At 46.6% G+C, this 57,671-nt stretch carries 49 protein-coding genes, 1 other RNA gene and 1 riboswitch (2 of these 51 only partly in view); of the genes, 29 read left to right on the forward strand and 21 right to left on the reverse strand.

Translation table 11 applies throughout. From position 1 onward, the window contains the following. From A3CY_RS0102040 to A3CY_RS0102105, 14 genes are all read left to right on the forward strand, one after another. Positions 1 to 1,937: the 3' portion of a Gldg family protein gene (locus tag A3CY_RS0102040; protein ID WP_018336225.1), read on the forward strand. It extends 352 nt beyond the left edge of the window; 1,937 of the gene's 2,289 nt are visible here — the last part of the coding sequence; its start codon lies beyond the left edge, outside the window; the stop codon is at positions 1,935 to 1,937. Positions 1,938 to 2,021: 84 nt separating this feature from the next. Then, positions 2,022 to 3,227 carry a FecR family protein gene (locus tag A3CY_RS0102045; protein ID WP_018336226.1) on the forward strand — a complete coding sequence of 402 codons (1,206 nt, stop codon included), beginning with the start codon at positions 2,022 to 2,024 and terminating at the stop codon, positions 3,225 to 3,227. A 119-nt stretch (positions 3,228 to 3,346) separates the two neighbouring features. Then, positions 3,347 to 6,736, forward strand: a complete 3,390-nt coding sequence (locus tag A3CY_RS0102050) for a SusC/RagA family TonB-linked outer membrane protein (protein ID WP_018336227.1) — start codon at positions 3,347 to 3,349, stop codon at positions 6,734 to 6,736. 14 nt (positions 6,737 to 6,750) lie between these two features. After that, positions 6,751 to 8,217 (forward strand): RagB/SusD family nutrient uptake outer membrane protein, encoded by a 1,467-nt coding sequence (locus tag A3CY_RS0102055; protein WP_026207211.1) that lies wholly within the window; start codon positions 6,751 to 6,753, stop codon positions 8,215 to 8,217. A gap of 25 nt (positions 8,218 to 8,242) precedes the next feature. Then, on the forward strand, positions 8,243 to 8,938 hold the full coding sequence (locus A3CY_RS0102060) for a DUF4843 domain-containing protein (RefSeq protein ID WP_018336229.1): 696 nt from the start codon (positions 8,243 to 8,245) through the stop codon (positions 8,936 to 8,938). A 15-nt stretch (positions 8,939 to 8,953) separates the two neighbouring features. After that, a complete protein-coding gene (locus A3CY_RS0102065; protein ID WP_018336230.1) occupies positions 8,954 to 10,636 on the forward strand; it encodes a PKD-like family lipoprotein in 1,683 nt (560 codons plus the stop codon). Positions 10,637 to 10,942: 306 nt separating this feature from the next. Continuing rightward, entirely contained in the window at positions 10,943 to 11,500 is a 558-nt protein-coding gene (locus A3CY_RS0102070) for a sigma-70 family RNA polymerase sigma factor (RefSeq protein WP_026207212.1), read from the forward strand. A 136-nt stretch (positions 11,501 to 11,636) separates the two neighbouring features. After that, complete coding sequence (locus A3CY_RS22810; protein ID WP_018336232.1) at positions 11,637 to 11,795, forward strand: hypothetical protein; 159 nt, start codon at positions 11,637 to 11,639, stop codon at positions 11,793 to 11,795. Between the two features lie 495 nt (positions 11,796 to 12,290). Continuing rightward, positions 12,291 to 13,193 carry a fimbrillin family protein gene (locus A3CY_RS0102080; RefSeq protein ID WP_169503546.1) on the forward strand — a complete coding sequence of 301 codons (903 nt, stop codon included), beginning with the start codon at positions 12,291 to 12,293 and terminating at the stop codon, positions 13,191 to 13,193. Positions 13,194 to 13,208: 15 nt separating this feature from the next. After that, positions 13,209 to 16,640, forward strand: coding sequence for a fimbrillin family protein (locus A3CY_RS0102085; RefSeq protein WP_018336234.1), 3,432 nt, complete (start codon positions 13,209 to 13,211; stop codon positions 16,638 to 16,640). Positions 16,641 to 16,647: 7 nt separating this feature from the next. Continuing rightward, entirely contained in the window at positions 16,648 to 17,553 is a 906-nt protein-coding gene (locus A3CY_RS0102090; protein ID WP_018336235.1) for a fimbrillin family protein, read from the forward strand. Between the two features lie 47 nt (positions 17,554 to 17,600). Beyond that, a complete protein-coding gene (locus A3CY_RS21790; protein ID WP_018336236.1) occupies positions 17,601 to 19,361 on the forward strand; it encodes a WG repeat-containing protein in 1,761 nt (586 codons plus the stop codon). Continuing rightward, a complete protein-coding gene (locus A3CY_RS21795; RefSeq protein ID WP_018336237.1) occupies positions 19,361 to 20,314 on the forward strand; it encodes a hypothetical protein in 954 nt (317 codons plus the stop codon). Before A3CY_RS21790 ends, A3CY_RS21795 begins: the two co-directional genes overlap by 1 nt. A gap of 3 nt (positions 20,315 to 20,317) precedes the next feature. Beyond that, entirely contained in the window at positions 20,318 to 21,937 is a 1,620-nt protein-coding gene (locus A3CY_RS0102105) for a leucine-rich repeat protein (protein ID WP_018336238.1), read from the forward strand. 4 nt (positions 21,938 to 21,941) lie between these two features. Here A3CY_RS0102105 and A3CY_RS0102110 read toward each other — a convergent pair whose 3' ends face one another. After that, positions 21,942 to 23,075 carry a serine/threonine-protein kinase gene (locus A3CY_RS0102110; protein WP_018336239.1) on the reverse strand — a complete coding sequence of 378 codons (1,134 nt, stop codon included), beginning with the start codon at positions 23,073 to 23,075 and terminating at the stop codon, positions 21,942 to 21,944. After that, the gene (locus tag A3CY_RS0102115) at positions 23,075 to 23,647 is read right to left on the reverse strand and encodes a hypothetical protein (protein WP_018336240.1); all 573 of its coding nucleotides are present in this window, start codon (positions 23,645 to 23,647) and stop codon (positions 23,075 to 23,077) included. Before A3CY_RS0102115 ends, A3CY_RS0102110 begins: the two co-directional genes overlap by 1 nt. Before the next feature lie 183 nt (positions 23,648 to 23,830). On the opposite strand from A3CY_RS0102115, the gene A3CY_RS0102120 reads away from it, so the two are divergent. Beyond that, positions 23,831 to 25,087, forward strand: a complete 1,257-nt coding sequence (locus A3CY_RS0102120) for a DNA cytosine methyltransferase (protein ID WP_018336241.1) — start codon at positions 23,831 to 23,833, stop codon at positions 25,085 to 25,087. Positions 25,088 to 25,212: 125 nt separating this feature from the next. On the opposite strand, the gene A3CY_RS20030 is transcribed toward A3CY_RS0102120, so the two are convergent. Continuing rightward, complete coding sequence (locus A3CY_RS20030) at positions 25,213 to 27,069, reverse strand: M56 family metallopeptidase (protein ID WP_018336242.1); 1,857 nt, start codon at positions 27,067 to 27,069, stop codon at positions 25,213 to 25,215. A 3-nt stretch (positions 27,070 to 27,072) separates the two neighbouring features. Then, complete coding sequence (locus A3CY_RS0102130) at positions 27,073 to 27,441, reverse strand: BlaI/MecI/CopY family transcriptional regulator (protein ID WP_018336243.1); 369 nt, start codon at positions 27,439 to 27,441, stop codon at positions 27,073 to 27,075. A 279-nt stretch (positions 27,442 to 27,720) separates the two neighbouring features. Between A3CY_RS0102130 and A3CY_RS0102135 the strand changes: the two genes are divergently transcribed. The 4 genes from A3CY_RS0102135 to A3CY_RS0102150 all read left to right on the forward strand — a co-directional run bounded on the left by A3CY_RS0102135 (position 27,721) and on the right by A3CY_RS0102150 (position 31,540). Beyond that, entirely contained in the window at positions 27,721 to 28,296 is a 576-nt protein-coding gene (locus A3CY_RS0102135) for an NfeD family protein (RefSeq protein WP_018336244.1), read from the forward strand. A 33-nt stretch (positions 28,297 to 28,329) separates the two neighbouring features. Then, on the forward strand, positions 28,330 to 29,784 hold the full coding sequence (locus A3CY_RS0102140; protein ID WP_205619908.1) for a flotillin family protein: 1,455 nt from the start codon (positions 28,330 to 28,332) through the stop codon (positions 29,782 to 29,784). 96 nt (positions 29,785 to 29,880) lie between these two features. Then, entirely contained in the window at positions 29,881 to 30,294 is a 414-nt protein-coding gene (gene tsaE, locus A3CY_RS0102145; protein WP_018336246.1) for a tRNA (adenosine(37)-N6)-threonylcarbamoyltransferase complex ATPase subunit type 1 TsaE, read from the forward strand. Positions 30,295 to 30,319: 25 nt separating this feature from the next. Then, entirely contained in the window at positions 30,320 to 31,540 is a 1,221-nt protein-coding gene (locus A3CY_RS0102150) for an alanine dehydrogenase (protein ID WP_018336247.1), read from the forward strand. 2 nt (positions 31,541 to 31,542) lie between these two features. Here A3CY_RS0102150 and A3CY_RS0102155 read toward each other — a convergent pair whose 3' ends face one another. From A3CY_RS0102155 to A3CY_RS0102165, 3 genes are all read right to left on the reverse strand, one after another. Then, on the reverse strand, positions 31,543 to 32,034 hold the full coding sequence (locus A3CY_RS0102155; protein WP_018336248.1) for a D-glycero-alpha-D-manno-heptose-1,7-bisphosphate 7-phosphatase: 492 nt from the start codon (positions 32,032 to 32,034) through the stop codon (positions 31,543 to 31,545). Between the two features lie 82 nt (positions 32,035 to 32,116). Further along, positions 32,117 to 33,127 (reverse strand): DNA polymerase III subunit delta, encoded by a 1,011-nt coding sequence (gene holA, locus A3CY_RS0102160; protein WP_018336249.1) that lies wholly within the window; start codon positions 33,125 to 33,127, stop codon positions 32,117 to 32,119. 52 nt (positions 33,128 to 33,179) lie between these two features. Then, entirely contained in the window at positions 33,180 to 33,755 is a 576-nt protein-coding gene (locus A3CY_RS0102165; protein ID WP_018336250.1) for a DUF4294 domain-containing protein, read from the reverse strand. A 72-nt stretch (positions 33,756 to 33,827) separates the two neighbouring features. Between A3CY_RS0102165 and A3CY_RS0102170 the strand changes: the two genes are divergently transcribed. The 5 genes from A3CY_RS0102170 (at position 33,828) to A3CY_RS0102190 (ending at position 38,112) form a co-directional block, all read left to right on the forward strand. Next, on the forward strand, positions 33,828 to 34,418 hold the full coding sequence (locus tag A3CY_RS0102170; RefSeq protein ID WP_018336251.1) for a YqgE/AlgH family protein: 591 nt from the start codon (positions 33,828 to 33,830) through the stop codon (positions 34,416 to 34,418). Between the two features lie 60 nt (positions 34,419 to 34,478). After that, positions 34,479 to 34,826: RNase P RNA component class A (rnpB, locus tag A3CY_RS21975), an RNA gene on the forward strand. 121 nt (positions 34,827 to 34,947) lie between these two features. Then, on the forward strand, positions 34,948 to 36,156 hold the full coding sequence (locus A3CY_RS0102180) for an L-serine ammonia-lyase, iron-sulfur-dependent, subunit alpha (protein WP_026207213.1): 1,209 nt from the start codon (positions 34,948 to 34,950) through the stop codon (positions 36,154 to 36,156). A gap of 60 nt (positions 36,157 to 36,216) precedes the next feature. Then, positions 36,217 to 36,804, forward strand: coding sequence for a bifunctional nuclease family protein (locus A3CY_RS0102185; RefSeq protein WP_026207214.1), 588 nt, complete (start codon positions 36,217 to 36,219; stop codon positions 36,802 to 36,804). 15 nt (positions 36,805 to 36,819) lie between these two features. After that, the gene (locus A3CY_RS0102190; RefSeq protein WP_018336255.1) at positions 36,820 to 38,112 is read left to right on the forward strand and encodes a glucose-6-phosphate isomerase; all 1,293 of its coding nucleotides are present in this window, start codon (positions 36,820 to 36,822) and stop codon (positions 38,110 to 38,112) included. Between the two features lie 224 nt (positions 38,113 to 38,336). Here A3CY_RS0102190 and A3CY_RS0102195 read toward each other — a convergent pair whose 3' ends face one another. The 8 genes from A3CY_RS0102195 to A3CY_RS0102230 form a co-directional block, all read right to left on the reverse strand. After that, entirely contained in the window at positions 38,337 to 39,053 is a 717-nt protein-coding gene (locus A3CY_RS0102195) for a HesA/MoeB/ThiF family protein (RefSeq protein ID WP_018336256.1), read from the reverse strand. A 38-nt stretch (positions 39,054 to 39,091) separates the two neighbouring features. Continuing rightward, a complete protein-coding gene (locus tag A3CY_RS0102200; RefSeq protein WP_018336257.1) occupies positions 39,092 to 39,700 on the reverse strand; it encodes a recombinase family protein in 609 nt (202 codons plus the stop codon). Between the two features lie 91 nt (positions 39,701 to 39,791). Next, positions 39,792 to 40,898, reverse strand: a complete 1,107-nt coding sequence (gene thiH / locus A3CY_RS0102205; RefSeq protein WP_018336258.1) for a 2-iminoacetate synthase ThiH — start codon at positions 40,896 to 40,898, stop codon at positions 39,792 to 39,794. A 24-nt stretch (positions 40,899 to 40,922) separates the two neighbouring features. Further along, positions 40,923 to 41,690, reverse strand: coding sequence for a thiazole synthase (locus A3CY_RS0102210; protein WP_018336259.1), 768 nt, complete (start codon positions 41,688 to 41,690; stop codon positions 40,923 to 40,925). 52 nt (positions 41,691 to 41,742) lie between these two features. Then, positions 41,743 to 43,725 (reverse strand): thiamine phosphate synthase, encoded by a 1,983-nt coding sequence (locus A3CY_RS0102215; RefSeq protein WP_018336260.1) that lies wholly within the window; start codon positions 43,723 to 43,725, stop codon positions 41,743 to 41,745. A gap of 36 nt (positions 43,726 to 43,761) precedes the next feature. Next, positions 43,762 to 45,510 carry a phosphomethylpyrimidine synthase ThiC gene (gene thiC, locus A3CY_RS0102220; RefSeq protein WP_018336261.1) on the reverse strand — a complete coding sequence of 583 codons (1,749 nt, stop codon included), beginning with the start codon at positions 45,508 to 45,510 and terminating at the stop codon, positions 43,762 to 43,764. Positions 45,511 to 45,553: 43 nt separating this feature from the next. After that, positions 45,554 to 45,754 carry a sulfur carrier protein ThiS gene (gene thiS, locus A3CY_RS0102225; RefSeq protein ID WP_018336262.1) on the reverse strand — a complete coding sequence of 67 codons (201 nt, stop codon included), beginning with the start codon at positions 45,752 to 45,754 and terminating at the stop codon, positions 45,554 to 45,556. Between the two features lie 89 nt (positions 45,755 to 45,843). Next, a riboswitch (TPP riboswitch) is annotated at positions 45,844 to 45,994 on the reverse strand. Between the two features lie 82 nt (positions 45,995 to 46,076). Then, positions 46,077 to 46,403, reverse strand: a complete 327-nt coding sequence (locus tag A3CY_RS0102230) for an MGMT family protein (RefSeq protein ID WP_018336263.1) — start codon at positions 46,401 to 46,403, stop codon at positions 46,077 to 46,079. Positions 46,404 to 46,809: 406 nt separating this feature from the next. Here A3CY_RS0102230 and A3CY_RS0102235 point away from each other — a divergent pair, with 406 nt between their 5' ends. Then, on the forward strand, positions 46,810 to 46,998 hold the full coding sequence (locus A3CY_RS0102235) for a hypothetical protein (RefSeq protein WP_018336265.1): 189 nt from the start codon (positions 46,810 to 46,812) through the stop codon (positions 46,996 to 46,998). A 47-nt stretch (positions 46,999 to 47,045) separates the two neighbouring features. Here A3CY_RS0102235 and A3CY_RS0102240 read toward each other — a convergent pair whose 3' ends face one another. The 3 genes from A3CY_RS0102240 to purB are packed head-to-tail and all read right to left on the reverse strand — an operon-like array spanning position 47,046 to position 51,097. Continuing rightward, positions 47,046 to 47,921, reverse strand: a complete 876-nt coding sequence (locus A3CY_RS0102240; RefSeq protein WP_018336266.1) for an NADPH-dependent 7-cyano-7-deazaguanine reductase QueF — start codon at positions 47,919 to 47,921, stop codon at positions 47,046 to 47,048. 2 nt (positions 47,922 to 47,923) lie between these two features. After that, complete coding sequence (locus A3CY_RS0102245) at positions 47,924 to 49,747, reverse strand: ABC transporter ATP-binding protein (RefSeq protein ID WP_018336267.1); 1,824 nt, start codon at positions 49,745 to 49,747, stop codon at positions 47,924 to 47,926. Between the two features lie 9 nt (positions 49,748 to 49,756). Then, positions 49,757 to 51,097, reverse strand: coding sequence for an adenylosuccinate lyase (purB, locus tag A3CY_RS0102250; RefSeq protein ID WP_018336268.1), 1,341 nt, complete (start codon positions 51,095 to 51,097; stop codon positions 49,757 to 49,759). Positions 51,098 to 51,292: 195 nt separating this feature from the next. Between purB and A3CY_RS0102255 the strand changes: the two genes are divergently transcribed. Both A3CY_RS0102255 and A3CY_RS0102260 read left to right on the forward strand, forming a co-directional pair. After that, positions 51,293 to 52,078, forward strand: a complete 786-nt coding sequence (locus A3CY_RS0102255; protein ID WP_018336269.1) for an EI24 domain-containing protein — start codon at positions 51,293 to 51,295, stop codon at positions 52,076 to 52,078. Beyond that, positions 52,075 to 53,457 carry an NfeD family protein gene (locus A3CY_RS0102260; RefSeq protein WP_018336270.1) on the forward strand — a complete coding sequence of 461 codons (1,383 nt, stop codon included), beginning with the start codon at positions 52,075 to 52,077 and terminating at the stop codon, positions 53,455 to 53,457. Before A3CY_RS0102255 ends, A3CY_RS0102260 begins: the two co-directional genes overlap by 4 nt. Positions 53,458 to 53,554: 97 nt before the next feature. On the opposite strand, the gene A3CY_RS0102265 is transcribed toward A3CY_RS0102260, so the two are convergent. The 3 genes from A3CY_RS0102265 to A3CY_RS0102275 form a co-directional block, all read right to left on the reverse strand. Further along, a complete protein-coding gene (locus tag A3CY_RS0102265) occupies positions 53,555 to 54,241 on the reverse strand; it encodes a hypothetical protein (RefSeq protein ID WP_155828154.1) in 687 nt (228 codons plus the stop codon). A 177-nt stretch (positions 54,242 to 54,418) separates the two neighbouring features. Then, a complete protein-coding gene (locus A3CY_RS0102270) occupies positions 54,419 to 55,369 on the reverse strand; it encodes a 3-oxoacyl-ACP synthase III family protein (RefSeq protein WP_018336272.1) in 951 nt (316 codons plus the stop codon). A 19-nt stretch (positions 55,370 to 55,388) separates the two neighbouring features. Further along, positions 55,389 to 55,973: a TetR/AcrR family transcriptional regulator gene (locus A3CY_RS0102275; RefSeq protein ID WP_018336273.1), complete on the reverse strand. Its 585-nt coding sequence runs from the start codon at positions 55,971 to 55,973 to the stop codon at positions 55,389 to 55,391. A gap of 179 nt (positions 55,974 to 56,152) precedes the next feature. On the opposite strand from A3CY_RS0102275, the gene A3CY_RS0102280 reads away from it, so the two are divergent. Together A3CY_RS0102280 and A3CY_RS0102285 are read left to right on the forward strand one after the other, a co-directional pair. Continuing rightward, positions 56,153 to 57,088: a YitT family protein gene (locus tag A3CY_RS0102280; RefSeq protein ID WP_018336274.1), complete on the forward strand. Its 936-nt coding sequence runs from the start codon at positions 56,153 to 56,155 to the stop codon at positions 57,086 to 57,088. Between the two features lie 432 nt (positions 57,089 to 57,520). Beyond that, a protein-coding gene (locus tag A3CY_RS0102285; RefSeq protein WP_018336275.1) for a hypothetical protein crosses the window boundary here: on the forward strand, positions 57,521 to 57,671 show its beginning. The gene runs 1,016 nt beyond the window's last position; 151 of the gene's 1,167 nt are visible here — the first part of the coding sequence; the start codon lies at positions 57,521 to 57,523; its stop codon lies off the right edge, out of view.

The raw sequence follows: 57,671 nt of genomic DNA on the forward strand, positions 1-57,671 counted from the left end.
TGGCGATGATGGGTGTACTACTATTTTATGTGGTGTTCGGTTTGTTCACGATCGAGAATATGGATGTGCCTTACGTGCTGGCCGGGATACTTGGTATTTACTTGTTATTGTGTGCTTATGCCGCAATAGGATTGTTCGTTTCCAGTTTGACCTCTTATCAGGTTGTTGCTGCCTTTGGGACATTGTTTGTCTTGATGATTCTGAATTACGTGGGAATGTTGTGGCAGAATTACGAATTCGTGCGGGACATTACTTACTGGTTGTCTATGCAGGGGAGAGTGGGAGAGTTTATCCGAGGATTGATTTGCAGTGAGGATGTGCTTTATTTTCTAATCGTGATCGGAATGTTTTTGACGTGGACGACACTTCGGTTAATCAATCGGGTGCAGCGGCGGGGCTGGACGACACGTTGGGGGGCTTACCTAGGGGTTTTCGTGCTGGCAATGGGGATCGGGTACTTGAGTTCCCGCCCCACGTTGATGGGATATTATGACGCCACGTACACGAAGAGTAATTCTTTAAGCCAGAGTAGCCAGGATATTATCGCGTTGTTAGATGGCGAGGTTACCGTAACGACTTACACGAATGTGTTAGACCAGGATTTTTGGGAAACACTACCAGAGAATATAAATCAAGATAAAGAAGTGTTGCGTCCTTATGTCCGGTTTAAACCGGATATGAAACTCCGGTACGTGTATTTTTACGATAATGCGAATAATAAGGAGCTGGACGAGCAATACCCGGATATGAATGACGGGGAACGGGCGGAGCGAATCTGTGAAAATTACGGGCTGCCTTTCTCCATTTTCCGGTCACCGGAGGAGATGAAAGGGATAGAGGATTTGAGTGGTGAAGGGAATAGGACGATACGCGTGATCGAACGGGAGAATGGGCAAAAGGCGTATTTGCGTTTCTATTATCACGGGGGATGGAGAAGTTATCCCATGGAAAGCGAAATTACCGCCACGTTTAGGCGTCTGGTGATGGAATCTCCCACGATCGGTTTTCTCGCCGGGCATGGAGAACGTAATATTTACAAGGAGGGAGACCGGGAGTTTAAACGTTTTTCCAGTGATAAGGATTACCAAGGGGCGATGATTAATCAAGGGTTTGATATTAAGGAAGTTTATGCAAGGCAGCCCATTGGGGATGATATTGATATACTCGTGATATCGGAATTAAGATCTTCCTTGAGCGAGGAGGAGAAGAGGAACCTGGATGCCTATATCGCTAGGGGAGGAGATCTATTGATTCTCGGTGGTCCTGAAAGGCAGGAGTTGATGAATTCTATCGTCAAGCCGTTCGGGGTTCGTTTTTTGCCGGGAAGGTTGGTGCAGCCGACGAGAGATTTGCAGGCAGATTTGATACAAGCTTTACCTACAGATGAGGGGATAAAGCTTTTTCCGGGACTGAATATGATCCGTGTTTACGAGGGATGTGTGGCATTTCCGGGGTGTGTCGGGTTGGAGTACATGCCTGTCGAGGGAATGAGGTACGCATCTTTGCTCGTGACGGATTCCGTGGGATGTTGGAACGAGATGGACACGATCGATTTCGTGAACGATACAGTGGCATATAACCCGGAATGCGGTGATAGGGATGGGATTTTTACCACTACTTTGGCAGTAAGCCGTAAGGTGAATGGAAAGGAACAACGGGTTGTGGTTATCGGGAATACGGATTGTTTCAGTAACGGAGAATTGGCTACAGGGAGAAGGGAGGTCCGGAATTTTGCAAACATATTGCTTCGTTCCAGTTTTTACTGGTTGTCTCACGAGGAGCTTCCTATTCGCATATCTCGGGAAAAACCGATAGACCGGAAGTTGTATATCTCGGAGCCGGCAATGGAGGTCTGGAAAATCGTGTTTATGGTTATTGCCCCGGTTATTTTGGCTCTTGCCGGAATAGTTATCTGGCTTCGCCGGAAGGGGCGATGAATGGCTTGTTCCCGAAAAGAAGAAATTAGTTTTTTCTATAAAAAAGTAATACCAAGTGAATGTTCGAGTATTCTTTAGATAGTTATGGATAAAGATAGAATATATACAATATTGGATTTATTTCTTAAATCTTGGTCGGGAACTCTCACTCTTCCGGAAAAGGGGAAATTGAACGAGTTGCTGGCTGATCCGGAATGGGACCAGTTGAAAAGAGATTTGGAGAATGATCGTTTTATAATGGGGCGATTTAAAGAACACGAGAAGTATAATACCGTTGCCGATTTTTCTATTTTCTTGAAACGAATCAGGAGAAAGCAGAAATTGAGACGTGTGAATAGAAGATTGAGGAGAGTGGGATATGTTGCCGCTTGCGTTCTTGTATTCGTAACGGCGGGTTGGTTGTTATCGAAAGAAGACAGCAAGTTTTCTTCGCTCGGGAGTAAAGAAAATATGGTGATGGAGCAACAGATGGCGGATCGGAATAGTGTCCGTTTAGTGTTACCTAATAACCAGGTTGTCGCTTTATCCAAGAAGGCGGAGATTATTCCGATTTCGCATCTGGATTCTATAGGCGTATCCCGCTCCTCGGGGATGCCGACGCTGGATTACTCGCGGTTGAAAAATAGTGTGTTGTCAGATTCCATTCAATACCACACGTTGATCGTTCCAACGGGAAAGATGCAATCGCTTGTTTTGTCGGATGGGACACGGGTAACAGTTAATGCCAAGTCTACTTTGAAATACCCGGTTGTATTCTCGGATTCGCTCCGGGAAGTGTACCTGGAGGGGGAGGCTTTATTTGAGGTTACAAAAGATCAAGGTAAACCTTTTATCGTTTCTGGAAAAGATTTTGAGGTGGATGTTTTAGGTACGGTTTTTAACGTGATGAGTTATGACGAGGAACCGATGTCCCGGATCACTTTGATAGAAGGGAACGTGAGAACAACTGCGGGAAAGGTGTCTGTTTTATTGAAACCCGGGGAACAAGCTTCTATATTGCCGGAGCAGATTCACGTGGAAAAAGTGAACACGGATGCTGTTGTTGCCTGGGTGGATAGGAAGATTACTTTTGACTCCGAACGATTGGATTTAATAATGAGGAAAATATGTCGCTGGTATAATGTGCAAGTTCTTTATGAAGCTCCTGTTATGAGAGAACGGTGTTTCACGGGTGCTTTATTGTGTGATCATCCGTTGGAAGCTTTTCTGGAGTGGATGAGTACGACGACAGATATGCAATTTGTATTGAGTGATGGATTAATTACAATTAAAAACATTAAAAATCAATAGCTGGTAATTCCTAACCTATAAATCTAACATACAAATGATGATGAAGCCCGCGCAAGCAATGTGATGGGACACGAAGTAAAGCGCGGGTTTCATTTTTTATGAATCTAAAACTAATCTACATGAAAAAAAAGAAGTCTAATTTGCTGATGAAGAAGAAAATCGGTATTGTGTTTATTCTGTTTTTCGTTCTTCAGTCTTTCAACATCGGGATTTGCCACGCGCAGTCTGCTAATGAACCGCGGTTGACCGTGGAATTTAAGGAGACCCCTTTTGTCGATGTGCTTAATTACATTAAACGGCATACAAAGTATGAAACTTTGTATAATAATGAGGAGATAAAGAAGATTCCGGCCGTGACGCATCATTTTAAAGCTGTCTCTTTGTCCGAGGTTCTTCGTCAATGCCTGGAGGGAACGGAATATACTTTTCGTTTTTTCCAAAGTATGATCGTAATCCAGAAACGGCAGAAAACGATAGAACCTGTGACGTTGCGTGGCAAAGTATTGGATGAAAGAGGGGAGGTATTACCGGGTGCGACGGTTGTCGTGCGTGGAACGAACATCGGGGGAAGTTCCAATAACCAGGGAATGTTCGTGTTCAATCTGCCTAAAATGGATACCATTTACTTGCTGGTAAGTTTCGTGGGATACGAGACTCGGGAGGTGGTGATGACAGATTTTAACCAAGAGGTTGTTGTACGAATGAAACCGGACACGAAGGAAGTGGATGAGGTGGTGGTGACGGGATATGGAAACGTGAGAAAGACCAGTTTCACGGGTAATTTTGTGACCGTGAAACGGGATGAATTGTTGAACGTGTCCAAAACGAACGTGATAAAGGCTTTGGAAGTTTTCGATCCTTCATTCCGTATCAAGACGAATAACCAGTGGGGATCAGACCCAAATGCTTTGCCTGAAATGCAGATTCGCGGGCAATCAAGTATCGGGGTCAAAGATTTAGACCGGAATTCTCTGTCAAAATCCGCGTTGGAAAATAATCCTAATCTGCCGATTTTTATTCTTGATAATTTTGAAACGACGATTCAGAAGGTGTATGATATGGACCCGAACCGTATTGAAAGTGTTACGATATTGAAGGATGCCGCGGCAACAGCGTTGTACGGTTCCCGTGCGTCCAACGGCGTTGTCGTGATTACCACTGTGGCACCCCAATCAGGAGAAGTGCGAGTAACGTATAATATGGTAGGGACAGTATCTATGCCGAATTTGCACGATTATAACCTGATGAATGCAAAAGAGAAACTGGAAGCGGAGGTGGCATCCGGAATGTATGATATTTCTGACTTGCCACTATGGATAGGTGTGATGAGGCTAGAAGAGTATCAAGCTAAATTGGAAAATGTTATCGAAGGGGTGGATACTTATTGGTTGAGCAAACCGTTGCGTTCGGAGTTTAATCACAAACATAGTTTATACCTGGAAGGGGGAAATAAAGAATTCCGCTATGGTATAGATTTTAGTTATAACAATGAAAACGGGGTTATGAAGGGTTCGTACCGGGATCGTATTGACGTGGGGTTCTCTATGTTGTACACGACTCCGAAAGTTCAGGTAACCAATAAGATCACGTATGGTGTGACGAAGGAAAAAGAATCTCCTTATGGTGATTTTTCAACTTACACGAAATTGTTGCCTTATGAGAAATACAGGGACGAGGATGGTAAGATGTTACGTCACTTGAATTGGTCGCAGATTATGGCTAATGAGCGTATAAATCCTTTGTACGAAGCTGAACTGGGGAGTTATGATAAAGGGAAAACGAATTCGTTAACCGATAACTTAAGTGTCAATTGGTATATAAAGCCTACTTTATGGGTTAGGGCAGAGGCTAGTGTATCCCAATCGATAAATAAAAGAGAAAAATTTGTTGATCCTTTGTCGGTATATAATAATTTGCAGCACGGGGATGATAGGAGTTATGTAGGCAGTTTGACCAAGTCGGATAGGGAATCTATTTCCTGGGAGGGGAAATTTACAGTTTCTTATAATGAGTCCATATTAAATCATAACATAAACTTATCCGGTGGAGTCGAAGTCCGGACTTCTAAAAATAATTCCAATTCAGGAACCTATAAAGGATTTCAATCCGCTGAATTCTCTTCGCCGGAGTTTGCTCGTGATATGCCTTATAAACCAAGTTTTAGTGAAACGCAATCGCGTTTGTTTGGGGTGTATTTTAGATTGAACTATTCTTACCGGGATATTTATTTGGCTGACGCCACGATCCGGTTTGATGGGTCTTCTGAATTCGGTTCAGATAAAAGATACGCACCATTTCTGTCTGCCGGTGTCGGTTTGAACATACACAAGTATCCTTTTATGGAGCAGTTCGGTTTTATCAACCACCTGAAGGTGCGTGGTTCTTTCGGGCAGACTGGTAATGTGAATTTCTCTCCTTACGCGGCAGTCCCCTCTCACGTGATCGATACCGATGAATGGTATGTGTCCGGTCCGGCTACTAGTTTAATGCTTACGCGGGGAAATCGGAATTTGAAGTGGGAAAAGACAAATAAACTTGACATGGGATTTGAGTTAGGTGTTTTGAGGGACTTGGTATATCTTGAATTCTCTTGGTATAATGAAGTGACAAACGGTTTGATTAATGATGCTTCATTGCCTAGTTCAACGGGATTTACCACGTATTTGACTAATGTCGGTAAGGTGGAGAACCGGGGGTTCGAGTTGCAACTTAGAACTCAATTGCTTCGGACTTCGGATTGGTATGTGGCTGTTTATGCTAATATGGCTCATAATAAGAATGTAATAAAGGAAATATCCGATTCCCAAAAAGCTTATAATGATGCGGTAAACGAGTATTATAATCAAGAGATAAGGAATTTTTGGGATGAAGATAAACCGAATCTGAATCGAGTTATGACGAAGTACGAGGAAGGACAGTCTCTTTCGGCTAAATACGGATTGAAGTCTTTGGGTATCGATCCGGCAACCGGAGAGGAATTGTATGTTTATCGTGACGGAACTGTCGGTTACGAGTGGAGGGCAACGGAGATGCAGAATATCGGAGATGAACTTCCGTGGGGAACCGGTGCCTTCGGGATGAATCTGCGATGGAAGAATTTTACGCTTAGTACGAGTTTCACCTATAAGTTCGGAGGAGATTTTTATAATGAGACCTTAATCCAAAAGGTTGAGAACGCACAAATAAAGACTTTTAATGTTGACCGTCGAGCTTTGACTCAACGTTGGCAAAACTTTGGTGACGTGGTGATGTATAAGGATATAAAAAGCGAGAGTCAAACCACCAATCCAACTTCCCGTTTTATGCAACGCGAGAATATTTTGGAATGGAATTCAATGACTATCGGGTACGAGATCGGGAGCGATAAATTGAAGAAATTCGGTATAGACAATGTCCGTTTTGAAGTGGGTACGAATGATTTATGGCGACTTTCCACGGTAAAGGCGGAACGCGGCTTGAGTTACCCGTATGCCAACTCGGTGAATTTTTCCGTGAATGTTAGATTCTAAAATGCGATAAAGATATGAAGACAATAAAATACATTATGGGTTTGTTGGTTGCTTTCTCGATGACCGGTTGTAATGATTGGTTTGACGTGAGTCCGGAAACTCAAATTAGCAGTGATGATTTGTATGCTACCGGGAACGGATTCAGGATGCAAGTGAACGGTATTTATAAAAGTTTGTCTGCCCAAAATCTCTACGGTAAGGAATTGACGTGGGGGTTAGTGGATGTGTTGGGACAATATTATATCAAAGAAAATTTAGATCAAGTTTACCAGGATGTGAACGACCGTTTGTATGAAACGAGCGATGTACTTTCTTTGACAGATGCTATTTGGTCCGGTATGTATAAGGTAATCGCGGATTGTAATAATATTATCGAACATGTGGAGAATGCTTCTAACAGCATATTTGAAAACGGGGAAGGGGAGAAATGTAAAATACACGGGGAGGCTTTGGCTATGCGGGCTTTTATCCATTTCGACTTACTTCGGTTATTTGCTCCCTCGCCTGCCCAAAACGAGAATGGGAAATGGATCCCTTACGTGAAAGATTCTGAATCCGTGATTAATAACAAGATGACGGTGAAGCAGGTGTTGGAAAATGTAGAGCAAGATTTGTTGGAGGCACATTCGCTTATGGTTCAATGGGATTCTGTCGTTTCTTATAGTAAAAGTTATCGCGAGGAAGTGATTTGGATGTGGGTCGTGATGGGTGGATATTGGAAAAGTTGGAGTGACGAGAGTGAATACGCGGAGTTTTTCGGACATCAACGTTCCCGTATGAATATGGTATCCGTGAATGCTCTCTTGGCTCGGGTTTATGCTTACATGGGCGAGAAGAAAAAAGCCTATGACGTGATTGAGGAAATGTTGAAAATGGGAGGACGTTGGGAAGAGTGGAGATTCGATCAAATGGATTATCTTCCGGCGGGTGAATGCCGATTATTGGGTGATGTGATTTTTAACCTTTATAATAAACAGGCCGGTGAATATTACGCGCCTTATTTAACCTCGGAACATCCTCTTTACTTGAGAAATATAACTCAAGTATTCCCAAGCCGGAACCAGATTGACGGTCGGTTTGAAAAATTGTTGATGAGAATAGGTTCGGATTATGTATCAGTCAAGAATAGAAGGACGAATTCGGATGTTGCCTATTTGCCAGTGATCAGAAAAAGCGAACTGTATTATATAAAAGGGGAATATCTGGCTTCCGTGGGGAGAGTGGATGAAGCAGTTGAATTGTTACGGAAAGTAAGAAGTGCACGGGGAGATATTTCAACGGACGATTTGAATTCAATTACCACGGAAGCGGGATATATACAGGCCATGTTGGCGGATGCCCGGAAAGAGTTTATCGCGGAGGGACAGTCTTTCTATATGTTCAAGCGTTTAAACCTTCCTGTCTTTGATGGCAAGCAGAATATTGATTTTAGGAATAATAATTATTTACCTGTACCGAAGAGTGAGGAAAGTGCTTTTTAAGTCTTTTAATTTTAAATAGGTAGAAATGAGATATATAGTTTTTATACTGGTATTCGTGTCTTTTCTTGGGGCTTGTTCCGAGGATAAATTTACGACTTACGATTCAGATAGATTTGTGTATTTTACGAAAGGGATAACGGCGGATAGTATTACCGAATCGTTTTTCTTTTACCCGGGAGAAGATACGCATGAGATAAAGTTGGAGCTGGCATTTGCCGGAATGCCTGTGGAAGAAAATATGGCTTACCGCGTAGACGTGGACGAGACTTTGTCTACTGCCGTGAAAGGAACTGATTTTGATTATGAACCGGATCAAACGTGGGAAGCCGGTAAAGAAAAGGATACCCTCGTGATTAAGTTGATTAAAACGGCAAAGTTGGGGAATCAGATGGTACGGGTGCTATTGAAGTTGACACCGACGAAAGATTTTTCTTTAGGACCGGTGAATAACACGAGAAGTCAACGGTTGTCGTTTACTTCTAAAGCGATAGCTCCTTCCTGGTGGACATCCGATATAGTCAAGTACTATTTGGGTGAATATAGTGATGCCAAGTATGCCAAATTTATAGAGGTTACCGGTATCAGTGATATGAGTGATATGGGACCGACGGAATTGAGGTATTACGCTCTGAAGCTGAAGTACCATTTAGTGGAAATGAAAAATGCCGGTACTCCGGTAATGGACGGAGACGTGGAAATGGCGGTTCCTATTGTTGGATAATTAATTGCTAATATTATGAAGATACAAAATTATATATGGGGTGTATTTGTCGCGATTTTTCTTTACGGATGCTTTGAAGATAAAGGGAATTACGACTATTCGGAAATGCCTACCGTTTCCGTGGTGGATTACGTCACGAATGAAGAGGAATTCGGGAGTTTCTGGAATTTGACAGTAGGGGATGTCATAAAGGTTGCTCCTGTATTGGAATACACGGGCGATTCTACAGCATTAGCATTAAAGTTTGAATGGGTTGTGGAGAGTCGCGTGACAGATGAGGTGAAGTCGCTTGGATTTGGGAGAGAATTGGAATGGAAAACAGATATGGGCGGTTTTTTGAGCCTGCATTTATTTATAACGGATACGATTACCGGATACCAGATTGTTGACAGTGAGATTAGTATGTACCCAACGGATAATAATTCAATGTCCGAGGCGTGGATCGTGTTGTCGGAAATAGACGGAAAATCTTGTCTTTCCGTGTTGGAAAATGTGAGTGGTTGGGAAAATGACAACTACGTGACACGTTTCCGGGAATTGAAAGATTATTACACGAGTCAGAATGGCGGTGTGGAATTGGGAGGTTCGCCCGTGAAAGTGATGAATCACTGGCTGCAGAATGGTAGTTCTTCTTCGCCTGGAATGATATTGATACTTCAGAACGGGGGAATCGGTCCGGTCTATGTAAGTGATCAGGATTATAAAAGGACCTTGGATTTAAAGGATGATTTTATAAACGGCATGTTGCCTAATGTAACTTTTAAAGATGCCGTGGCTAACTCGAAAAGCCATGTTTTATTGGCAACAAACGGAGATTTGTACTTGAAAGCCGTGGAGCATTTGGATGTTTGGTTTGCCGGTAAATATATCGATGTGCCGGTGGCTATAGAAGGAGGAATGAAGATTGACCGTTTGATACGTATGTCTTACCAGAGAGTGGGTTTCACGGGCACTTTTGCTATTGACGGTTTGAACCATCGTCTTTTGCATATCGCGGATGACAATTCATTGGAATATTACGGGAATTGGGGTGATGCCAATGCTATTAATGTTGTTCGAACGGAACCGACCGAAGGTATCACGCTTGCTATGGATAACTTGAAAGACGTGGATATTATTTACGCCGGCTCATACGTGGGACGCCGGCAAACGGAATGGGGATCGGATCAGAGTTCGGATTTGTTTATGTTCTACAAGGATAATAGAAGCGGAAGCGAAACGGAGGGATTGTATTGTATCCATACGTTCAGATTAGGTTCGGATGACGAAACTTGGGAATTGAGGGCGTATCCGAAAATAGAGAGGGCATTCCCTATCGGTTTCCAGAACAGAATCAATAGTGATGGTGCGTATTTTGTTTCTCCTCACGGGGATTTGGAGTTTTTCTTCTTTAGTAGTGGCGCGAACAATGGAGAGTTGTGGGGTTATATTTTCAGGGGTTCGGGTGGAACCGATCCGATAAAGTTATTTGATTTTGAAGGAAGGAAAATTGTGAAAATAACATCGACGGATACGGGAACCGGCTCAAGTAGTAGCGGAATGGATTTGACCGTTGCTTTGGAAACCGGGGAAATTTATATGTTCACGGTAAATAATTCCCATTTTGCAACAGGAGTAACTCCTAAATGGCAATCGACAACCCGTTTGGGTAAGATTGTCGATATGCGTTATGAAGGGGGGGCTAATGAGGCAATTTAATTGATTTTATAGTGAAGGGATAAATTTTCCTTTCTTCCTCCCCGTTGTCGTTGGAATCTTCTTCGGCAACGGGGATTTTATTTTAGATTCTTACCACACGGGGTCCCGCTAAAAAAAAATAAAGTTTTAAGATTTTAGAATAGTACCAAAGTTCAATTCAAGTATTCACATTAATGATAGGAGAGAAATGTGGTGTTGCGAGAGGAATGAATTATGATGAACAAGCGAATTGAGACAAACGAGCAGAACAGGGCAAGGGAAGATTATTTACGCTTGATAAAATTGAAAAGTTTAAAAGGAATAAAGATGGTAAACTTTGATTCTATTTTACCGGGCATTAACGGCAAAGACGAGAGATGTTGGGAACAGCTCTACACCTCTTGTTATGCAGCCATGTGTGTTTACGTGGAATCGATTGTCAAGGACATGGATAGTTCGAAGGATATCGTGCAGGATTTGCTGGTGAGCCTTTGGCATTCCGACGTGCAATTCGCTTCTTCCAAAGAGTTGATGGGATACCTGTACAAGTCGTTATACCATAACTCTTTGGTATATATTCGTAACAAGAAAAAAAGAGCCTCTATCCTGGATAAAATCGACAAGGAAAAAGAGGAAGAAGATTTTTCCAAAGATTTCCTGCTCGACACGGTGCAGGAAGAAATTGTACGTTTACTCTACCTGCATATCGGCGATCTGCCCCGTATGAGGAAACAGATTATCAAATTAAGCATAAGTGGTTTTTCCGGAAAAGAGATTGCCGATAAACTGGGTATCAGTGTCAACACGGTGAAAGTCCAGAAAAATAAAAGTATTAAATACCTTCGCGACCGCTTGATGCACCGCCGTAGAGAGTTGGATTTGTAGTTAGAGTGTTAAATTTAAGAATTTCCTAACAATTCGTTTGGAAAATACAAAATAATGTTATATATTTACAGGGAGCGAGGATAGAAACGGAAGAGGAGAATTTGGTTTGAATTAGTAACTTTAAAAAAGAAAAGAGATGAAAGCTAAATGGAATCAAATGGTAATCGTAGTCCTTCTACTGGTTGTTATCACGAGCATCGTTGTTTACACGTGGATAGGGATAGCGGAGATCATTCATTATTTTGATCACGTTGCGTACGAGTCAATCACAACCGTGAGAATACTCGGTTTGTGACGGGGTGAATAGGAGTAGCCGGTATAGAACCCGGTAGACATGGTAAACTAGGGATATTTACCGTGTGGGGGGATAAGTGGTGAATAAATTTATTGTAAAAGTGTTAGTATCGGATCACTCCAACGACTTATAGGGGCTGGTGAATATTTTCTTGTGTTCGATTTCAAAATACGTATTTTTATCGCGGGAGTAAAGTTTTTTGGTTTCTCGGATATTGCAGGTATATTACCCCGGTAATATCCTAGTCTTATCCGTGTTTCCCGGCTTTCAACTATTGATGAAGTATTGATCAACTATTGACTAACTATTCTTTAACCAATAGTTGATCAATAGTTGATTAATAGTTAGTCAATACTTAAGAGCCGGGAAACACGGATAAGACTGGGAGGAATGTTATTCAAGTGTAATATTGGTCGTGAACTATTATGAACTTGTTTCGTGTGAGTTTGTCCTGTATTTTTGTATTATTAAATGAATTTGAATTTAAAAATACGAATGATGAAGGTTGGACGTTGGTTGCAAAATTTACTCTTTATCGCGCTATGCGGGTGTTCCGGGGGCGGCGGTGAGGAGAATGTGCCCTTGCCGGAGGAGCTGGAGGGACCGAAAGTACAAATAACATTGAATTGCGGTATTGATTCCCGTGCCACGGAAACGAGTTTCGAGGCGGGAGATCAAGTGGGATTGTTCGTCGTGAACTATAACGGCACTTCCGCCGGGGTGTTGCAGAACTCGGGAAATCATGCCGACAATGTGAAGTTTACTTATTCTTCCGGGTGGACCCCGGAGCGGGAGATCTATTGGAAGGATGAAACGAGCAAGGCTGATTTCTATTGCTATTACCCGTACACGACGGTAACGGATGTTTCGGCGTACAAGTTCACGGTGAACGCGGACCAGTCGACGGAAACGAATTACAAGGCTTCCGATTTCTTGTGGGGGAAAACTGGGGGCATTGCTCCGACAGAGAATGCGGTGGATATAACTTTGAAGCATATGTTCAGTTGTATGCAGATCAAGGTGGCTCCCGGCAAAGGGTACACGGCGGAGGAACTGGAGAAAGTTGTTGAAAGCGTGACGGTGCACGGTGTCAGAAACGAGGCTTCCATCAATTTGGCAACGGGAGTGGCGACCGCCGAGGGGGCGGAAAAGGTGATCACTCCTTGGCGTGATGGTGAATACTACAAGGCGTTGATTGTACCGCAATCGGTCAAGGAGGTCGGTTTGATTGTTGTTCTTATCGGGGGAAAAGAGTACGCGTTGAAGAAAACTTTTACTTTCGAGACGAACAAGCGGTACCCGTTCACTGTTACGGTGGACAAAACGAATAACGGTATTAACGTGGGGATCGGGAACTGGGAGGAAGACGGTGTCGATCATGGCGGTGTGGCTGAATAATTAAAACAGGTGATTATGAGAAAGAAATATGGTATTTGGGGAACGTGCGTGGCGGCGTTTGCATGTTTGTTTTTTGCTTGTCAGAAAGATGACGGGGTCATGGGAGGCGAGACTGACAGACTTCCGATAGTCTTGTCGGGGGATATCGATCAGGTGATGTTGTCCCGGGTGAATGACGGGGGATTTTGTGACAAGGATGTGATGGGTGTCTATATCGTGGATTACGAGGGTGGCAATCCCGGAAAGTTACAATTGGATGGAAATAGGGCTTCCAATGTACAATTTACTTACGATGAAGCTAATAATAAATGGAGCGGGGCGTATGATATTTACTGGAAGGATTCGAAAACCCCGATAGACGTGTACGGGTACTACCCGTGGGGAACGCCGGAGAGTATCGAGGCATACGCTTTCGAGGTACAGAAGGATCAGTCGAAGGCGGGGGAGAACGGTAACCTAGGAGGATACGAGGCGAGTGATTTTCTCTGGGGAAAAGCCGTGGAGGTGGCACCTTCGTCGAAGGTGATCCGCCTGTCTTTCCGGCACAAGATGAGTACGGCTCGGGTTACGCTCGCGGAAGGAAAGGGTTTTGCCGAGGGGGAATGGGCAGGATTGGAGAAGCAGGTGCTGGTGACAAACACAAAACGAAAGGCAGCGATTGATTTGACAACGGGAAACGTGACCGTGACGGGAGAGGTTGCCACGACGGGGACGATTCCTTACCGGAAGGACGGGGTGTTCCGTGCGATCGTGGTGCCTCAGGAGATTGCTGCCGGAACGGAGTTGTTCAAGATTACAGTGGACGGGGTGGTTTATGCTTTCAAAAAGGACGAGGCATTTACTTACGTGCCCTCGAAGATGCATAATTTCACGATAACGGTGGACAAGAAGGAGAGTACAGGAACGTACGAGTTTACCTTGGCGAGTGAATCGATCACGGCGTGGGAGAATGATGATATAGGACATGATGCAACGGCGAGGGAGTATATCGTGATTGAGTCGGAGGCGGGAAAGTTGAAAGAGGCGATTGTGGCGGCGAATAAGGATTTTCGGCAATTGCAGAATTTGAAGATCACGGGGGAGATTAATGCGGATGACTTTTATTTCATGCGGGATTCGATGGATCGGTTGCAGGCGTTGAATTTGAAAGAGGTGAAGGTAACGAATGATGTTATTCCTGTAGCAGCGATGTATCATAAATATTCTTTAGCGAGGTTGGTGTTACCGGATCGGTTGAAGGAAATTAAATCAGCGGCTTTTTCTGATTGTAGAAATCTGACAGGATCGTTAATTATACCGGAAGGGGTCACGAAAATAGAAGGTGAGGCGTTTTATGGGTGTAAGAATTTTACGGGAAGTTTATCATTGCCATCGACGTTGGAGGTATTAGGTATGGGAGGAAGTCTTGGTGCTTTTCGTGAATGTAAGTTTGTATGTGAATTGAAACTTCCTGAAAGATTGAAATACATTGGATTACAATCTTTTTGGGGATGTTCTGGATTTTATGGGGAATTACATTTACCGGGTAGTTTGGAATTTTTGGATAAAGAAACATTTGGAGGGTGTAAAAACTTGACGGGTTCAATAACAATACCCCAAAAGGTGACGGATATCGGGGATGCGGCGTTTGTCGGTTGTTCGGGATTGAACGGAACGTTGACGTTGCATGACGGAGTCGTGTCTATTGGGGCATTCGCTTTTGAAGGAACTTCTCTTAAAGGAGAGTTGCATTTGCCAAAGAATCTCATAATAATCGGCGAGGGTACATTTAGTGGTTGCGATTTCTCGGGAACCTTGGTTTTACCCGAGGGGTTGGCTTCTATCGGGGATAATGCTTTCGCTGGTAACTGGCGGTTGATGGGTATACTTGAGATTCCTGAAAAAGTACAGAGTATTGGTGCTGGAGCTTTTGCTAATTGTCGTAGTATAGAAGGGCTTGTTTTTCCAGAAGGATTAGAAAATATTCGTTGGGAGGCGACATTGGGAGATAATGGTGGTGCTTTTTCTAATTGTTTTGGTATTGGGAGTATTGTGTGTAAAGGTACTATCCCACCTTACGTGCAGGAAGGAGCTTTTAATGGGGTTCCGAAAGATAATTTTACTTTAGAGGTGCCAGAGCCTGTTGTTGCACAGTATCAGGCTGCCCCGGGATGGAGTGATTTCAAGCGGATTGCGGCTCACCGGGAGTTGGTGTGCCGTCCGGCTTTGGCGACGGCGATCAACACGGAGAGTGAGCGCCGGTTGGTGCTGAATGCCGAGGGGGATTGGGAAGTGGCGGAGAAGCCGGATTGGTGCGAGTTGTCGGTCATGAGCGGATCGAAGAAAACGGAGTTGCGGTTGACGATTAAACAAATGAGTCGAGGGGCTGAGGCTCGTGAGGGGGATATCGTGTTCCGGTTGAAGGATAAAGATTACACGACGCGTTGCCACGTCACGCAATACGATTACGAGTACGCGGAGGATGAGATTATCACGTTGCAGGAACATACCAAGGGCAACGGGGTGAACCTAGTGTTTCTCGGTGACGGGTATAGCGCATTAGATATTTCGAAAGGGGAGTACATGAAGATGATCCGAGAGCAGGTCGAACGTTTCTTTGACATAGAGCCTTACCAGACATATCGGGATTATTTCAACGTGTACACGGGTATCGCCGTTTCCCCGGAAAGCGGTATCGGGACGATCAACACGATTCGGTACACGAGGTTCGAAACCACGTACACGGGTGGCGTCGGTTTGCGATGTGATTATGATGCGGCGTTTGCGTATGCACTGGAGATGCCGACGGTGAACAAGGGTAATTTGAATCAAACCTTGATTATCATGACACCTAATTCGACGGATTACGGCGGTATTTGCCAGATGTGGGACGATGGTTCGGCTATCGCGTTTTGCCCGTTGAGCGATTACGGGTACCCGTTGGATTCTCGAGGGGTGATACAACACGAGGCTGGGGGACACGGTTTCGGTAAGTTGGGCGACGAGTATATCTATCATAACGAGTTTATCGATTTCTGCGGTTGTACGTGTTGCGGGCATGTGTGGGAATTTAATTACGCAAAGGCGTTGGGATGGTACGAGAATCTGTCGCTCACGGGAAAGATGCACGAGGTGCCTTGGGCTCATTTTATCTTTGATGACCGGTACAGTGACGTGGTGGATATTTACGAGGGCGGGTTCATGCATAACCGGGGTGTGTTCCGCTCGGAGCAAAACAGTTGTATGAACAATGATATTCCCTATTATAGTGCGATTAGCCGGGAAGCTATCGTTAAACGGATTATGGCGTACGCCGGGGAAACGTACTCGTTCGAGAAGTTCGTGGAGAATGATAAACGAGATGCCATGGAATCGCAGTCCCGTTCTGTGGATCGTCCGGGAGTGACGGTGCGGGGATATCAATACGCTCCCCGGATTCACAAGGGGAAACCGGATATTTTGAAATAAGGATTGAATGAAAAATAAGTTAGCTATGAATTGCATGAATATAATATACAGAGTTGGGATATTCTGTTTCTTGTGCCTCTCGGCTGGTTGCTCTAATTCTGATAGGGAGACAGTGCCCGATGATTTGTTTGTCACTTTTGACGTGGTGCATCCCGCTCTTGCCCGGGCAACCTCGACTACTTTCGAGGCGGGCGATCAAGTGGGTGTGTTCTTGACGGAGCGGGATGCCCCGTTGGAGGTGTCCGGTAATTACGTGAACAACGAGTTGCTGACGTATTCCGGTTCGACGTGGGAGTCTGCCAGAAATATCTATTGGAATGACGGGACGTATGACGTGTTCGGGTATTACCCGTACGTGTCCCCGTTGACAAGTGTGGATGATATGCCGTTCGAGGTCGCTTCGGACCAGACTATCGAGGGGAACGAGAACGCTTTGGGGGCTTACGAGGCGAGCGATTTTTTGTGGGCAAAGGCGAAGGCGGTAACTGCGGGAGAGGGTGCCGTGAAGTTGGTTTTCGCTCATCGGATGAGTAAGTTGAATGTTCGTCTGGTGAAGGGAGATGATTATGAAGGGGAGTTACCCGAGGAGGCGGAAGTGTACGTGCACAACACGGTGCCTTCAGCCACGATAGACTTGAGTGTGGGGGTAGTTACCCGGAATCCTTATGGTACGGCACGGACAATACGGGCGAAGAAAACCGGAGTGCAGCAATATTCGGCTATCGTGGTACCTCAACGGATGGATAATAGTAAGCCGTTGGTGGAGGTAGTGATGAAAGGTGTAGCTTATCTGGTGGAGAGCCGTTTTGTTTTTAAACCGGGAATACAGCACACGATAACCGTGGTGATTTCCAAGAATCCGGAACAAGTGAAGATTGAAATAGGAGGCGAGATTGAAAATTGGGAAGAATAGAAAGAAATGTGTATTTTTGTCACGTGTGATGTTGTAAAGTCCCGTCTATGATGAGAATCGGTATAATATTATTCACGTGCGTGTTGCTATTCGCTTCTTGTGACGAGAAGCGAATAGCAATTTATGGTTTACCCTTGAAGATTACCCGGGGAGATGAATGGGGTATTCTCGGGACGGACGGGACGGTAAAAATGATTAACGCTTTCAAGTATCAGCCGTCGGCTGTGGTAAACGGGAGGTTGAGCGTGCCGGATGACTCGGGAAAGTACGAGTTGTATAGTTTTGAAGGGGAGTTGAAGTTGATGTCGCCCAAAAAGTTTACCGCTATCGGCTATTTTTTCGAGAACGTGACGTTCGCCCAGGAGGAGGTGGGGGAGCCGTTGTTGTTGGTGGATAAGCATGGGGAGAAGGTGGCGGTGGTGGATAATTACGAGGGGCATAAAATCTTGTTGGCGCATAATTTTAGGGAAGGATTAGCATTGGTGTACACGAGTAACGGGAAGTATGGTTACGTGGATACGAGGGGTGAGATGGTCATCAAGCCCGTGTACGATTATGCCGCAGATTTCTCGGAAGGACTTGCCGTTGTCGGTGTAGCCGGGGAAGAAGGACAATTGGCTTACCAGGTGATCGATAAGCGGGGTGAGATTCGGTTTTATATTACGTTACAAAACAGCCGGATATACGAGCATTTTTCTTGTGGTTATTTGCTGTTCAAGAATCTGGAACAGAATTATTGCGGAGCTTTGGACCGTGGGGGAAAGGTTTGTCTATACTTGCCAACCCGGATACAAGAGGTGATGCCGTTCCGGTATGACGCCGCCGTGTTCTGGACGGAAACGGGTGTCGGGTTGATTAATAAGGAGGGGAAAGTTTTGATCCCGGCGAATTATGATGACGGAAAGATCGTGGGTGAACGGCGGGTGGCGTTGAAGTTAAGGGATAAGTGGGGACTTTTTGATTTCGAGGGTCGACCGCTTTGCGAGTTCGTGTATGATTGGATTTCAGATTTTGAAGGATACGCTTTTGCCTGCCGGGATCACGTTTATTATATCATGGATGAACAGGGACAGGTGGTGGGACCGAATAAGTTTTCAACCGTTCTTTGGGATCGGGTGGCTGCCGGGGAGTGTCCGCAGGTGTTCACGTTGCACGAGATGGTGAAGGATTCTATCGTTGAACCCGTGGAGCGAGAAATGAAGACGGAGCGATTGGAAGAGCCTGTTCAGCCTAAAGTTCGAACGATAGATAAAAACAGCCCGTTTTACAGGGAAGCCAGACAGGTGATGGACGGCGGTTTGCAGGAAGAGGATGCCTCGAACAGGCAGGTGATATTGAATTATATGGAGCATTTCAGAATGTCCTACTTGACGAAGGATATTGATTTTCTGGAACAATTGTTTAGCGAGGAAGCGTTGATCGTCGTGGGGACCGTGGTCAAGAGGGCTGCCGTGGGAGAGGTGCGTTATTTATCTCCCGAGCAAGTGCGTTATAGCGTGAAGAGGAAGCGGGAGTATTTGAATCGCTTGCGAGAGATATTTCAAGCGAATCAACGTGTTGAGGTGAATTTCACGGATTTCTCGATAAAACGGCATCCCACGAAAGTCGGGATATACGGGGTGTCGGTGAAACAAAATTATAGGTCGGATATGTATTCCGACCAAGGTTATTTATTTTTGTTGTGGGATTTCCGGGACAGAACGGCACCCAAGATACACGTGCGCACGTGGCAGCCTCGTATGTTGGATGAGCGTACCCCGTTACCCGAACAGGAGATATTTAATATTGGGAGTTTTAATTTGGAATGATGGACAAGGTACTGTTGATATTTCTACTGTGTTTGACGGGACTTTCGAGCAAAGCCCAAGAGTTCAAGGTGCGCTCTTTCCGTTGTTTGCCGAATGATATTACGGCTTGGGTGGATCCGGTACGCGATTTGAACGACGAAGCTTGTGCGTTGATAAAGGTCGTGGGTGATCCGGACTTTGTCTTTTCTACTCCCCTGGGAATTGTTGCCCGTAGGAATGAAGTCGGCGAAATATGGATTTATGTGCCTCACGGAACGGTAAAACTGACCGTAAAACATCCCCGGTGGGGAGTGTTGAGGGATTATCGTTTTTCCGCGCCGTTGGAATCCCGGTTGGCGTATGAATTGGTGATAGCTTCGCCTCCCGAGAAGGTGCAGGAAAAGCCTTACCCGAAGGTGGTGAGATTCCCGTTCAGGGGAATGGAAAATACCTCCTTAGATTATTCCCTGCGTCCCATACCCATGGGAAAATTGCGTCGTGGGCAAGCGGCTTATTTCCTGATGGCAACGGCGGGCATGCACGAGGGGAAGATGGCGAACGGGGTGAGGTTCGGGGCGATGCGGCAGCATGGCATATGGATACACGTGCAGAGTAATTTCCGTTTTCTTTCGACCTCGGGGGAGTGTAACAAAAGGGGGGAGTTGGCTTCGGGAGAACCGACACCTTATTACAAGGAGTCTGTGTCCCGGGCTTTGGGTACGGTCACGATAGGGGGGATTCACCGGATAGTGGGATTGTGGCACTTGTACGAGGGCATCGGGTACGGGGAACAGCGTGTCGCCTGGGAAACGTTAGAAGGGGTTAAATTGCGAAATACGGATTATTCGGCGAAAGGGATCACGGGGGAATTGGGAGTACTTTGGGAAGTACGCCGGATGGTGTTGTCTGTCGGGATGTTGACCATCCGGGGAGAGTATTGGGAGCCGCTGTTGGGTATAGGTATTAATTTCTAGTGTATGGGTAAGTTTTGTTTTTATATTATCTGTTGCGTGATTTTGGGAACGGCTTGTTCAAAAGAGACGAAACCCACGGTTTTGCCACCGACGTTGATTTTGCATGAGGCGACAGGCATTACCCGCAATACGGCGCATTTATCCGGAGAAATCATGCTAAACGGGGACGGGACGGTGCGGGACTGTTATTTCGTGTACGGGGTTTCGCCGGAGGAGGTTGCTCGGGTTGCGGCAACTCGTACGGAAATCGGGGCGGAAGTTGTTCTGGAGAATTTGAAAGCGGGAACGGAGTACTGTTATTATTTGGAAGTATCTAACGGAGGCAGTACCGTGTGTTCTGAAGTATCTTATTTCCGCACTTACCCGAATACGGCACCCGTGTTGAAAGAGATTGCTTTGATAAATAAAGGTCCCACGACGGCAACCGTGGTATGTACCTTGGTTGAAAACGGAGGGGAAGCGCTCACGTTTTTGGGATTCAAGTACCGGGGAGCGGATGCCACGGAAGAGTTGTTTATGCTAGCCGAACCCGGGGAACAGGGTGTTTTTCGGGGGCGGCTGACGGATTTGAATTTGGCGACTTCCTATGTGGTGCGTGCTTACGCCGCCAATTCTGTCGGGGAGATATACACGGACGAGGTGGTGTTTACCACGGATGACGCTATATATATTTCGGAGCCGGGTACGTTGTCAGAGGTAATTGGTGAAGGTCTGAAATACCAATTGTCTCAAATTTCGGTTAGCGGTAAGTTGAACGGTTCCGATTTTCGCCTGTTGCGGGATATGTTGGGACAGGGGGTGGAAGGGGAAAATACGCCGGGAATGTTGAGCGAGCTTTATTTGACGGATGCCCGGATCGTGGAGGGGGGAATGAGCTATTCGTCGTCCCGTTATACTGCCAATGATACGTTGAGTTACGGGATGTTTATGAATTGCCGGAATTTGCGGGAGATTGCTTTGCCGAACACGATAAAGGTGGTGGAGAAAGATGTGTTCAAGGGGTGTACGGGCTTGACGGTGTTGACAATACCCGATAACGTGCAACGTTTTGCCGCGTCGGAAGGCTGTACATCGTTGCAAGAGTTTCGGGTGTCCGTGATGAACCCTTACTTCGAGGCGGAGAATGGCATTTTGTATGACAAGGGGAGGGAAACGCTGTTGTTGTACCCGGAAGGTAAGGTGCAGTCTGTGTTGGAAATCCCTGCCGGGGTGAAAAAGATCGCGGATCAAGCCTTGCAGAATCTACCCGCGGATACATTGTATATGGCACATTCGGTGACGAACTTGGGACTTCAGGTATTTCGGGGGGCTAAATTGAAAAAAGCGGTTCTTTCCGATGGGCTTGCAACGGTTTCGGGAGCTACTTTTCAAAATTGTGTCGAGTTACGTTCGGTCACTCTTGGAAGGGGAACGATGTATATTTCCGATTATTGTTTTGACGGGTGTGCTTTGGAGGAGTTGACGGTGCTGGCTGATATTCCTCCCACGTGTGCTTCCAAGGCTTTCGGGAATGCGGACTTTTTTGAAACGTGCGTGCTTTACGTGCCTTCCGGAAGTAAAAACAGTTACCGTTATGCCGAACCGTGGAAGAAATTTAAACGTATCGTGGAAATTGTTCCTTAGGCGATTAAATCTTTTGGCGGATGCTTTTTATTTCCCGGTCTACATCGAGTTGTAGATGGGAGAGTAGCTTTTTATATACCGGGGTTTTCCTTTGGCTTGTTTCCGGAAAATCCGTGTTTAGGGCTTGTTGTAGAGCTTGATGGAGTAGCAGGCTATCCCGTGTCAGTTCCTGGCGATTTGTCGAATATTGAGTTAGTTTTCGGTACAAGCGGTTCTTTTCCTGCAAAAGGATATGGTGGTAAGTGTTGCTGGTCGAGAAGTTGCTGTACGTTTGTGTTATCGTGTTTTTGCCGGCAGATGGATTATTCACGGGAGAATATTGTAGATAGAAAAGGGATACCGCAATTAACACGATAGCAAATGCCACGTATTTGAATGGTGTTTTAAAAGATCTTTTCTTGAGGTCTTCGATAATTTCCGCGGTATTATTGTAACGCTCGTTTGGGGTCGGGCGTGTACATTTCTGAGCGATGGAGGCAAGTTTCCGATCTTTTACGATACTCGACATTTCTTCAATAATGATGCCCAATGAGTAAATGTCTGTTCGACAGTCGAGAGTTGCTTCGGGATTCAATTGCTCCGGGGCAAGGTATTTTTCTGTTCCTGCCGGGATTTTTAATATTTCATAGTCATCACAATCTGCAAGCCCGAAGTCAATGAGTTTCACGTTGTTTCCGTTGTACGTGATGAGAATGTTGTTCGGTTTCAGGTCTTTGTGAATCTGTTGCTTGCTGTGAATGTATTGTAATGCATTACATATTTCCGTGATAAACTTGTATGCCAGTACCGGGGTGAGTTTTCCTTGTTCCATAAAAGTTGTCAACGGGATACCGTCAATGTATTCCAGAACGATGTAATTTCCCAGTAGGTCATTCTTTTCCCATCCTAGCGTATGGCGAATGTTGGGATGGTCTAACTGATAACCGATATTAAATTCTTTTAATAGCAGTTGTTTATAAAACTCTTGTGACGAGTAGAAAGGTTGTAGGCTCTTCAGAATATGCAGTTTCCCGTATCGGCGGCATAAATGCAACCTGCTAAACCCGTTAGCGGGGGTATAAAATTCTTTTAGGTCTGTATATATATCCAAGGTTATGTCTTCACCGAAAAAGCCGGATGATAATGTTTCCTCGTTCATTATGTCAGTTGATTGATTAAAGTGAGTCCCCCGTTACGTCCCGCGATGAAAGGAGCCGTTTTTTTATTATCCCTTAAGATGTAAGATAATAATAGAGGCTGTCCCATGAGGAAACAAGCTGTTTCAAAGCAATCGCCTTTTTTGAGTTTGGATTGTTTCGAGTCCATGACTTGAAAACGGGCTCCCCCGTGAAAGCGTAAACGTAAATAACGATTGGGCGACCAGCCGATCTCTATCTCGTCTCCCGGGTTTAAATTTTGAGCCTGTATCTGTCGGGTGGTAAAAAAGGATGAATTGTACATAGTACTGGTTTTCAGATGATGACAGAAATCACTGAAACAAGCGAAACCGATATATTGGGATAATACATCCAATGTTTGAGTACGAGGTTGATGGGTATCGTTGACGTATCCCCACAGACGTTTTAACGTGGACGTGGAAATGAGATAACCGTGTTCGGATTTCAAATGAAGTGAGAATTCGTCGAAATCGGTTGTTGTAAGCAAATTGCGAGCATATTTTTTCCCGACTAACGTTAATAATTCCATTATTTCCGGCTTCAATTCGTTCATTCGATATATATTTAGGCTGATAACAATTCATGACAAATTTACTAGAATGTGGTGAAATAGAAAAATTTTTGAAGGGATAAAATATGGGAAAGGGGGCGTGAAGTATAAATTTTCGAAGGTGTGTCGATAACCTGATGATTATTGTTAATTTTGTCGACGGATAACGAGTAAAAATAACAATAGATGACTTCTAAAACAATTCGGGTATTATCGCTGTTTTCAGGTTGTGGGGGAATGGATTTAGGGCTGGAAGGTGGTTTTGCGGTTCATGAAGCCAGTATCAACGAGAAAACGAATCCGGACTTTATTGAAAAGTCCGGGGGGAACGGATGGGTGAAGCTGCAACCTACCCGTTACCGGATTGTTTTTGCCAATGATATATTGAAAGAGGCACGGACGGCGTGGACGCATCATTTTGCCAAGTATGGTTATCCCGCCGAGGTATTCCGGCAGGATAGTGTGGTCGATCTGGTGAAGCGACACCGGGCGGGGGAATGTGTCTTCCCGGAAGGGGTGGACATCGTTACGGGTGGTTTTCCTTGTCAGGATTTCAGTTTGGCGGGTAAACGCGGAGGATTCAATTCCCACAAGGATCACAGGGGAAGAATCATAGATGGGGAGATCGCATCGGAAGAAACCCGAGGGAAACTTTATATGTGGATGAAAGAAGTCATTGAGATTACGAAACCCAAGTTATTTATTGCCGAGAACGTGAAGGGGTTGGTAAACCTCTCGAACGTGAAGGAGATTATACAGCGGGATTTTTCGCACGCTGACGGGGACGGTTATCTCGTGTTGGAACCGAGAGTGCTGCAAGCCGCCGATTACGGGGTGCCGCAATCGCGCGAGCGGGTGATCTTTATCGGTATCCGGAAGTCAGCACTGATGGCGGAAGCCCGAGAGATATTGACAAGGGAAGCAATCCCTGTTGAATATAGCCCTTACCCGCGACCCAGTCATGCCTACCGTGCGGTGGGGGATAACCTGATCGTGCCACAGACTCTTGCCAACGTGCTTTCCGGGTTGAAAGAACCTAAAGAGAGCGAGGATCCCTCGCAAAGGTTTTATTCTTGTGCGAAATACTTCGGGCGGCATTGTCAAGGGCAGATTGAAGTGGATCTTTCGGGTGTCGCTCCTACTATCCGTTCCGAGCATCACGGGAATATCGAGTATCGCCGCCTCTCGGAAGAGCACGGGGGTATCCAAAAAAAGGAGTTAAAACAGGGACTGAAGGAGCGGCGCCTGACTCCCCGCGAGTGTGCGTTGATACAAACTTTTCCCCCGGATTACGAGTTCGTGATTCCTGACGGGGGTAGGGGTAGATATAAATTATCCCCCTCTTCGGCGTATAAAATCATAGGGAATGCTGTTCCTCCTTTGTTGGCATATCATATCGGAAAACGTATCGAGAATTTGTGGGATTTTTATTTTGGGAATTAGGATTTCATTAACTGATCGACTTTAGATTTTAGATTGAGTGATTGGAAAGATTCCCGAGACCAGTGAGTATTCCTGCTTCAATCTAAAATAACAAATAAGCCGTGCTTCAGCACGGCTTATTTGTTTTATTCTTTTTCCATATAGACGGTGATCGTCGGGGAAGTTTTGAGTTTTACTTTTTTCATTCCGGGGGAGGTGATCGTGAGTTTGTCGTTCTTCCCGGTGATTAACAGAAATTTTCCGTTTTTATCCGTGTTCGTTTTTGCGCCCGGGGTAGCAACTGAGGCTCCCGCAATGGGGTTCCCGTCCTGATCCAGAACGGTACCCATTGCTTTCACCACGGAAGAGCTGGTTATCCCTGGGAGTATATGAGTTTCTCCTACACGAAGTTGACTGTCTGCAATAACGTTGACTTGTGACGTTCTAAGTGTGAAATGAGGGTGGTCGTGTGTTTCACGAGCCTCAAAATAAGCTTCACCTTGTAATTCTACCTTTCTGCTGATACCGTCACGGACTACAAATACTTCGGAGGGTTGTCCTTCTCTTTGGGAAAGTTTTACTTTCGTGCCATCCTCGAGGATAATGATCGTATCCGAAACGATTTGGACGGAAGTAGTAGCGGTAACGCTTTCTACCGGTTCAACGACAACAACCCCGTGTACACCTTTTGCTCCATAGGCAGAGATAGCTGCCTGGTCTTTCAGAACGGTTATAGATTGGATGTTTTCAGATTTGAGATTCTGAATTGTTTCTTGGCTGACTTCTTTGCCATTCAGAATGAATAAGGGGCTATCGGAAGAGGTTGTAATGACCACAGAGCTTTTCGTTCCGTTGATGATGGTATCCTTCACGAATGTATGTCTGGGGGTAATATTCCCTTTTTTATGACTGAACGTGTCGGATGCGATCGTGATAGACACAAGAGAATCCTCGAGAGTATAGGTGTAGAAATAAGCCGAGTCCCCGCAGACAACTGTTTTTGTAGAACTATTTTTTCTTGTCAGGGAGTCCTGTTCTGGGGCAAGATTATTTGCTGCCTTTGTTTCTAGAATTGAAGTAAAATCATTAACTTTGATAGCTGAAATCTCGTTTAATTCGTTAGAGATTTTGGGACGGGCGAAAGTGGTTAATGTAACCACTGCCAGCGGTAGTACATACAAGTACTTCGCTCGAGCCCACGGACTGGATTTTTCTTTTAACATCATAGTGATTCTTTTTTTTAGTTTACTGTGATTAAAGCTGTTGGCCATAGAGTAGAGCCTTGTGCCGACAGCTTTTTTTATTAATAATAATTGATATTGTTTTGCGTTGACGCCTTGACGGATGACCGATTCGTCTGCCTCGTATTCATGGATGGTTTGCAGTTCCTGTTTCAATAACCAGGAGGCTGGGTTGAACCATTGGAAACAGATGCAGAGATCGGTGACCAACAGGTCGATTGAATGGCGGTTCCGGATATGGGCGATCTCGTGGGTCAGAATTTCCTTGCTGTTTTCTGTCAGGTCTTTTTCCGAGATGACGATATATTTCATCCAGCTGAAAGGGGCAATTTCTTTGTCGTGAATGACGAGGGTAATTCCTTTCTCCAACTTTTCTTTTCGTCCGCTTCCCACGAGGCGAAGCATTTGAACGAGAGAATACACGGTGCGTCCGAAAAAGAAGAGAATCCCGATAAAGTAAACCAGTAGAGCAACCAGTATCCACACCGGGATCGATGACTCTGCTATGCTGGGGGAAGCTTGTATGACGTAATCCGCTTGCAGGATGAATTGCTCTAGGTTCACGAGGGTTTGTTGGATCTCGGTATTGTTGTGAACGGTGATTTCACAAAGTGGGATAAGCAGTGACAGCACGAGAATCCCGGACAAAGCGATCCGGTTGAAACGGTGAAAAGTTTCTTTACTGAGCAACAACCTGTAAAATAGGTAGAAGACCGTCAGACAGAAAGACGCTTTTAATATATAGACGAAAAAAGTGCCCATAAGCTATTGTTTTTGGTGTGCTTTTTCTACTTTCTCGATGAGTTGTTTCAGTTCTTCTAGCGATATGTCTTCTTCCTGCACCAGAGAGGATACGGCATTGAGGTATGAGTTGTTGAAATACTTGTTAATCACGTTTTTCAACGTCCTTTTTCTGAATTCTTCTTCGCTGATGACGGCATGGTATCGATAGGTGTTCCCGAATGCCTCATGTCCGAGAAACCCTTTTTCTTCCAAACCCCGCACGATGGTGGAGAGGGTGTTGAAATGCGGTTTGGGTTCATCATAGTAAGCAAGCAATTGCCGCACGAATTGAGGACCTTCCTTCCAGAAAAATCCCATGATCTCTTCTTCTTTTGTTGTTAGCCCTTTCATAGTTTTTATCTTTTGCTACAAAGTAACTAAAACTTTTAGTTATAAAACTAATTTTAGTAGTTAATAATTAGTTAATATTTTATAATAGCACTTCGAGGTTGTTTGGCGATCTTTCTACATTTAAAATCTAAAATTTAAAGTCTAAAATTAGTAAGTTTTCCATTCTTTTGACTTTCTGTTTTTTTCATGTTGGAAGTTCTGTAAAAATATTTATATTTGTATAGTTGTGCGTGCGTGGGAAGTGAATTGACGAATGTAGTGTAACTTAAAATTAATGTCATGGAAGAATGGTGGAATGCTTTAGGCTTATTTATGCAATCGGTGTGGTGTATCACGTTGTTTGCCAGTTTAGTATTTATTATACAGACTATACTGACTTTCGTGGGTATGGATGCCGACGGGGGCATGGATGTGGATATGGGTTCGGATATGCCGGGGGACGGGGATGCCGGTCCTTTCCAGTTGTTCACGTTCCGTAATTTTATCAATTTCTTGTTGGGGTTCGGTTGGTCGATCATCTCGTTTCAAGGAGTGATTCAGAACCAGTTCATGCTGATCCTTGTGGCTGCCGTGATCGGGGTATTGCTGGTCATTGCCGTGATGGCTATTTTCCGATTCATGAGCCGTATGGAGCAGAGCGGTACGATACAGATGGCGAATGCTGTAGGCTGCCGGGGAAATGTCTACTTGAAAATCCCGGCAAACAAGCGGGGAGAAGGGAAGGTTCAGATTTCTATCCAAGGCGCAATCCGTGAATTCGATGCGATCACCTTGGGAGAAGAATTGGAAACCGGTGCCCCAATACAGGTCGTAGAAGTCGTGAATGACAGTATGTTGCTCGTGGAGCGTTTTTGATAGGTAACTATATAATTATTTAACAGCTAAAATATGGAAAGTACTATGGAAGGTAGTTTGTATTTGATTGTGGCGATAGCCGCAGTCTTGTTCGTGACGTTCGCGGCAATCTTGTCCCGCTATAAACGTTGTCCGTCGGACAAGATATTGGTCGTGTATGGTAAGACAGGGAAAAACGCCACGGGAGGCGTGAGTTCAGCTCGTTGTATTCATGGAGGTGCTGCGTTTATATGGCCGGTGTTCCAAAGTTACGCTTTTCTGGACTTGACGCCTATTTCTATCGAGTGTAACCTGACCAACGCGTTGAGTAAGCAGAACATCCGCGTGGATGTGCCGTGTCGGTTTACTGTGGGTATTTCTACCGAGTCGGACAGTATGACGAATGCTGCTGAGCGTTTGTTGGGACAACGGTTGGAGAATATTCAGGATTTGGCGAAAGATATTCTTTTTGGTCAGTTGCGTTTGGTGATTGCGACGATGGATATAGAGGAAATCAATTCCGACCGGGACAAATTCTTGGCTAACGTGAGTGCCAACGTGGAAGCGGAGTTGCGTAAGATCGGTCTGAAGCTGATTAATGTGAACGTGACGGATATTCGCGACGAATCGGGATATATTGAGGCACTCGGAAAAGAGGCTGCAGCGAAGGCTATCAATGACGCCAAGAAGAGCGTGGCAGAGCAGAACAGATTCGGTGAAATCGGTAAGGCAGAGGCAGACCGGGACAAAGATATACGTATTGCTGAGACGGTGCGGGATACCCGTATCCGCACGTCGGAAGCTAACGCTAGCGCCGTGGAGGGAGAAAATAACGCCAAGATCCTGATTGCGGACTCCGACGCAATCCGCCGGGAACGTGAGGCAGAGGCTTCCCGCAAGGCTACTGCGGCAGAGAAAGTGCAGGCGGCAAAGGCTTTGGAAGAGGCTTATCTGGCAGAGAAAGAGGCTGAAATTGCCCGTGCCGAACGGGAGAAAGCGACCCAAGCGGCTAATATCGTGGTTCCCGCGCAGATCGACAAGGAGAAGGCTATTATCAATGCCGAAGCAGAAGCCGAGCGTTTACGCAGATTGGCAAAAGGAGAGGCGGATGCTATCTTCGCGAAGATGGACGCTGAGGCTCGGGGTATGTACGAGGTGTTGACCAAGCAAGCCGAGGGATATGCCCGGATCGTGCAAGCTGCTGCCGGCGACCCGGATAAGGCGGTAATGATGTTGATTACCGACAAGTTGCCAGAACTCGTGAAGACGCAAGTCGAGGCGGTCAAGAACATCAAGATCGACAAGGTGACGGTTTGGGACGGGAATAATGCCGGGAATGGCAACACTTCCACCGCCAATTTCATCTCGGGAATGATGAAGTCGGTACCCCCGTTGAATGACTTGTTCAATATGGCGGGGCTTAATCTGCCTACTTATTTGAAAGGGCAACCGATGGAAAACGTGAAAGTCGAAGAGAAGCCACAGGAAGATGTTGCGAGTGAAAACTAACTTTTGACTTCGTTTTTCGTTTACTAATATTATCTTTGTGCTATACTTCACGGAGAGGTATAGCACGAAGATAATATACGTTTAAATTGATGAATTATGCGTTGGATAATTGACGGCGTAGATGATTTAAAGAGAGTGGCACGAGAGTTCCTGGAATCGACCGGGGAAGACACAATATACGCTTTGTACGGTCCGATGGGAGTGGGGAAAACCACTTTCGTGAAGGCTGTCGCCGGGTGCTTGGGGATAGAGGACGACGTGACTTCCCCCACGTTTGCGATCGTGAACGAGTACTTGACCGCGCAGGGGGATTCCGTGTTCCATTTTGATTTCTACCGGGTGAAGAACGTGGAGGAAGCGATGGACTTCGGGTACGAGGAGTATTTTTATAGTGGAAACCGTTGCTTCATCGAGTGGCCTGAGATGATCGAGTCGCTGTTGCCGGAGAACACGCTGGTTTGCCGTTTTGCCGAGTTGGAAGACGGGCGGCGGGAACTGACGATAGAATAAATTGTAAATTATAAATCGAGATCGCATGGATAATTCGGGTAAATTGTTGGGTGCGCAAATCAACAGGGAATGGTTTCTGTATCAAGAGAAAGAAGTTTTCGGGGAATACCGTCACAAACGGTTGACGATCGGCTTGCCGAATGAAACGGAACGCCGGGAGAACCGGATTTGTCTGACCCCCGAGGCGGTGAGTGTGCTGATGGATATGGGGCACACGATCGTTGTACAGCGGGGTGCTGGCGAGCAGGCGCATTACCACGACCGGGATTATGCGGACGCCGGGGCACAGATGGTGGATACCCGTGAGGAAGTGTATACGTCTGACGTCATATTGAAGCCGACACCCGTGATGCAGGAGGACGTGGAAGTGATGCGCGACCGTCAGGTGATCTTGTCCCCGATAGAGCTTTTCGAGTTGCGGAAGGAGGCTATCGTGGAGATGATGCAGAAGAAAATAACCGCTATCGGTTTCGATATATTGAAAGGGGACAACGGGACTTATCCCGTGGTAGAGATGATGAGCGAGATTTCCGGCAATTCGGCGATCATGATAGCCAGCGAGTACTTGAGCAATTCTCGGGAAGGGAAAGGCATTCTGTTGGGAGGAATTACCGGGGTGACGCCTGCCGAGGTGGTGATCCTCGGCGCGGGGACGCTTGGCGAGTATGCTGCCCGCACGGCGCTGGCTTTGGGGGCGGAGGTGAAAGTGTTCGATTACTCTTTGGAACGCCTGCGCCGCTTGAATCATTGTCTCGGACAGCGCGTGTACACGTCCGTGTTCCACAAACCGGTGTTGGAGCGGGCTCTCTTATCCGCCGACGTGTTAATCGGGGCTTTGCGCTTTTTCGATGACGATCTGGATATCACGGTTTCCGAGGAGCAAGTGAAACTGATGAAACAAGGTGCGGTGATCGTGGATATGTCTATCGAGCACGGCGGGTGTATTGAGACTTCGGGACCCACAACGCACGAGAATCCTACCTATATATATAATGGCGTGATCCATTATTGCGTACCGAACGTGCCTTCGCGGGTTGCCCGCACAGCGTCTATCGCGTACAGTAACTTGTTTATCGCCTTGTTGGAGAAGATCGCCCGTGATGGCGGTTTCAATCCCGCTATCAAGAGTGATGCCGGGTTGCGGCATGGCGTGTATATCTACAACGGGGTATTGACCAAGAAGATCATTGCCGACAAATACGGGCTGGTTTCCAGGGATATAGATCTGTTGCTGGCTGCATTCTAGTACTACTGTCCCAAGATGCTGTCGATTACGGGGGTTATATCACTGTTTTTCTTGATTTTAATGCCTCGTATCCCGGCGGCTTCTGCGGCTTCGATGTCCCGGCTTCCGTCACCGATAAGCAGGGATGCGGATTTGTCTATACCGTATTCCCGGATGGCCTGCTCTATCATGTAGGGTGAAGGTTTCCGGCAGGGGCAGGGAGCCACGCTGTCATGGTGGGGACAATAGTATATCTTGTCGATACGTGCCCCGTGCTTTTCGAGTTCCGCGCACATGTATGCGTGCAGTGCCTCGACGTCCTCGAGCGAGTACTCGCCCTTTGCCACGCCGCCTTGATTTGTCACCACGATAATCAAATAACCCGCCTCGTTCAGCCGGCGGATGCCGTCGATTACCCCGGGGTTAAACACGAAATCTTCTTTCCTGTATATATAATAGTGTCCTTCATCGGAATTTATCGTGCCATCTCTGTCAAAAAATATCGCTCGAACCATGTTTTAATTTTAGATTTTAAATGTTAGATTTTAGATTCCAACCGCACGGGTCTGCGCTTTCAATTTTCTATTTTCAATTGTCTTAGTGCATTATTTTAAAAATCAATTCTCTCAATAATTGTCCGTCGGAAATGTTGGCGTTGCCGACACCTTTGGATTTGAGGTCGTATTCTCTCAAGAAAGATATGATGTTGGCGCATTTCATGGCGTTGTATCTTTTGGCTCCTTCCGTGTAATCCTTCATGAAATAGGGATTGATGCCTAGTATCTTTGCCATTTCCTGTGGGCTGGGAGTACTTTTCTTTTGATAGTGGTACGTGAGCAGGTTCAGGAAATAGCGGAACAACATACTGATCGTTAGCACGAGCGGGTTGTTCTTGGGGTTTGCCTCGAAGTAGTTCACGATGCGGTTCGCTTTCAGGTGATCCATAGCTACGATGGCGGCGGTAAGCTCGAACGTGTTGAATTCCTTGCTGATGCCCGTGTGTTCCTCGACGAGGTTCTCTTTGATTTCACCGCCACCCGGCAACAGCAACATGAGTTTGTCCAGCTCGTTTGCCACCTTGCTGAGGTCGTTGCCGAGGCTGTCAGCTAGGATGCCTGCGGCTTTTTGCGAGATCATGTATTTTTTGTCCTTGCAGTACGACATGATCCAGTCGGGAACCTTGTTATCGTAGAGTTTTGCCGACTCGAAATAAACGCAATTGGGTGAGCTGCCCAGTTTTTTGAAGACACCTTTGCGCTTGTCCGGCTTCTTATTTTTGTACAGAAACACGAGGACGGTGGTCGGCTGGAAGTGGTCGACATAGGGGAGCAGGTTCTCGAAATCCCGGATGTTTTGGGCTTCCTTGACGATAACCACCTGCCTTTGCGCCATCATCGGGAAACGCCGGGCGGTGTCGGTTACGGTGGTCATGGTGACATCGTTCCCGTACAATATCGTCTGGTTGAACGCCTTCTCGTCCTCCGTGAGCGCATTCTTCTCTATCCTGTTCGTTATTTCATCCAGGAAATAAGGTTCCTCGCCGGATAAAAAGTAAATAGGGAGGTATTTCCCCTTCTTTAAATCTGCAATAATATCTTCGTATTTCATAAAGGCAAAGATACGAAATAATTGAAAATTGAGAATTGAAAATTGATGAACTTTACAACCCCTTCTCTATCTGCCTCACGACCTCTTCGATATCCTTGTCCCTGCCTTCCGGTTCGTAGTCTGCCTTGAGGTTATTGCCGAAAAGGAGGGCGAGCGATTGCCAAAAATAAGCGTTCACGCCGCCTTTGTATTCCTTGATATGGTGGAACGACGAATTGTGGGTTTCCCGGTAAATGAGGCGCACGAGAATTTTGCCTTGCGTGACGGTAAGGCTCATCAAGGGTTTCTTGAATGTTTTCATCAGTTGCTTGTATTCCTCTTTGATAATTCGCTCCCGTTCCCGTTTCGTGTGTATGTTTGCCAGCCGTGCTTCTATCTCGTTGATCTTTGCGGCGGCTATTTTAGCGTAGGGATATGCCTTGCGGACGTTATAAATCAACCTGTGATTGCGTTTTTGTTGGCGGGAGAATTTCCTGTTACTGATCCTTTTGGCGTACACATTTACCTCATTCAGAGTGACGTGCGGCAGCGTGTCCCCTCGGATGATGACGGAAGGGAGGACACTTTGCGCCTCTGCAAAGCTGTTAATAAATAAAGATAGGAAGATTACGATGATTATTTTGTACATTTTAATATCTTTGCATTAACGCTTTATTGATACAAATTTAGTGATATATTTGAATTGTAAAAACGAAAGCTAGTGGAAAAGGAATTTCAGGATCTGTTTCAGATACGTCATAACGATGATCGTGTTGAAGTGGGAAAGGTATTGATCGCGGAACCTTTTTTGGAAGGGAAGTATTTTAACCGTTCCGTGGTCTACATGGTGGAGCACGATGACGCGGGAAGCGTGGGATTTGTGCTCAATAAGCCTCTGCCTTACACGGCTTCCGAGCTGGTGAAGGAATTGGAGGGAGTGTATTTCCCGGTGTATATCGGGGGTCCCGTGGAACCGAACCAGTTGTACTATATTCATCGCAAGGGCGATGTCCCCGATTCGGTACGGATAGCGGAAGAGATATACTGGGGCGGAGATTTCCGGGCTTTAACGGGGATGCTGCAAGCTGGAAAGATATTGCAGGACGAGATTCGTTTCTTTGCCGGGTATAGCGGCTGGACGGAGAAACAGTTGGATGGGGAATTGAAGGAAAACTCTTGGATGGTGGGGACAATTCCCGCCGATATATTGTTTACCGTGCCCAACGAGGGGCTGTGGGAACAAGCCATGAGCTCTCTGGGAGGAAAGCACAAACTATGGGCAAACTTCCCGGAAGACCCGATTCTCAATTAATTGAAAATGGAGAATTGAAAATGAAAAAGGTTTGATGGTTAGATTTATCATAAATATAAAAAGGCAGTTCGTTCTATCGCTGTCCCGAGAGGGAGAGAGGAAAGTCCGGGCAACGCAGGGCATCGTGCTTCCTAACGGGAAGGTATTCGAAAGGATATAGTAGTGTAACAGAAAATAACCGTTCCGTTTGCGGAACAAGGGTGAAAAGGCGGGGTAAGAGCCCACCGGTATCCCGGGCAACCGGGGTAGCCGTACGCCTCACGAGTTGCAAGACCATGTATACTGGCAATTAAGGTTAGCCCGACCGATGACAGGGGGTAGGTCGCTAGAGCCGTGAAGTGATTCACGGAGTAGATAAATGATAGAAACCGAAAGGTACAGAACCCGGCTTATAGAACTGCCTTTTTTTTATTGAAAATGAATAGATTCAGAGATTTCCAATTTAATGATTTAGGAATCACAGAATCGGAAATCACTAAATCACAGAATTAATTCAATCTAAAATTAGTAAGATTTAAAATTAGCAAACGTGAAATCAATCAGAGAAATATTTAGAATAGGTTACGGACCTTCGTCCAGTCACACGATGGGACCGGGACGTGCGGCGCTTTTTTTCAAGGAGAGAAACCCGGAAGCAGAACACTATCGGGTGACTTTATTCGGAAGTTTGGCGCTCACGGGCAGGGGACACGGCACGGACGAGGCGATATTGAAAATGATGGATCGTCCCGAGGACACCGAGATCGTGTGGGAGTCCGAGAAATCGTTGCCTCACCACCCGAACGGGATGCTTTTCGAGGCGTTGAACGGCGACGTGGTTGCCGACCGTTGGGAAGTGTACAGCGTGGGAGGCGGTGCCTTGTGGGACGAACTGGGGACTTTCAAGTCGGATGATATTTACCCGGATACCAAGATGACGGACATATTGAACTGGTGCAAAGCCGAGGGGCGCTCCTTTGTCGAGTACGTGGAATTGCACGAGGGACCCGGTATATTCGACTATCTGGAAGAAGTATGGCAAGTGATGGTAGACAGCATCCACAACGGCTTGGAGAACGAGGGTGTATTGCCCGGCAACCTGCGCTTGGCGCGTAAGGCTTGTTCCTACCACGTGCGGGCACAGCAGTCAGCCGGAACGTTGCGCCACATGGGGATGGTGTTCGCTGCGGCGCTGGCGGTGGCGGAGGAAAACGCCGGGGGAGGAAAGATCGTCACGGCTCCCACTTGCGGATCGGCAGGCGTTGTTCCGTCCGTGTTGTTTTTCTTGAAACACGACCAAAATATCAGCGACAAACGCATCATCAAGGGATTGGCTACTGCCGGGCTGATCGGCAACATAGTGAAGACCAATGGTTCTATTTCCGGTGCGGAAGTTGGTTGCCAGGGCGAGCTGGGTACGGCTTGCGCTATGGCGGCAGGTGCGGCGGCGCAGATACTCGGCGGCTCGCCGATGCAGATCGAGTATGCCGCGGAGATGGGCTTCGAACACAACTTGGGATTGACATGCGACCCCGTGGGCGGTTACGTGCAAATCCCGTGCATCGAGCGCAATGCCTTCATTTCGCAGAAAGCGAGGGAGTGCGCCATCTATTCCCTTTTCTCGGACGGGCGGCATAAAGTGTCCTTCGACGACGTGGTTGAAACCATGATGCAGACGGGATGCGATATGCAGGCAAAATACCGGGAAACCAGTCTTGGCGGTTTGGCGCGTATATACCGGGCACCGATAAAGAAGTGACCCGGGGCAACTCTGCGGGTTTAAAAACCGTAGATATAAAATTTAAAACAGTACAGGTTTATGGATAGAGCTAGGTTAAAAGTTTTCGGACTATCATATAAAAGTATGTCACACACGGGAGCGTACGCGTTGATTCTTGCCGAGGAACATGACGCATTTCGTGTTCCTATAATCATCGGGATAGCGGAAGCCCAGTCTATTGCTATTCAACTGGAAAACTTGCATTCGCAGCGTCCGCTCACGCACGATCTGATAAAGAGTCTGACCGACCGCCTCGGGGCGACCCTCGAGGAAGTCTTCATTTATTACTGGGAGGCGGGCATCTTTTATTCCGAGTTGCGCTTCCGCCACGGCGAGGAGTTGTTGAAGATAGATTCGCGCACCTCGGACGCTATCGCACTGGCGTTGCGTTACGATTGCCCCATCTATATTGCGGCAAAGGTGATCGAGCAAACGGCGATTCCCGTCGCCGACACCGAGGTCATAAAAGAACACTTGGAGAAGGTGCAGGCACAGATCGAGAAAGCGAAAGAAGCGGAATTAACCGAGGAAGACTTGAAACGTTTGCTGGCGGAAGCCGTAAAGAATGAAGATTACGAGAGCGCATCCCGTTACAGGGATATGCTGAATGCCAGAAAAAGCGAATAATAAAAATTAAAGACAATGGATAGCATTAAACTTGACTACTCGAAAGTATTGCCATTTGCGGGAGAGAAAGAAATCTCCGCGCAAAAGGAGAAAGCGTCACGGGCGTTGAAAGCGCTGGAGGACGGAACGTGTAAGGGAAGCGATTTTCTCGGGTGGATAGACCTCCCGTCACGGGTCACGGGTGAGGAACTCGATAGCATAGAGGCGTGTGCCGGGTCTCTGAGGGAAGAAACGGACGTGGTGGTTATCGTCGGCATCGGGGGATCGTACCTCGGCGCAAAAGCCGTCATCGAGGCGATGTCCGGCAGTTTCGACGCCTTCTCCGGGACAAGGGTAGTCTTTGCTGGCAACAACGTTAGCGAGGATTATTTATATGAATTGCAGGAGTTTTTAAAGGACAAAAAGTTCGGTATATGCGTGATTTCCAAGTCGGGAACCACCACAGAACCCGCCGTTGCTTTCCGCCTTTTGAAGGAGCAGCTGATCGCGCAGGAGGGCGTGCAGGTGTCCCGCCGCCGTATCGTGGCGATCACCGACGAGCGGAAAGGGGCTTTGCGTGTCATGGCTGACCGGGAAGGCTACTGCACGTTTGTTATCCCGGACAACATCGGGGGACGCTATTCCGTGCTTACTCCCGTGGGCTTGCTGCCTGTCGCCATCGCAGGCTACGACATCCGGGCGCTGCTGAGGGGAGCCGCGGACATGAGGACGATCGGCAAGGGTAACGGCGCCGAGCTGTCCGCCACTTACGCGGCAGTGCGGAACGCCCTTTACGAGAAAGGCTACACGACGGAGATCACGGTAAATTACAACCCGAAACTGCACTACGTTGCCGAGTGGTGGAAGCAGTTGTACGGCGAGAGCGAGGGAAAGGAACACAAGGGCATTTTCCCCGCCAGCGTGGATTTCACGACCGACCTGCACTCTATGGGGCAATACATCCAGGAAGGACGGCGCAACCTGTTCGAAACCGTGCTTTCCATCGAGAAAACGAAATACAAGTTGCTCGTGCCCAGTGATGCGCACGACCTCGATAAGTTAAACTATTTGGCGGGCAAGCGCCTCGACGAGGTGAACAAGATGGCGGAACTCGGCACCCAACTGGCTCACGTGGACGGCGGCGTCCCCAACATCCGTGTTGTGATCCCCGAATTGTCGGAATACTACCTCGGCCAGTTATTCTACTTCTACGAGCTGGCTTGCGGCATTTCCGGCGGCATCCTCGGTGTGAACGCCTTCGACCAACCGGGCGTGGAAGCCTACAAAAACAATATGTTCATGCTACTGGGAAAACCTAACAATTTGTAGAAGATGAAGAATACGTGGTATACCTTTTCGCCATACTAGGTCTACCTATACTCTACCTCAAGTACAAATCATGATGTGTATATACAAGGTTCTTGTGGTTAGGCAACGATTGTGTAATGATTATTCAAATGTTTACAGGAATGTATGTCTAGTTGTGCATCGTGATTTCCGATTCAGTGATTCCTTAATCGCTAAATCACTAAATCGGAAATCTCTGAATCTATTCATTTTTCAATTGTGAAAGTCAAATACGTGTTATTCAAAATGTCAATGGTGAGCAGTTTGCCGGAGAGAACGCCCGGTTTTTCCAAGATGATTTTGATAACTTCGTTAGCTTGGAGGGAGCCGATGACGCCGGGAAGAACACCGACGACGCCCAGTGGCTGGGAGAAGTCCTTCACGCCGTCGTGGTACGGGAAAAGGTCTCGGTAGGACGGACCGCCGTGATAGTTGAAAACGGATAGTTGCCCCTCGAACTCGCAGATGCTGCCGTAGACGAACGGTTTGCCTAGTTCGGCGCAAGTATCGTTGATAAGGTAGCGGGCTTGGAGGTTGTCGGTTGCATCGACCACTATGTCATACGTGGCGATGATTTCAAGTGCGTTCCCGGGTGTCAGCCGGAAGGAATATGGTGTAATCCCGCAAAAGGGATTTAATTGATTGAGTCTGGTGGCTGCAACGATGGCTTTGCTTGTCCCCACGTGCGTGGTGTCGTATAATATTTGCCGTTGCAGGTTTGATTCCGATACAGCGTCGTCGTCCATGATGCCAATGTGCCCGACGCCGGCGGCGGTAAGGTAATATAACACGGGAGAACCCAGTCCCCCGGCACCGACTACCAGTACCCGCGAATCTTTAATTTTTTCTTGTCCTTGAATTCCAATTTCTTGAAGGATTATATGTCGGTTGTAACGTTCTTTTTCCCTAGAGGTTAATGACATATTCTATCGCTTTAATTCTAAATTTGTTTTTGTCCTTTTCAATTATCTCTCTCGTTGATATGTTGCTTCACGAAGCGGTTCACGGTACAGATGGATACCTTGTATTTCTTGGCAATCTTCTTGTAAGGCACGCAGTTGTCCATAAGCTCGATGATCTTTTCCTTGTTTTGTATCAGCACGTTCAGCTGCGGGCAACTCCCGTGGGGGCGTCCCAGTTTCTTGCCTTCCGCCTTCCTGACTGCGAGGGCTTCCCGCGTGCGGATGGAGATCAGGTTACGTTCGATCTCCGCCACCAGCCCGAAAGCGAACCCGAGGATTTTGCTGTTCAGGTTGTTCTCGAAGGTGTACCCCTCCTTGGTGCTGTGAAGAACGATTTTACGCTGGATGCAGGTGTTGATGATGTTCATGATGTCGATCAGGGTTCTGCTCAACCGCGATACTTCCGTGACAATAAGACAATCGCCCTCCTGCAAAGATTCGAGAAGATCGCCGAGTTTCCGGTCGTTACTGCAAACTTTGCCACTGACAACGTCGTGGTACCATTTGTCAATATCGAGCCCCCGGTTGGCTGCAAATTTCTTAATCTCCTCCTCCTGGTTTTCCAGGTGTTGTTTGTTTGTGCTGACTCGTAAATACGCGACTACCATAATTCATTTAGTTTTTGAGAATTAAAAAGACAAACGTAACAAAAGGAGGAGAATAATCGTGATATTAAGGTTGTTAAAATTAGTTATGAAATCACATCCATGTATCCCAGTCTTTCCACACTGGCTCGTAGCCTTGCGCCTTGATGGCTTCCACCATCTCTTGCGGGGTTCGGTTGTCGTTTATGGCGAATTGCTCCAGTTCCTTGTGGGGCACGACGTAGCCGCCCGGCTCGGTGCTCGACCCGGCACTCATGGAGGTGGCGCCGAGGTGCATCACGTGGTCGCGGAACTCCCGGCTTTCCCGCGTGGATATGGAGATTTCAGCTTGCTGGTCGAGCAGGCGGTAGGCGCAGATGAGCTGCACCATCTGCCGGTCGTTGATGGGGTCTTTCGGCATGAACGCCCCGGCGTGGGGACGCAGGCGGGGAAGGGAAATGGAGAACTTGGACTGCCAGTAGTTTTTCTCGAGGTATTTCAAGTGCAGGGCGGTGAAGAATGCGTCCGTGCGCCAGTCTTCCAGCCCGAGCAATGCCCCGATACCCATTTTCTGTACGCCTGCCGAGCAAGCCCGGTCGGGGGTTTCCAGCCGGTAGCGGTAGTTGGCTTTTCTGCCTTTCGGGTGGTAGAGGGGATATTGTTTCTCGTTGTACGTTTCCTGGTAGACGCAGACGAAACTGAGCCCCGCCTCGTGAAGACGGGCGTAGTCCGCCGTGTCGAGAGGTTGTACCTCGATGGCGATTTGCGAGAAGTTGTTGCGTACGGCACGGATCACCTGCTCGTAGTAGTCCACGGTGGTGACGGCGGGAGCCTCGCCCGACACGAGCAACAAGTGTTTGAAGCCCCAGTCGGAGATCACCCGTGTTTCCGCCTTCACCTCGTCAAGGGTGAGCATCTTGCGGTGGATGTCATTGTCGTGGTTGAATCCGCAATACACGCAGAAGTTGGTGCAGTAGTTGGATACGTAGAGGGGAATGTACAGTTGTATCGTGTTCCCGAACCGCTCGAGGGTCAGGCGGTTCGCCTCGATAGCTATATCTTCCAGCAAGGGGGTGGCGGCGGGGGCTATGAGTGCCATAAAATCGTCCACCGTGCGGCGCGGGTTGTTGATCGCATCGATTGCATCATTTTTCGACTTGTCCATGATGCTTTGTTTGACATCGTCCCAGTCGTAGGTTTGAATTATATCGTAAAATGTCATTGTCGTTGAGTTTATAAACTATTTTTAGTCCAAAAATGCTGTTAGAGGCGAACTGGCTTGCGCGTGGCGGTATTGTTTGGCTAACTTTGCCTCGAATGCCATGCGTCCGGCTTCTACCGCCAGTTTGAAAGCACGTCCCATCTCCACGGGGTTGGGCGACACGGCGATAGCGGTGTTCACCAGTACGGCTGCGGCTCCCATCTCGAGGGCGGCGGCAGCGTGTGAGGGGGCTCCGATGCCGGCATCCACGATCACGGGCACGCGGCTTTGCTCGATGATGATTTCCAGCAGGTCGCGGGTCACCAGCCCTTTGTTCGTGCCGATAGGGGCGCCCAATGGCATTACCGTTGCCGCACCGGCATCTTCCAGATGTTTGCACAACACTGGGTCGGCTTGGATGTAAGGAAGCACGACAAATCCGAGTTTAGCCAGTTCTTCGGTAGCCCGCAGGGTTTCGATCGGGTCGGGGAGAAGGTATTTCGGGTCGGGATGGATTTCCAGTTTCAGCCAGTTGGTGCCGAGAGCCTCCCTTGCCAGCTGTGCCACGAACACGGCTTCTTTGGCGGTGCGCACGCCGGAGGTGTTGGGCAACAAGGTGATATGAGGGGCTTTGAGGTGGGCGAGTATGTCGTCTTCCTTGCTCTCGAGGTCTACCCGTTTCAAGGCAACCGTCACGAGTTGTGATTCGGATGCAAGAATAGCATCTTCCATGAGTTGATTCGATGCGAATTTACCGGTTCCGGTAAACAAACGCGATGTGAATACTTTGTCTGCGATCTTTAATGGTTCCATGATCCTATTAATTTTAGATTGAATAAATTCTGTGATTCCTTAATCATTTAATCTATCCATTTTTCAATTGTATAAGTTTTAATTGGGACAAAACTTGTTTTGTTTTGTCCGCTATGTTGTCATTGTTTTTGAGCAGGGAGGAGAGGGCGATGCCTGTCACTCCGGTGTCTAAAACGGGGCGGATGTCGTCTTCCCGTATCCCGCCGATGGCGTGTACGGGAAGGCAGATGCCCGTCTGGCGGCATGCGTCCATGATTTGGCGGTAACCTTCCAGTCCTAGTATAGGGCTTAATTGTTTCTTCGTGGAAGTAAACCGGAAGGGTCCCAAGCCGATGTAATCCACTTGCTGGCGGTAGCGTTCAGCGACGTCGTCGAACGTGTTGCAGGTGCCCCCGATGATCTTGGAGTATCCTAGTATCTTGCGGGCTTCCAGTGGGTTCATGTCCTTTTTGCCGAGATGTACCCCGTCGGCGTTGAGTTCGAGGGCGATGTCCACGTGGTCGTTGACGAGGAACAAGGCTCCGTAACGCTTGCATATCTCCTTGACGGCGTACCCGATCCGGATAAATTCTTCACGGGAGGCGTCCTTCACGCGCAGTTGCACCCAGCGGCATCCTCCCTTGCACACCGCTTCTACCTGCTCGGGGATGGATACGCCTTCCTTGTGATCCGTGATGTATTGCAAAGGAATACGGTACAGGTCAGCCGGGATCGCCTCGGCATGAACCCGGTTGTGCAAGCCTAAGTTCGTGTCGTTCGACCGGATGAAACCGGACACGTAGTGTTGCCCGAGGCGGCAGGCTTCCGGGAGAGAGTAACCGAGTGTGAGGTAAGAGGTGATAGCGGACGAGAGGACGCACCCCGTGCCGTGTTTCCCGTGGCTGCCCCGCGCGACGGAGAAGGTGTGTATCGTTTCGCCCGTGATTAGCCTGTCGGAAGCCAATGCCTCCGTGTTGTGACCGCCTTTCCAGAGAATATTGGTGTGCAGGCGGCGGCAAATGTCTTGAATGTGTTGTATTTCAATGTCTTTCCCGAAAAGGATTTCAAGTTCGTTCCGGTTCGGGGTGAGCAGATATATTTTCTTCAGCACTTCCTGTATGGCTTCCAGACTTTCGCCGTTGTGAAACTGGAATCCGGCACTCGCTTTTAGAATGGGATCCCAGATGATTTTCACGCGGGGAAGGGCGGAAGTCAGGTAATCGACGACACGAGTCAGCGAATCAAAGCTTTCGATCAACCCGATCTTGACGAATGCCGGGGTGAATTCCCGGAACAGAACTTCGCACTGGCGGATAATCTCGTCGGGGGTCATCCACTTGGTGCCGAGGTACTCATTCTGGTTCTGAAAGGTGACGGCACTCGCCACGCCCAATCCATATACCCGGCAACATTCAAACGTCTTTATGTCGGCTGTTACGCCCGCACCCGAACTTTGGTCGAATCCGGCGATGCTTAATGCCTCGTCCGGGAAGATTTTCTCGAAACGGGAGAGGGTTTCCGAGAGATTTTCCCAAAGATAACCGAGTAGAGCAACGCCCCGGAAGCCTGCCTTCCGGCAGGTGGCGATGTTTTCTGCTTTCACCCCGCCTAAGGCAATGATGGGGACGGAAGTCTTAGCCAGTCCCTTTTTCAGCATATCGCGGGAAAAGGCGGATTTATACCCTTGCTTGGATATGCTGTCGAACACGGGACTCAAAAACACGTAATCCGGCGTGAACGGCAATCCGTAGATCTCTTCGAAAGAGTGGCAGGAAACACTGACGTGCGAATACCGATCCCGGTCACCGAAAGCGTCCGCCTGGTGTGATTTGAGATGTACGCCTTTCAAACCGTATGATTCCACCAGATCGAAATAATCATGCACAATGATCCGTTCCCGGAAACGGGGTTCTATCTTTTGAATGAATCGCTCGTAAACGTCCCTTTCTGCATTCAGCTTCCGCAGATGCAGCAGATGTAACCCGTTTTCAAAAAGACGGTTCACGATAAGTTCCTCGTCCGCTACCGGATAGGGTGGAGTGATGACAACTATCATAACGTGAAGATTGGGTGATAGAATCACGTAATCGATTTATTGTTTCATTTTCTTTCTCAACTTCTCGCTGGCACGCATGGAACAGAAGTGTTCACCGCACATGGAGCAGAAATGGGCTTCCTTGTGTCCCTCGGCAGGAAGGGTTTCGTCGTGGAAACGCAACGCTTTCTCCGAATCGAGGGCGAGGTGAAACTGGTCTTTCCAGCGGAATTCAAAACGAGCTTTGCTCATGGCGTAATCACGGTAGTAAGCAGCCGGGTGTCCCTTCGCGAGGTCGGCGGCATGGGCTGCCAGTTTGAAAGTGATTACCCCTTCTTTCACGTCGTCCCGGTTCGGGAGCCCGAGGTGTTCCTTTTGGGTGACGTAGCACAGCATGGAAGTTCCATACCACCCAATCATTGCCCCGCCGATGGCAGAGGTGATGTGGTCGTAACCGGGAGCGATGTCCGTCACGAGAGGTCCTAGGGTGTAGAAGGGTGCTTCCTTGCAGTATTTGAGTTCGAGATCCATGTTTTCCCGGATCTTCTGCATGGGCACGTGTCCAGGCCCCTCGATGATAACCTGTACATCGTGTTTCCATGCTACTTGGGCGAGTTCGCCGAGGGTCTTCAGTTCGGCAATCTGCGCTTCGTCATTGGAGTCGGCAATGCATCCTGGGCGCAAACCGTCGCCGATGGATACCCCGACGTCGTATTTCGCCAGTATCTCGCAAATCTCTTCAAAGTGGTCGTACAAGAAGCTCTCCTGCTTGTGGGTGGTACACCAGTGTGCCATGATAGCACCCCCGCGGGACACGATGCCCGTGAGGCGTTTGAGGGTTAGTGGCACATGGTGCCAGCGCAACCCGGCATGGATCGTGAAGTAATCGACGCCCTGCTCCGCTTGCTCGATCAGCGTGTCGCGGTAGATTTCCCATGTCAGGTCTTCCACTTTGCCGCGTACCTTTTCCAAAGCCTGATATAAAGGTACCGTTCCCACGGGCACGGGCGAGTTACGGATGATCCACTCTCGGGTTTCGTGGATATTTTTTCCCGTGGAGAGATCCATGATCGTGTCAGCTCCCCAGCGGAACGCCCACACGGCTTTTTCCACTTCTTCTGATATAGAGGAGGTGATGGGGGAATTGCCTAGATTGGCGTTGATCTTCACGAGAAAATTGCGCCCGATAATCATCGGCTCGCTCTCCGGGTGGTTGATGTTCGCCGGAATGATAGCCCGCCCGGCGGCAACTTCCTGGCGCACGAACTCGGGCGTGATGTATTCTGGGAAGTTGGCTCCCAGGGGTTCTCCTTTTTCCTTTTTATAGGCTTCCCGTATTTTGTCTACCAGCTGGTTTTCCCGGATGGCGATAAACTCCATTTCCGGGGTGATGATGCCCTTCTTCGCGTAGTGCATCTGTGAAACGCAATGCCCTGGCTTTGCCACCCGGGGAGTCGTGTTCACGTGCTCGAAACGGAGGGCATCCAGCGACTTGTCGTTCTGCCGCATCCGCCCGTATTCCGAACTAAGCCCGTCGAGTTTCACAGTATCGTTGCGGTCGGCAATCCATTGTTCCCTGATCTTGGGTAAACCCTTGTGCAGGTCAACTTTGTAATCGGGGTCTGTGTAAGGTCCTGAAGTATCGTAAACTACCACCGGTTCATTTTCAACTTTCACGCCATCGAGGTCAATCGTGGGAGAGAGGGTTATCCGGCGCATCGGTACTTGTATGTCAAACATTTCGCCCTTCACGTAGATTTTCTCGGAACCCGGGAGGGGTCCGCTTGAGATTTTAAATTCTTCCATTATATTATTTTTTTGATTTTAAACTCTAAACTTTAAACTTCATTTAGCCTCCCTGTACCGCTTTGATGATGATGATTTTGCTGCCGTCTTGGAGGACAGTGTGATCCCATTCCGGGCGGGGAATGACGGAAAAGTCGACGGCGATAGCGATGTTGTCGGTTTTGATGCCGTTGGCTTCCAGTACTTCGGGAAGAGTTGCCCCGGCGGGGCATTCGAATGATTTGTCGTTTATGAATATCTGCATCGTTCTAATTTTAGAATTTTAAATTTAGAATGAAAGATGGACTTCCATTTTCAATTTCTTTCGGGGGATTCTTTAAAACGGAATTCGATATGTATTATAACTCTCTCTCCCTACGCCGGCATTACCCGGATCAGGTTCATGGGTATAATCTCAGCCCGTTGTTTTTATCTGCTAATGGTCTTAGTCAGACAGAAGTTTTAGGATATTTCCCGCGCTTCTTAGGCACCCCTTCAGAATATTTCACGGCAAAGCTACAATTAATATTCGATATATGAAATAGTTTAGTTTATAAACTTTATAGCTCACGAATCGTGAGTTTTTCCTATGGCAGGAGAAGGTCGGTATTCCAAAGGTATTTTTTCATATCCACACACCCGCTTTTCTTGAAGGAAACACCTTCCTGTTCGAGTAGTTCTCTTTGTTCGAGCCAATGGGGGGCAATTGCTCCCTGGTGGTTTACTACGCGGTGGCAGGGGAGATGCAATTCAGAAGGCGCATTGAACATGGCTTGCCCGACCATCCGGGAGCGTTGGGGTTTACCGACCAATCGGGCGATGCCGCCATACGTGAGAACCTTTCCCGGTGGGATTTGTTTCACTATTTCGTAGACTTCCGAAAAGAATTCCGCACGTGTGCTGTTGGTTGGCATATCATCTATTATTATTGTAGGCGCAAAGGTAGTAAATATATTCTACACTAGGGTGTTAATAAGGGTTTGAGAATATTATTTAACGAACGTTTATTGATTGCACAAATGTAATAATTCTGTTTAAAATATCAAACAGATACTTGAAGTATTTAATATATTCATTTCCATAATATTGAATGACGAGAAGGGGGTAAACATTTTGTCCGGTATTCGTGAATAAATGTTCTCTCATAAAACCTTCGATTTTTACTATTTTGTTTGATTTTATGGTTTTGCCTATAAGAAAGAGACAGATTTACGATTTTAACCTTGACTATTTTATCATTTGGTCGGGGATAATGAGTTGTCATCCATAATTTTGCGTATAGAAATTCATGGAGTGTCACCTAGATAAAATGAAGTGCGTATGATTATATTGAAGATTTTTAAGTCGAAAAACAAGTCTGTCTATTTCAACCTTGCAAAGAAGTATAATACGTCGGTGTGGTACGTGTACAAACTGGCGCACGGCAAACGTGTCCGGGTAACTGGAGTTACACATGATATATTGAACGAGTTGAGAACCTTGAATATTATAGAGAATATCCGGGTTTGAGAGCTGGTTGCACGGGGCTGGCTTGTCCGAAGTAGCCAGCCCTTTTTTTATTGCCTCATTAATTTGCGGGTGAGTACTTCCGGATCAAGGATAAATTCGGGAAGGTATTCGATCTGATTCGCTCTCGACGGGCAAATATCGATACCGCCGCGGCGAGTGTAAATACAGGTGATGGCAAGTATTTCCGGTTTGAATTTGTCCCATAAACGTTTGTAGATCATCTCGCAGATTTCTTCATGGAAATGGTTTTCGCTTCGCAAGGAAACGATGTATTTTAGTAAGGAAGCATCACCTGGCAGGTTGGAGGCTTTCATCCGGATATAGATACTTCCCCAATCCGGTTGTTTCGTGATCTTACAATTACTGCGTAGTAAATGGCTACAAACTTTAATTTCACCCCCGCATCCCGTGCTCTCGTCCAGAAGAGAAGGGGCTTCGCTGTATTCCGAGAAGAATATATCTTCAACACTTTCGTCGTCCTCGAGTAAAGTATACTCTTTAAAGTCAAAAAACAATTCTTCCGGTTCCCGGTGAAAAAAGGAAACATCTACGCGAGTATCGAGAATTTGTTCCAGATCGGATTTCACGATTTTGGTAAACAGGGCGATGCCTTCTGTGGCATTTTCCCCGAGGCGGGTCATGTTGAGTGAATTGAGATAAAGTTTCAAAGACTTGCTTTCCACGATGTTCGGGCTGCTTGCCGAATACACGATCTTCAATACCCCGCACACGGGAAGTCCTTTATTAGTCAAGAAACCAGCCTCGTAAGCGTGCCAAGTGTCATATCCCCGGAACAATCCTTCCGGAAAGTGGATGTCGTAGGTTACCCGGTTCAAGCTACGGGGTACCGGAACGAGAATCAACGGGCAATAGTCCGTGGGGTAGGCAACTTGTTGCCCGAGTACCTTGGCTTCAATTCCCATGGTCAGAAGTTTTGCATATTATACAATTTGGTATATATACCGTTGAGTGCCAGTAATTCCTCGTGGCGTCCCTGTTCTACAATTTCACCCTCATGGAACACGCAGATCAAGTCGGCGTTCCGGATGGTTGACAAACGGTGTGCCACGACAATCGACGTTCTGTTCTTCATCAGGTTATCTAGCGCTTCTTGCACGAGTTTCTCCGATTCGGTATCCAATGCCGAGGTAGCCTCGTCGAGAATCATGATCGGGGGATTTTTCAATACGGCACGGGCTATGCTCAAGCGTTGGCGTTGCCCGCCGCTTAGCTTGCCTCCGCGGTCGCCGATGTTGGTTTGATAGCCTTGTTCCGTTTGCATAATAAAGTCGTGGGCGTTGGCGATTTTAGCCGCTCTTTCCACTTCCTCTTGCGTGGCGGATTCTACACCGAAGGCGATGTTATTGAATATCGTGTCGTTGAACAGAATCGGGTCTTGGTTCACGTTCCCCATCAATGCCCGGAGGTTTTGGGTAGAGGTGTCTTTGATGTTAATGCCGTCGATCGTGATTTCTCCTTTCACCACGTCATAGAAACGGGGGAGAAGATCGACAAACGTACTCTTGCCCGAACCGGATTGACCCACGAAGGCAATCGTCTTGCCTTTGGGGATAGTCAGAGATATATCTTTCAGTACCAGATGGTCTGCCCGGTAAGCAAAGTCCACGTGCTTATATTCAATCCGGTCGTTGAATTCTTTCAAGGGTTTCGGGTTCACCGGTTCTTTTATCGAGGATTCCGCCGTGAGTATCTGATCGATACGATCCATGGCAGCTTGTCCCTTCTGTATGCTGTACAGAGCTGTGGAGAATTGTTTCGCCGGGTTGATGATGGAGTAGAATAATGCGATATAGGCGATAAAGTCTTGTGCATCCATGATCGGGGTATCTCTTAAAATAAGGAAACCACCGAACCAAACCACGATAACTACAACCACCGTTCCGAGGAATTCGCTCATGGGGTGGGCGAGAGAACGCCGCCGCATCAGACGATTCATGATCTGCCGGTAGGCTTCATTCAGGTTCGAGAACGATCGATCGACTTTTTTCTCGGCGTTGAAAGCTTTGATAATGCGCAAGCCGGAAAGAGTTTCTTCTATATTCGATAGAATTTCACCCATTTTATCCTGCCCTTCCTTAGATCTTTTTTTTAGCGATTTGCCAACTTTACCGATCAGAAGCCCCATGACAGGCAACAGGACTAACACGAACAGGGTCAATTGCCAACTCATGAAAATCATCGTGCCTAGATAGATCAGGATTAGTATCGGGTTCTGGAAAAACATTTCCAGGGAGTTCATGATCGAGTTCTCCACTTCCTGCACGTCGCCTGTCATGCGGGAAATAATATCCCCCTTGCGTTCTTCAGAGAAGAAGGGAAGGGGAAGGGATAAGATTTTACGGTATATCATGCGGCGAATATCCCGGACTACTCCGTTTCGGATAAAGATGATTTCGTAAGAAGCCATATAGGAGAATCCGGTTTTGAAAAGAGCCGCCAAAGCGAAAAAGCCACCGGCAACAAGGAGTGTCGTGACTGGTCCTATGGTGTCCCGTCCCAAAGTGACGTAGTAGTAAAGTATATTTTTCAACGTGCTCATGTTCAAAGCAAATTCCGGCAATTCTTTCACGTCGGATTCTGTCTTGAAAAGGATGCCTAAAACGGGTATCAATATCACGAATGACATTGAGCCGAATATAGCGTGCAAAATGTTGTAAAATATATTCTTACCTAACCTTGCCCTGTAAGGAGGGATAAATCTTTTCAGAATTTGGATAAAATCGCGCATATATTCCGTTTATAGTTTTCCCGTGTAATTCAAGGGAGTAATTTGTTTCAGTTCATTTTTTAACTCGGGTGATACATCCAGCGTGTCGATAAATTCGGCGATGGATTGTTGTGTCACTTTGCTGTTGGTGCGTGTGAGTGCCTTCAACGCCTCGTAAGGGTTCGGGTAAGACTCCCGTCGCAGGATGGTTTGGATTGCCTCAGCCACGACAGCCCAGTTTTCTTCCAGGTCTGCCTCGATAGCGGCTTTATTGATGATAAGTTTGTTCAACCCTTTCAAGGTTGACTTGAAGGCAATAACCGTGTGTGCTAAGGGTACACCGATGTTACGCAACACGGTGGAATCCGTCAGATCCCGTTGCAGGCGGGAGATTGGCAATTTGTTGCTTAAGTGGTCGAGAATAGCGTTTGCCATACCGAGGTTACCTTCCGAGTTCTCGAAATCAATCGGGTTCACCTTGTGGGGCATCGCGGATGAACCTACTTCGCCCGCTTTGATCTTTTGCTTGAAATAAGTCATGGAAATATAGGTCCAGAAGTCACGATCCAAATCAACCACGATCGTGTTGATACGGCGCAGGTTATCGAATACAGCGGCAAAGTTGTCGTAGTTCGAGATCTGCGTGGTATATTGTTCCCGTTCTATTTTCAGTTTTTGAGTCAGGAAATGATTGGCAAATTCCGTCCAATCTATTTCCGGGTATGCCACGTTGTGGGCGTTAAAGTTTCCGGTTGCTCCCCCGAACTTCCCGGAGCAAGCTACTTTTTTCAATAATTCCAGTTGTTTGCTCAAACGGTAAACAAATACTTTGATCTCTTTGCCCAAGCGGGTGGGAGATGCCGGTTGCCCGTGAGTCTTCGCCAGCATGGGGACGTCTTTCCATTCCTCTGCAAGTTCCTCGAGTTTGGCAATCAATTCATCTATCAACGGGTAATAAACGTCGTGGATGGCATCCCTGAAAGAACAAGGTACGGAAGTATTGTTTATATCTTGAGAGGTCAGTCCGAAGTGGATGAACTCTTTGTATTCATGTAAATTCAGCTGGTCGAATTTCTCTTTGATGAAGTATTCAACCGCTTTCACGTCATGGTTCGTGACTTTCTCGATGTCTTTCACCTTTTGTGCGTCTTCCACTGTGAAATCCAGATAAATGTCTTTCAAACTATCAAACAGCGAATGATCGAATCCTTCCAATTGCGGCAACGGAAGCTCGCAAAGAGCGATAAAATATTCCACCTCAACCATGACTCTGTAACGAATGAGGGCGCTTTCTGAAAAGTAGTTTGCCAACCCTTCGACTTTATCTCTGTATCGACCGTCGATCGGAGAAATTGCTGTTAATGCTTGCATAATATACTTTAATTTTATGAATTATACGTACTTGTTTATTTTATCGGAAAAATCTTCCTCCGCAAAAGTACAAAAAAGTTTATAAAGCCTTCGGCTTTGGGTTTATAAAGTTTAGAAGGTTTGTAAAGTTTATAATCGTAGGAATAATCGAAAAAATGGATTAGATTTACACGAATTTTTAAAGATGTTCGGAATATGAATTTTTTCCAAGGATTTTCAAAAGGAATAAAAGCATACGGCAAAGCCGCGAGGCTCTTGTTTTCCGGGCATTTCGGCTATTTCCTTCTGTTTCCGGTTTTTATTATCGTGGTGCTGTTTATCGCGGGGAATTATGCCGTGTCTTGCATCGGGGGCGGGCTTTCCGAAACGGTTGAGCAACAGATCATGGAATGGATATCCGGGATTTCCTGGTTGAGCTGGCTGTCCGGCACGGTGGGTTTTATCGTGCGATTGCTCGTGAGAGCCTTGTATTATATCCTGTTTATCTCTTTCGGGGGATACGTGGTGATGGTAGTTATGTCACCCGTGTATTCGTGGCTTTCCGAACGGACGGAAGCGCATCTCTCCGGTAAGGAGTACCCGTTCAATTTCGGGCAATTGATGTGGGAGATCGGGCGAGGGATTGTCATTTCCCTGCGTTGCATGATTTTTCAGTTTATATTGACCGTGATATTGTTCTTCCTTTCATTTATTCCGTTGGTCGGGTTGGTGACCCCGGTGCTGACTTTTGGGGTGAGTGCCTATTTTTACGGGTTTGCTTTTATGGATTATGCCGTGGAAAGGAAGCGTTTCCGGGTGAAGGAGAGCGTGCGGTATATGCGGCATAATGCGGGAATGGTCGTGGCGATAGGGACGGTGTTTACTTTGGCATTAATGATCCCGTTTATACGGGTGATAGTGTGTTGTTTTGTATCTTTGTTGTCCGTGATAGCCGGAACGGTTGTCGTGGATGAATCATTAAATAAAAAGAACGAGAGATGAAAAGATGGTTGCTTTGTATCGGTTTGTTGTTTTGTCTTTTTTCCGTGCGTGCGGAGAACGAAAAAGCGATTGTGTATAAGGTGGATATAAAAGATGAAATTGGTCCCAGTATTTGGCGGTTGGTGAAAAAGTCATTTGACCGGGCGACGGAAGGGCGTGCCGATTACATATTAATCCATATGAACACGTATGGAGGAATGGTTGTTTATGCCGATTCTTTGCGTAGCTTGATCTTGAATTACCCGAAACCCGTGTGGGTGTTTATTGATAATAACGCGGCTTCCGCAGGGGCGTTGATTTCCATCGCCTGTGATAAGATATATATGCGGGAAGGGGCAAATATCGGTGCCGCTACCGTAGTCAACCAAACGGGGGAGGCGATGCCCGATAAATATCAATCGTATATGCGTTCCATGATCCGAGCCACGGCACAAGCCCACGGGAAGGACACTGTGGTAGAGAATGGTAAAACAATCGTCCGTTGGCACCGGGATCCCCGTATTGCTGAGGCAATGGTAGACGAGCGTATTGCGGTCAAAGGCGTTTCGGATAGTGGCAAGATATTGACGTTCACGCCCCACGAGGCAATGCAGCACGGGTATTGTGACGGGATTGCCGAGAACGTGCCGGAAGTGATACAGAAAGAGGGAATCACGAATTATGAATTGCACGAGTATCGACCTACCACGATGGATAAAGTCATCGGTTTTCTCATCAGTCCAATCATGCAGGGGCTTCTGATTATGGTAATTATCGGGGGTATTTATTTTGAATTGCAAACACCGGGCGTCGGATTCCCGTTAGCGGCAGCCGTGACGGCTTGCTTGCTTTATTTTGCCCCTTTGTACTTGGAAGGATTTGCTAATTACGTGGAAATTATCTTGTTTGGCGTGGGGCTTATCTTGCTATTGCTGGAAATATTCGTCATACCGGGATTCGGGGTTGCCGGGATTCTCGGGATTGTTTGTATCGTGGCATCCCTTGCGTTGTCGGGGATTGATGATTTCACGTTCGAGTTCCTGCCCGATTTCGTGGGGGCAATCATTCGTTCCCTGTTCTTCGTGATTAGTTGTTCGTTGATCTCTGTTTTCGCGAGTATCTGGTTGAGTCGTAAATTATTCGGTTCTCGCCGGTTGAATTTTGCCCTTCACGCGGAACAGAAGGTGGAGGAGGGATTCGTGGGAGTAGACATGACCGTGAAAGAAGAAGTCGGGAAAGAGGGTGTTGCGTTTACTGATTTGCGCCCGGCGGGTAAGGTAGAGATTAACGATGATGTCTATGACGCTGTTTCCAACACGGGTGCATTTATCCAAAAGGGCACGAGGGTAAAAGTTATAAAATATCAAGCGGGACAAGTTTACGTGGAAAAATTGGCATGATAAATCTTCAAATGTTTGAAGCAATTTGTTTTTTAGCACGAGAGGCTGCCGTCATTTGAAAAACACGGACATTCTCTCGTGTAAATGGTCTTGCTGGCTATCGTATCGGGTAAGTCAGTTGGTAAGGTTTCTGGATTGGCGTTTCCTTTCTTAACTTCATAGCTTTCTGCAAAAAAGCTTCCAATTTTTTCGTGGGAACGAAAGAAAACGTGTTTGAACGGGGAATTCTGTCTTCACTTACGAATTTAATATCCTTACACCCGAGTTGTTTGAGTAGTTTCTCGCACACTTCTACTTTCCCGCCGGAATTTGCAAAATGAATGATCCGGACGGAATCTCCTTGCACTCGTCCGTACCGGAGAAAAGCACCTGCCAGGTAGGAGCATCTTTGTTTGTCTGATTTGAATACATCTTCTTTTAGGTTTCCATTGTAAATAGGCACCCACTGATTGTTGATTAAGGTTCTCGATCCATTCTTTTGTTCTAACAGAAAATAGTTATTCACTTTAACGGATAATTTCTTCGATAATAGTTTCTTGTGTCCCGAAGCTTCCATCGTGTATTCCAAATCCGGGTATTTCTTTTTGAAAAGTGTATAGATAACACTTGCAATACCTCCCTCGTAGGGATAATACCTGTCCACTTTTACGTCATCCTCTCCGGTGAGGCGTCTTCCCATGTATTCGTCCAGGGTACCCAGCAAAAGGAATTCCTTATCTAATTTTTGCCCCATTCCTAAAAGGCTTCCGAGTAATAATATTACGGTAATACAGGTTGTTTTCATAAGCATTATGGTATTGGTTTTCTTATTCAGATGCTATCGTTCCAAAAATTCCATAAATATAAATAAGATATTTATAAAAATATCCTGAATAAAGGAAAAGATCCCCGGGCACCGCTATGGGCTAGGGATCTTTTCCTTTCTCTGGGACAAACGTACCCGAGTGAAATTGACTTTTTGTCAAAACTGTAATAGCACTGCACCGCAGGAGTATCCCCCGCCGAAAACGGTTAACCCGACGAGGTCGCCTCGTTCTACACGTTCGAGGTTTTGCGAGAGGGCGATACCGCAACTGGGACATCCCGTGTTGCCAACTTCCCCGATGTTTGCGAGAATACGGTCTTCCGGGAAATCGATTTGCCGGGCGATGGTAGCCATGATGCGCTTGTTTGCCTGATGGGGTGCGATGTATTTCAAATCGCCCAGTGTTTTGCCGTTACTTTCCGTCACGACTTGCAAACCTTCTATCATGTAGTGGCAAGCATTGATAAACACGTCGCGTCCCTCGGGCATTCCGATACCCCCGTGATGTGGGCGGAGATACACGGCGGTATCCGCTTTGCCGATATGCCCCAGTCCTCGGGTGAAAATATCAAGTATCTTTGCTGGCTTTTCTCCTTTCGGGGAAGCCGATATGGCGATAGCAATGGCACCGTCCCCCCACAAGTGTCCGCTTTGGGGACAGGTTTCGTTGCTATATTCCGTGTTATGCTCGGAAGCGACCACGATGGCTTTGGTAGCCTTGTTCATGGCAAAATATCCCTGTACGATTTCTATGGCGTTGATAAACGAGGAACAAGCAGAGGAAACACTCAAGCATTTTGCCGCTCTCATCGTGTATTTGCGTTGAATGGCATGAGCCGCAGTCGCCACAGTGTCGTGTGGCGAGTAGGTGGCAGCCACCACGAGATCGACTTCTTCCATGGCGAAAGGTAATTTATCTTTTAGTCTTTCCACGGCTTCGAGAGCCATGGTATTCGTGTTTTCGTTTTCTCCCGCTTTGCTTCTGGTTTTAATTCCCGTTCTGCTGAATATCCATTCGTCGTCCAAGCCGTTTACCTCCTTGAAATAGGAATTAGGAACTCTTGTTTCCGGTATGTAATGTGCAAAAGCGTTGATATATAGTTCCATTTTTTATAATGTATTTTGATTACTTCTTGATAATCCCGTGAAATAATATATTAATATACTCGTTGATAATCTGTGGATTGGGTTTATGGTCATATTCCCGGATAAAACCGAATTCAAGGCTTTTAAAAACGGATTGTAACGAATTTGCAAGACGCCGGGGTTGTTTGATCGAGAAAATTCCTTTGGTCACCCCGTCCTTCAATATGGCGTACAAAAGTTCTATTTCCTGCGTGTCTATATTCTTTCTCAAGACATCGATTCTACTGTTGTTGTGTAAAAAAGTTTCCTTGATGGGTTGGCTTCCCCCCATGAGTTCCGCTATTAAATTGAACCGCTCCTTTATATATAACTTCAACCGTTTGTCGGCGGGCAAGGCCGTTTGTACTGCCTGTTTCAGTTTTTGATCGATTAATTCTATCTTTTGGTTCACGATGTGGTTAAAAATTGCTTCCTTACTGTTAAAATGAGTGTACAACGTGCGCCTGCTAATTTTAGCAGCGTTGGCAATATCCTTCATCGTTGTGCCGTAAAAACTCATTTCGATGAACAATTTTTGTGCCACGTTGAGTATTTTTTCTTTTGTAATTCGTAGGCTTGTTCTCATTTTAATTTCACAATTTGGAAAAAGTGTGCAATTATAATCAATAATTCGGGATATGCAAAATCAATGCCTGAAGTTCTCGTCAAATGTTAAATTATATTTTTAATAGAAGATATGACAAATGTCATGTTTTTGTGCTTCGGGGGAGGGTATATTCGCGCCCGAAATTAAAATTAGAATCAATGGTGAATATATTATTAAAAGAAAAGCCGTTTACCCGAGAGTGGTTCAAGACATATGCCTTGTTGATCGGCGGGGCTTTTGTGTTAGCGTTAGGGTATAGTTGTTTCATGGCACCGTACAAGATTGTCCCCGGGGGAATATATGGTATCACGATTGTTTTACAGCACAAGTGGGGATTCCCGATTGGTATGGCGGCGTTGTGCTTTAATTTGCCGTTGAGTTTGTTGGGATTGAAAGTATTGGGTTCCGACTTCGGGGTAAAGACATTTATTTGTTTTATCTTGGTTGCCGTATTCTCCGATAGTATTCCGGCTATTTTATTGACAATGATGAGTGAACCTATCCCGACCGATCCTATGGTGGCTCTTGATCCATTCCGGCTGGGGGATGAAGTGTTGCTCGCCTGTATTTTCGGTGGTGTGGTGATGGGTACCGGTGTAGGAATGATATTGAAAACCCGTGCGTCCAGCGGGGGAACAGACGTGTTGTCGAACATCTTGCACAAGTGGACGCATCGTCCGCTGGGGCAGTTACAGATGTCTGTCGATTCCTGTATCGTGATATTCGGTTTTCTGATGTTTCAAGATTGGAAAGTACCGATGTATTCTTGGTTATCCATATTCCTCATGGGAAAAACGATCGATATGATCCTGCTAGGATTCAATAATGAAAAGAGTTTCTTCATTATTTCCGATAAAGTGGAAGAAATCCGAACTTATATATTGAACGATCTACACCGGGGAGGCTCCATCGTGCCGATACAAGGAATGTATAATCGGGTGGAAAAAGAGATGATTATGACAATGATTAATCGCCGCCAGATGGCAACTTTGCAGCAAGCGATTTACAAGATCGACCCGAACGCATTCGTCACGATCTTTGATGCTAATCAGATACTGGGTAAAGGTTTTAAAAGGCTGGAAACCGATTCATAGGAAATAGTATTAAAAAAAGATACGGGAGAGTGTTCCACTGATGGAACACTCTTTTTTTCATGCTTGAACGGGGGAGAAATTAGCCTTGTTCCTATCACGTGTTAAGTTTATTGATAAATATGCCTTGCATTTAATTGGTAGCAAAATATTTTTATTTTCTATGCAAAAGTTATAATTTATCTATCATGATAGGAGTTGGATGGGGAATTGATGGGAGTTGAATAGGAATTGGTACCAGTGAACTGTAAATAAGGTAGGAATGATATACCCGTTTCTGGTTTATTTTGGGCTTGTTCTGTAATAATTTACCAAAGGTAATTATTTTTATGTCGTTTTTCATGTTATAATCGTGGTGTTCGTTAAATTTGTGATTATTTTCTTTGTAACTTTTCGTGGTGTTCGTTCGTCGTATGAATAAACAATAAGGTTTGTATGTTGAAAAAAGTATTGATAGCATGCGTTATTTGTTGTGCCGTGGTGTTGGAAACTCGGGCACAAGCTAAGGATTACCGGATTTATGGGGATGTTTATACCGTGATGAACACGAAGGTTAGCGGTTATATTTACTGGGGAAAAAATCTGT

Source organism: Butyricimonas synergistica DSM 23225 (assembly GCF_000379665.1).
In the GTDB taxonomy this organism is placed as follows: Bacteria; Bacteroidota; Bacteroidia; order Bacteroidales; family Marinifilaceae; genus Butyricimonas; species Butyricimonas synergistica.

Excerpts from the sequence above, each read along its gene's own strand:
- A3CY_RS0102085 (WP_018336234.1), top strand. The coding sequence starts at position 13,209 with ATGAGAAAGAAATATGGTATTTGGGGAACGTGCGTGGCGGCGTTTGCA.
- A3CY_RS0102270 (WP_018336272.1), bottom strand. The coding sequence starts at position 55,369 with ATGGAACTATATATCAACGCTTTTGCACATTACATACCGGAAACAAGA.
- holA (WP_018336249.1), bottom strand. The coding sequence starts at position 33,127 with ATGAAATACGAAGATATTATTGCAGATTTAAAGAAGGGGAAATACCTC.
- A3CY_RS0102200 (WP_018336257.1), bottom strand. The coding sequence starts at position 39,700 with ATGGTAGTCGCGTATTTACGAGTCAGCACAAACAAACAACACCTGGAA.
- A3CY_RS0102155 (WP_018336248.1), bottom strand. The coding sequence starts at position 32,034 with ATGGTTCGAGCGATATTTTTTGACAGAGATGGCACGATAAATTCCGAT.
- A3CY_RS0102080 (WP_169503546.1), top strand. The coding sequence starts at position 12,291 with ATGATGAAGGTTGGACGTTGGTTGCAAAATTTACTCTTTATCGCGCTA.
- A3CY_RS0102110 (WP_018336239.1), bottom strand. The coding sequence starts at position 23,075 with ATGAACGAGGAAACATTATCATCCGGCTTTTTCGGTGAAGACATAACC.
- A3CY_RS0102140 (WP_205619908.1), top strand. The coding sequence starts at position 28,330 with ATGGAAAGTACTATGGAAGGTAGTTTGTATTTGATTGTGGCGATAGCC.
- A3CY_RS0102120 (WP_018336241.1), top strand. The coding sequence starts at position 23,831 with ATGACTTCTAAAACAATTCGGGTATTATCGCTGTTTTCAGGTTGTGGG.
- A3CY_RS0102105 (WP_018336238.1), top strand. The coding sequence starts at position 20,318 with ATGGGTAAGTTTTGTTTTTATATTATCTGTTGCGTGATTTTGGGAACG.
- A3CY_RS22810 (WP_018336232.1), top strand. The coding sequence starts at position 11,637 with ATGAAAGCTAAATGGAATCAAATGGTAATCGTAGTCCTTCTACTGGTT.
- A3CY_RS0102230 (WP_018336263.1), bottom strand. The coding sequence starts at position 46,403 with ATGCCAACCAACAGCACACGTGCGGAATTCTTTTCGGAAGTCTACGAA.
- A3CY_RS0102240 (WP_018336266.1), bottom strand. The coding sequence starts at position 47,921 with ATGGGAATTGAAGCCAAGGTACTCGGGCAACAAGTTGCCTACCCCACG.
- A3CY_RS0102150 (WP_018336247.1), top strand. The coding sequence starts at position 30,320 with ATGGATAATTCGGGTAAATTGTTGGGTGCGCAAATCAACAGGGAATGG.
- A3CY_RS0102265 (WP_155828154.1), bottom strand. The coding sequence starts at position 54,241 with ATGAAAACAACCTGTATTACCGTAATATTATTACTCGGAAGCCTTTTA.
- A3CY_RS0102090 (WP_018336235.1), top strand. The coding sequence starts at position 16,648 with ATGAAAAATAAGTTAGCTATGAATTGCATGAATATAATATACAGAGTT.
- A3CY_RS0102050 (WP_018336227.1), top strand. The coding sequence starts at position 3,347 with ATGAAAAAAAAGAAGTCTAATTTGCTGATGAAGAAGAAAATCGGTATT.
- A3CY_RS0102195 (WP_018336256.1), bottom strand. The coding sequence starts at position 39,053 with ATGTCATTAACCTCTAGGGAAAAAGAACGTTACAACCGACATATAATC.
- A3CY_RS0102185 (WP_026207214.1), top strand. The coding sequence starts at position 36,217 with ATGGATAGAGCTAGGTTAAAAGTTTTCGGACTATCATATAAAAGTATG.
- A3CY_RS0102255 (WP_018336269.1), top strand. The coding sequence starts at position 51,293 with ATGAATTTTTTCCAAGGATTTTCAAAAGGAATAAAAGCATACGGCAAA.
- A3CY_RS20030 (WP_018336242.1), bottom strand. The coding sequence starts at position 27,069 with ATGGGCACTTTTTTCGTCTATATATTAAAAGCGTCTTTCTGTCTGACG.
- A3CY_RS21790 (WP_018336236.1), top strand. The coding sequence starts at position 17,601 with ATGATGAGAATCGGTATAATATTATTCACGTGCGTGTTGCTATTCGCT.
- purB (WP_018336268.1), bottom strand. The coding sequence starts at position 51,097 with ATGCAAGCATTAACAGCAATTTCTCCGATCGACGGTCGATACAGAGAT.
- A3CY_RS0102210 (WP_018336259.1), bottom strand. The coding sequence starts at position 41,690 with ATGGAACCATTAAAGATCGCAGACAAAGTATTCACATCGCGTTTGTTT.
- A3CY_RS0102130 (WP_018336243.1), bottom strand. The coding sequence starts at position 27,441 with ATGAAAGGGCTAACAACAAAAGAAGAAGAGATCATGGGATTTTTCTGG.
- A3CY_RS0102045 (WP_018336226.1), top strand. The coding sequence starts at position 2,022 with ATGGATAAAGATAGAATATATACAATATTGGATTTATTTCTTAAATCT.
- thiH (WP_018336258.1), bottom strand. The coding sequence starts at position 40,898 with ATGACATTTTACGATATAATTCAAACCTACGACTGGGACGATGTCAAA.
- A3CY_RS0102280 (WP_018336274.1), top strand. The coding sequence starts at position 56,153 with ATGGTGAATATATTATTAAAAGAAAAGCCGTTTACCCGAGAGTGGTTC.
- A3CY_RS0102190 (WP_018336255.1), top strand. The coding sequence starts at position 36,820 with ATGGATAGCATTAAACTTGACTACTCGAAAGTATTGCCATTTGCGGGA.
- A3CY_RS0102060 (WP_018336229.1), top strand. The coding sequence starts at position 8,243 with ATGAGATATATAGTTTTTATACTGGTATTCGTGTCTTTTCTTGGGGCT.
- A3CY_RS0102055 (WP_026207211.1), top strand. The coding sequence starts at position 6,751 with ATGAAGACAATAAAATACATTATGGGTTTGTTGGTTGCTTTCTCGATG.
- A3CY_RS0102165 (WP_018336250.1), bottom strand. The coding sequence starts at position 33,755 with ATGTACAAAATAATCATCGTAATCTTCCTATCTTTATTTATTAACAGC.
- A3CY_RS0102135 (WP_018336244.1), top strand. The coding sequence starts at position 27,721 with ATGGAAGAATGGTGGAATGCTTTAGGCTTATTTATGCAATCGGTGTGG.
- A3CY_RS0102070 (WP_026207212.1), top strand. The coding sequence starts at position 10,943 with ATGGTAAACTTTGATTCTATTTTACCGGGCATTAACGGCAAAGACGAG.
- tsaE (WP_018336246.1), top strand. The coding sequence starts at position 29,881 with ATGCGTTGGATAATTGACGGCGTAGATGATTTAAAGAGAGTGGCACGA.
- thiS (WP_018336262.1), bottom strand. The coding sequence starts at position 45,754 with ATGCAGATATTCATAAACGACAAATCATTCGAATGCCCCGCCGGGGCA.
- A3CY_RS0102115 (WP_018336240.1), bottom strand. The coding sequence starts at position 23,647 with ATGAACGAATTGAAGCCGGAAATAATGGAATTATTAACGTTAGTCGGG.
- A3CY_RS0102065 (WP_018336230.1), top strand. The coding sequence starts at position 8,954 with ATGAAGATACAAAATTATATATGGGGTGTATTTGTCGCGATTTTTCTT.
- A3CY_RS0102260 (WP_018336270.1), top strand. The coding sequence starts at position 52,075 with ATGAAAAGATGGTTGCTTTGTATCGGTTTGTTGTTTTGTCTTTTTTCC.
- A3CY_RS0102235 (WP_018336265.1), top strand. The coding sequence starts at position 46,810 with ATGATTATATTGAAGATTTTTAAGTCGAAAAACAAGTCTGTCTATTTC.
- A3CY_RS0102245 (WP_018336267.1), bottom strand. The coding sequence starts at position 49,747 with ATGCGCGATTTTATCCAAATTCTGAAAAGATTTATCCCTCCTTACAGG.
- A3CY_RS0102215 (WP_018336260.1), bottom strand. The coding sequence starts at position 43,725 with ATGATAGTTGTCATCACTCCACCCTATCCGGTAGCGGACGAGGAACTT.
- A3CY_RS0102275 (WP_018336273.1), bottom strand. The coding sequence starts at position 55,973 with ATGAGAACAAGCCTACGAATTACAAAAGAAAAAATACTCAACGTGGCA.
- thiC (WP_018336261.1), bottom strand. The coding sequence starts at position 45,510 with ATGGAAGAATTTAAAATCTCAAGCGGACCCCTCCCGGGTTCCGAGAAA.
- A3CY_RS21795 (WP_018336237.1), top strand. The coding sequence starts at position 19,361 with ATGGACAAGGTACTGTTGATATTTCTACTGTGTTTGACGGGACTTTCG.